This is a genomic window from Enterobacter sp. IF2SW-B1 (genome assembly GCF_001743375.1).
Lineage (GTDB): Bacteria > Pseudomonadota > Gammaproteobacteria > Enterobacterales > Enterobacteriaceae > Enterobacter > Enterobacter bugandensis.
Window position 1 is genome coordinate 1 of record NZ_MJAA01000009.1, and the last position, 57,671, is coordinate 57,671.

53 protein-coding genes (1 of these 53 running past the window's edge) are annotated in these 57,671 nt (G+C 55.0%); 18 read left to right on the forward strand and 35 right to left on the reverse strand.

Annotated features, from left to right (window positions below; all coding sequences use genetic code 11):
- Positions 1 to 372: 372 nt before the first annotated feature.
- A complete protein-coding gene (gene gmhB, locus A6013_RS17945; RefSeq protein WP_028015601.1) occupies positions 373 to 939 on the reverse strand; it encodes a D-glycero-beta-D-manno-heptose 1,7-bisphosphate 7-phosphatase in 567 nt (188 codons plus the stop codon).
- 188 nt (positions 940 to 1,127) lie between these two features.
- Between gmhB and metN the strand changes: the two genes are divergently transcribed.
- From metN to proS, 6 genes are all read left to right on the forward strand, one after another.
- The gene (metN, locus tag A6013_RS17950; RefSeq protein ID WP_028015600.1) at positions 1,128 to 2,159 is read left to right on the forward strand and encodes a methionine ABC transporter ATP-binding protein MetN; all 1,032 of its coding nucleotides are present in this window, start codon (positions 1,128 to 1,130) and stop codon (positions 2,157 to 2,159) included.
- Positions 2,152 to 2,805, forward strand: coding sequence for a methionine ABC transporter permease MetI (locus tag A6013_RS17955; RefSeq protein WP_003856130.1), 654 nt, complete (start codon positions 2,152 to 2,154; stop codon positions 2,803 to 2,805). The genes metN and A6013_RS17955 overlap by 8 nt, the downstream gene beginning before the upstream one ends.
- 40 nt (positions 2,806 to 2,845) lie before the next feature.
- Entirely contained in the window at positions 2,846 to 3,661 is an 816-nt protein-coding gene (metQ, locus tag A6013_RS17960) for a methionine ABC transporter substrate-binding lipoprotein MetQ (protein WP_014168729.1), read from the forward strand.
- A gap of 106 nt (positions 3,662 to 3,767) precedes the next feature.
- A complete protein-coding gene (gene rcsF / locus A6013_RS17965) occupies positions 3,768 to 4,172 on the forward strand; it encodes an Rcs stress response system protein RcsF (RefSeq protein ID WP_008501883.1) in 405 nt (134 codons plus the stop codon).
- Positions 4,169 to 4,876 carry a tRNA (N6-threonylcarbamoyladenosine(37)-N6)-methyltransferase TrmO gene (tsaA, locus tag A6013_RS17970; RefSeq protein ID WP_041911179.1) on the forward strand — a complete coding sequence of 236 codons (708 nt, stop codon included), beginning with the start codon at positions 4,169 to 4,171 and terminating at the stop codon, positions 4,874 to 4,876. The genes rcsF and tsaA overlap by 4 nt, the downstream gene beginning before the upstream one ends.
- A 112-nt stretch (positions 4,877 to 4,988) precedes the next feature.
- Complete coding sequence (proS, locus tag A6013_RS17975) at positions 4,989 to 6,707, forward strand: proline--tRNA ligase (RefSeq protein WP_028015597.1); 1,719 nt, start codon at positions 4,989 to 4,991, stop codon at positions 6,705 to 6,707.
- A gap of 47 nt (positions 6,708 to 6,754) precedes the next feature.
- Here the strand turns inward: proS and nlpE are convergent, their stop codons facing one another.
- The 3 genes from nlpE to A6013_RS17990 are packed head-to-tail and all read right to left on the reverse strand — an operon-like array spanning position 6,755 to position 8,452.
- Complete coding sequence (gene nlpE, locus A6013_RS17980; RefSeq protein WP_069733526.1) at positions 6,755 to 7,453, reverse strand: envelope stress response activation lipoprotein NlpE; 699 nt, start codon at positions 7,451 to 7,453, stop codon at positions 6,755 to 6,757.
- Between the two features lie 34 nt (positions 7,454 to 7,487).
- Positions 7,488 to 7,910 (reverse strand): alternative ribosome rescue aminoacyl-tRNA hydrolase ArfB, encoded by a 423-nt coding sequence (gene arfB, locus A6013_RS17985; RefSeq protein WP_028015595.1) that lies wholly within the window; start codon positions 7,908 to 7,910, stop codon positions 7,488 to 7,490.
- Positions 7,907 to 8,452, reverse strand: coding sequence for a YaeQ family protein (locus A6013_RS17990; RefSeq protein WP_047367365.1), 546 nt, complete (start codon positions 8,450 to 8,452; stop codon positions 7,907 to 7,909). The genes arfB and A6013_RS17990 overlap by 4 nt, the downstream gene beginning before the upstream one ends.
- 196 nt (positions 8,453 to 8,648) lie before the next feature.
- Between A6013_RS17990 and A6013_RS17995 the strand changes: the two genes are divergently transcribed.
- The gene (locus A6013_RS17995; protein ID WP_008501889.1) at positions 8,649 to 8,849 is read left to right on the forward strand and encodes a YaeP family protein; all 201 of its coding nucleotides are present in this window, start codon (positions 8,649 to 8,651) and stop codon (positions 8,847 to 8,849) included.
- Entirely contained in the window at positions 8,836 to 9,096 is a 261-nt protein-coding gene (gene rof / locus A6013_RS18000; protein ID WP_028015593.1) for a Rho-binding antiterminator, read from the forward strand. Before A6013_RS17995 ends, rof begins: the two co-directional genes overlap by 14 nt.
- 28 nt (positions 9,097 to 9,124) lie before the next feature.
- On the opposite strand, the gene tilS is transcribed toward rof, so the two are convergent.
- The 20 genes from tilS to rpsB form a co-directional block, all read right to left on the reverse strand.
- Positions 9,125 to 10,414, reverse strand: coding sequence for a tRNA lysidine(34) synthetase TilS (tilS, locus tag A6013_RS18005; protein ID WP_069733527.1), 1,290 nt, complete (start codon positions 10,412 to 10,414; stop codon positions 9,125 to 9,127).
- Positions 10,415 to 10,472: 58 nt separating this feature from the next.
- Positions 10,473 to 10,862 (reverse strand): VOC family protein, encoded by a 390-nt coding sequence (locus A6013_RS18010; RefSeq protein WP_069733528.1) that lies wholly within the window; start codon positions 10,860 to 10,862, stop codon positions 10,473 to 10,475.
- Between the two features lie 65 nt (positions 10,863 to 10,927).
- The gene (locus A6013_RS18015; protein ID WP_028015590.1) at positions 10,928 to 13,060 is read right to left on the reverse strand and encodes a lysine decarboxylase LdcC; all 2,133 of its coding nucleotides are present in this window, start codon (positions 13,058 to 13,060) and stop codon (positions 10,928 to 10,930) included.
- Positions 13,061 to 13,160: 100 nt separating this feature from the next.
- Positions 13,161 to 14,120: an acetyl-CoA carboxylase carboxyl transferase subunit alpha gene (accA, locus tag A6013_RS18020; RefSeq protein WP_013095666.1), complete on the reverse strand. Its 960-nt coding sequence runs from the start codon at positions 14,118 to 14,120 to the stop codon at positions 13,161 to 13,163.
- 12 nt (positions 14,121 to 14,132) lie between these two features.
- The gene (gene dnaE, locus A6013_RS18025) at positions 14,133 to 17,615 is read right to left on the reverse strand and encodes a DNA polymerase III subunit alpha (protein WP_069733529.1); all 3,483 of its coding nucleotides are present in this window, start codon (positions 17,613 to 17,615) and stop codon (positions 14,133 to 14,135) included.
- A 38-nt stretch (positions 17,616 to 17,653) separates the two neighbouring features.
- Positions 17,654 to 18,250, reverse strand: coding sequence for a ribonuclease HII (rnhB, locus tag A6013_RS18030; protein WP_048957419.1), 597 nt, complete (start codon positions 18,248 to 18,250; stop codon positions 17,654 to 17,656).
- Positions 18,247 to 19,395 (reverse strand): lipid-A-disaccharide synthase, encoded by a 1,149-nt coding sequence (lpxB, locus tag A6013_RS18035; RefSeq protein WP_069733530.1) that lies wholly within the window; start codon positions 19,393 to 19,395, stop codon positions 18,247 to 18,249. The genes rnhB and lpxB overlap by 4 nt, the downstream gene beginning before the upstream one ends.
- The gene (gene lpxA, locus A6013_RS18040; protein ID WP_041911189.1) at positions 19,395 to 20,183 is read right to left on the reverse strand and encodes an acyl-ACP--UDP-N-acetylglucosamine O-acyltransferase; all 789 of its coding nucleotides are present in this window, start codon (positions 20,181 to 20,183) and stop codon (positions 19,395 to 19,397) included. The genes lpxB and lpxA overlap by 1 nt, the downstream gene beginning before the upstream one ends.
- A 3-nt stretch (positions 20,184 to 20,186) precedes the next feature.
- Positions 20,187 to 20,642: a 3-hydroxyacyl-ACP dehydratase FabZ gene (gene fabZ, locus A6013_RS18045; protein WP_010426706.1), complete on the reverse strand. Its 456-nt coding sequence runs from the start codon at positions 20,640 to 20,642 to the stop codon at positions 20,187 to 20,189.
- Between the two features lie 102 nt (positions 20,643 to 20,744).
- A complete protein-coding gene (gene lpxD, locus A6013_RS18050; RefSeq protein WP_041911190.1) occupies positions 20,745 to 21,770 on the reverse strand; it encodes a UDP-3-O-(3-hydroxymyristoyl)glucosamine N-acyltransferase in 1,026 nt (341 codons plus the stop codon).
- A 3-nt stretch (positions 21,771 to 21,773) separates the two neighbouring features.
- Complete coding sequence (gene skp, locus A6013_RS18055; RefSeq protein ID WP_014882635.1) at positions 21,774 to 22,268, reverse strand: molecular chaperone Skp; 495 nt, start codon at positions 22,266 to 22,268, stop codon at positions 21,774 to 21,776.
- Between the two features lie 122 nt (positions 22,269 to 22,390).
- Positions 22,391 to 24,808, reverse strand: a complete 2,418-nt coding sequence (bamA, locus tag A6013_RS18060; RefSeq protein ID WP_028015584.1) for an outer membrane protein assembly factor BamA — start codon at positions 24,806 to 24,808, stop codon at positions 22,391 to 22,393.
- A 31-nt stretch (positions 24,809 to 24,839) separates the two neighbouring features.
- A complete protein-coding gene (gene rseP, locus A6013_RS18065) occupies positions 24,840 to 26,192 on the reverse strand; it encodes a sigma E protease regulator RseP (protein WP_041911192.1) in 1,353 nt (450 codons plus the stop codon).
- An 11-nt stretch (positions 26,193 to 26,203) separates the two neighbouring features.
- Positions 26,204 to 27,061 carry a phosphatidate cytidylyltransferase gene (cdsA, locus tag A6013_RS18070; RefSeq protein ID WP_041911193.1) on the reverse strand — a complete coding sequence of 286 codons (858 nt, stop codon included), beginning with the start codon at positions 27,059 to 27,061 and terminating at the stop codon, positions 26,204 to 26,206.
- A 12-nt stretch (positions 27,062 to 27,073) separates the two neighbouring features.
- Positions 27,074 to 27,832: a (2E,6E)-farnesyl-diphosphate-specific ditrans,polycis-undecaprenyl-diphosphate synthase gene (ispU, locus tag A6013_RS18075; protein WP_028015581.1), complete on the reverse strand. Its 759-nt coding sequence runs from the start codon at positions 27,830 to 27,832 to the stop codon at positions 27,074 to 27,076.
- Between the two features lie 185 nt (positions 27,833 to 28,017).
- Positions 28,018 to 29,217: a 1-deoxy-D-xylulose-5-phosphate reductoisomerase gene (ispC, locus tag A6013_RS18080; protein ID WP_047367359.1), complete on the reverse strand. Its 1,200-nt coding sequence runs from the start codon at positions 29,215 to 29,217 to the stop codon at positions 28,018 to 28,020.
- 95 nt (positions 29,218 to 29,312) lie between these two features.
- A complete protein-coding gene (gene frr, locus A6013_RS18085) occupies positions 29,313 to 29,870 on the reverse strand; it encodes a ribosome recycling factor (RefSeq protein ID WP_003856180.1) in 558 nt (185 codons plus the stop codon).
- Positions 29,871 to 30,037: 167 nt separating this feature from the next.
- Positions 30,038 to 30,763, reverse strand: a complete 726-nt coding sequence (pyrH, locus tag A6013_RS18090) for a UMP kinase (protein ID WP_008501910.1) — start codon at positions 30,761 to 30,763, stop codon at positions 30,038 to 30,040.
- Between the two features lie 150 nt (positions 30,764 to 30,913).
- Positions 30,914 to 31,765, reverse strand: a complete 852-nt coding sequence (gene tsf, locus A6013_RS18095) for a translation elongation factor Ts (protein ID WP_028015579.1) — start codon at positions 31,763 to 31,765, stop codon at positions 30,914 to 30,916.
- A 117-nt stretch (positions 31,766 to 31,882) separates the two neighbouring features.
- On the reverse strand, positions 31,883 to 32,608 hold the full coding sequence (rpsB, locus tag A6013_RS18100; protein ID WP_003856207.1) for a 30S ribosomal protein S2: 726 nt from the start codon (positions 32,606 to 32,608) through the stop codon (positions 31,883 to 31,885).
- Positions 32,609 to 32,930: 322 nt separating this feature from the next.
- Between rpsB and map the strand changes: the two genes are divergently transcribed.
- From map to dapD, 3 genes are all read left to right on the forward strand, one after another.
- Positions 32,931 to 33,725: a type I methionyl aminopeptidase gene (gene map, locus A6013_RS18105; protein ID WP_028015578.1), complete on the forward strand. Its 795-nt coding sequence runs from the start codon at positions 32,931 to 32,933 to the stop codon at positions 33,723 to 33,725.
- Between the two features lie 62 nt (positions 33,726 to 33,787).
- On the forward strand, positions 33,788 to 36,463 hold the full coding sequence (gene glnD / locus A6013_RS18110; RefSeq protein ID WP_008501914.1) for a bifunctional uridylyltransferase/uridylyl-removing protein GlnD: 2,676 nt from the start codon (positions 33,788 to 33,790) through the stop codon (positions 36,461 to 36,463).
- A gap of 32 nt (positions 36,464 to 36,495) precedes the next feature.
- Positions 36,496 to 37,320 carry a 2,3,4,5-tetrahydropyridine-2,6-dicarboxylate N-succinyltransferase gene (gene dapD, locus A6013_RS18115; protein ID WP_008501915.1) on the forward strand — a complete coding sequence of 275 codons (825 nt, stop codon included), beginning with the start codon at positions 36,496 to 36,498 and terminating at the stop codon, positions 37,318 to 37,320.
- On the opposite strand, the gene A6013_RS18120 is transcribed toward dapD, so the two are convergent.
- Positions 37,317 to 37,949: a DNA-binding protein gene (locus A6013_RS18120; protein ID WP_041911197.1), complete on the reverse strand. Its 633-nt coding sequence runs from the start codon at positions 37,947 to 37,949 to the stop codon at positions 37,317 to 37,319. The two genes, dapD and A6013_RS18120, sit on opposite strands and share 4 nt — an antisense overlap.
- A gap of 251 nt (positions 37,950 to 38,200) precedes the next feature.
- Between A6013_RS18120 and A6013_RS18125 the strand changes: the two genes are divergently transcribed.
- The 3 genes from A6013_RS18125 to A6013_RS18135 all read left to right on the forward strand — a co-directional run bounded on the left by A6013_RS18125 (position 38,201) and on the right by A6013_RS18135 (position 41,029).
- Positions 38,201 to 38,737 carry a hypothetical protein gene (locus A6013_RS18125; RefSeq protein WP_047363662.1) on the forward strand — a complete coding sequence of 179 codons (537 nt, stop codon included), beginning with the start codon at positions 38,201 to 38,203 and terminating at the stop codon, positions 38,735 to 38,737.
- A gap of 9 nt (positions 38,738 to 38,746) precedes the next feature.
- Positions 38,747 to 40,429, forward strand: a complete 1,683-nt coding sequence (locus tag A6013_RS18130) for a hypothetical protein (RefSeq protein WP_139128234.1) — start codon at positions 38,747 to 38,749, stop codon at positions 40,427 to 40,429.
- A 213-nt stretch (positions 40,430 to 40,642) separates the two neighbouring features.
- Positions 40,643 to 41,029, forward strand: coding sequence for a DUF3461 family protein (locus tag A6013_RS18135; protein WP_014168696.1), 387 nt, complete (start codon positions 40,643 to 40,645; stop codon positions 41,027 to 41,029).
- A gap of 92 nt (positions 41,030 to 41,121) precedes the next feature.
- Here the strand turns inward: A6013_RS18135 and A6013_RS18140 are convergent, their stop codons facing one another.
- From A6013_RS18140 to dgt, 3 genes are all read right to left on the reverse strand, one after another.
- Positions 41,122 to 42,279 (reverse strand): CdaR family transcriptional regulator, encoded by a 1,158-nt coding sequence (locus A6013_RS18140; RefSeq protein WP_069733531.1) that lies wholly within the window; start codon positions 42,277 to 42,279, stop codon positions 41,122 to 41,124.
- 146 nt (positions 42,280 to 42,425) lie between these two features.
- Entirely contained in the window at positions 42,426 to 43,862 is a 1,437-nt protein-coding gene (degP, locus tag A6013_RS18145) for a serine endoprotease DegP (protein ID WP_028015572.1), read from the reverse strand.
- 131 nt (positions 43,863 to 43,993) lie between these two features.
- Positions 43,994 to 45,508 (reverse strand): dGTPase, encoded by a 1,515-nt coding sequence (gene dgt / locus A6013_RS18150; RefSeq protein ID WP_069733532.1) that lies wholly within the window; start codon positions 45,506 to 45,508, stop codon positions 43,994 to 43,996.
- An 82-nt stretch (positions 45,509 to 45,590) separates the two neighbouring features.
- Between dgt and mtnN the strand changes: the two genes are divergently transcribed.
- The 3 genes from mtnN to A6013_RS18165 are packed head-to-tail and all read left to right on the forward strand — an operon-like array spanning position 45,591 to position 47,727.
- The gene (gene mtnN / locus A6013_RS18155; RefSeq protein ID WP_028015570.1) at positions 45,591 to 46,289 is read left to right on the forward strand and encodes a 5'-methylthioadenosine/S-adenosylhomocysteine nucleosidase; all 699 of its coding nucleotides are present in this window, start codon (positions 45,591 to 45,593) and stop codon (positions 46,287 to 46,289) included.
- Entirely contained in the window at positions 46,282 to 47,082 is an 801-nt protein-coding gene (gene btuF, locus A6013_RS18160) for a vitamin B12 ABC transporter substrate-binding protein BtuF (protein ID WP_048961427.1), read from the forward strand. Before mtnN ends, btuF begins: the two co-directional genes overlap by 8 nt.
- Positions 47,083 to 47,103: 21 nt before the next feature.
- On the forward strand, positions 47,104 to 47,727 hold the full coding sequence (locus tag A6013_RS18165) for a TRIC cation channel family protein (protein ID WP_008501922.1): 624 nt from the start codon (positions 47,104 to 47,106) through the stop codon (positions 47,725 to 47,727).
- 58 nt (positions 47,728 to 47,785) lie between these two features.
- Here A6013_RS18165 and erpA read toward each other — a convergent pair whose 3' ends face one another.
- Both erpA and clcA read right to left on the reverse strand, forming a co-directional pair.
- The gene (gene erpA, locus A6013_RS18170; RefSeq protein ID WP_008501923.1) at positions 47,786 to 48,130 is read right to left on the reverse strand and encodes an iron-sulfur cluster insertion protein ErpA; all 345 of its coding nucleotides are present in this window, start codon (positions 48,128 to 48,130) and stop codon (positions 47,786 to 47,788) included.
- Positions 48,131 to 48,209: 79 nt separating this feature from the next.
- The gene (clcA, locus tag A6013_RS18175) at positions 48,210 to 49,610 is read right to left on the reverse strand and encodes a H(+)/Cl(-) exchange transporter ClcA (RefSeq protein ID WP_048961425.1); all 1,401 of its coding nucleotides are present in this window, start codon (positions 49,608 to 49,610) and stop codon (positions 48,210 to 48,212) included.
- Between the two features lie 177 nt (positions 49,611 to 49,787).
- Here clcA and hemL point away from each other — a divergent pair, with 177 nt between their 5' ends.
- Positions 49,788 to 51,068: a glutamate-1-semialdehyde 2,1-aminomutase gene (gene hemL, locus A6013_RS18180; RefSeq protein WP_041911201.1), complete on the forward strand. Its 1,281-nt coding sequence runs from the start codon at positions 49,788 to 49,790 to the stop codon at positions 51,066 to 51,068.
- A gap of 84 nt (positions 51,069 to 51,152) precedes the next feature.
- On the opposite strand, the gene fhuB is transcribed toward hemL, so the two are convergent.
- The 5 genes from fhuB to A6013_RS18205 form a co-directional block, all read right to left on the reverse strand.
- On the reverse strand, positions 51,153 to 53,135 hold the full coding sequence (fhuB, locus tag A6013_RS18185) for a Fe(3+)-hydroxamate ABC transporter permease FhuB (RefSeq protein WP_047367358.1): 1,983 nt from the start codon (positions 53,133 to 53,135) through the stop codon (positions 51,153 to 51,155).
- Positions 53,132 to 54,022, reverse strand: a complete 891-nt coding sequence (fhuD, locus tag A6013_RS18190) for a Fe(3+)-hydroxamate ABC transporter substrate-binding protein FhuD (RefSeq protein WP_028015564.1) — start codon at positions 54,020 to 54,022, stop codon at positions 53,132 to 53,134. The genes fhuB and fhuD overlap by 4 nt, the downstream gene beginning before the upstream one ends.
- A complete protein-coding gene (gene fhuC, locus A6013_RS18195) occupies positions 54,022 to 54,819 on the reverse strand; it encodes a Fe3+-hydroxamate ABC transporter ATP-binding protein FhuC (protein ID WP_028015563.1) in 798 nt (265 codons plus the stop codon). Before fhuC ends, fhuD begins: the two co-directional genes overlap by 1 nt.
- 50 nt (positions 54,820 to 54,869) lie before the next feature.
- The gene (gene fhuA / locus A6013_RS18200; RefSeq protein WP_045259489.1) at positions 54,870 to 57,125 is read right to left on the reverse strand and encodes a ferrichrome porin FhuA; all 2,256 of its coding nucleotides are present in this window, start codon (positions 57,123 to 57,125) and stop codon (positions 54,870 to 54,872) included.
- Positions 57,126 to 57,326: 201 nt separating this feature from the next.
- Positions 57,327 to 57,671 carry the end of a fimbrial protein gene (locus tag A6013_RS18205; RefSeq protein WP_083264101.1) on the reverse strand. 660 nt of this gene lie beyond the right edge of the window, so 345 of the gene's 1,005 nt are visible here — the last part of the coding sequence; its start codon lies beyond the right edge, outside the window — the gene reads right to left on this strand; the stop codon is at positions 57,327 to 57,329.

A 57,671-nucleotide genomic window follows, 5' to 3' on the forward strand; every position in this document is an offset into this window, starting at 1 on the left:
TTTAAGTTTGATGCTCGTGAATTAAACTTCGTAATGAATTACGTATGTTCACTCAGAGACTTGGTATTCATTTTTCGTCCGAGGACGTTAAGAATCCATGTCACTTTGAGTGCCCACACAGATTGTCTGATAAATTGTTAAAGAGCAGTTGCAACGCGGCTTTCAGCTCACCGTTGCGAGGTGGCGTATATTACGCTTTCCTCTTTCAGAGTCAACCCGTTATTTCAGGATTTTTCTCTTCAACCGACCGGGTTAACTGTGAAGTGATTCACATCCGCCGTGTCGATGGAGGCGCATTATAGGGAGCTGCCGAGGAATGACAAGCGGAAATATGCATTTTTATTTCGACCGCTCACCTTTTCGCCAAAAAGGCTATTTCTGATGCTTTTTTATCTCTTTTGGCAGCTCTGCCAGACTATTAATCACCCAATCCGCTGCACTTTCTGCTTCTGGCGTTACGGGCTTACCGGTACGCACTAATATTTTGGTACCCACTCCCGCCGCTGCCGCTGCCTGCATATCTTCCAGCTTATCGCCCACCATATAAGAAGCAGCCATATCAATGTGCAAGAACTCCTGCGCAGAGTTAAACATGCCCGGATGCGGTTTACGGCAGTCGCAGGTCTGACGATACTCTTCTACCGTTCCCTGCGGGTGGTGCGGGCAGTAGTAAATGCCATCAAGATCGACCCCGCGATCGGCCAGCGACCAGTCCATCCATTCCGTCAGCGTCTCAAACTGCGCTTCGGTGAACTTACCGCGCGCGATGCCGGACTGGTTCGTTACGACCACCAGCGCATAGCCCATCTCTTTTAGCTGGCGCATTGCCTCTATAACGCCGTCGATAAATTCGAATTCATCGATCTCATGCACATAACCGTGATCCACATTAATAGTGCCATCACGGTCGAGAAAAATTGCGGGTACTGATTTTGCCACCGGTTTGCTCCTGAAAAAGGCCTGTTGAGCTAGTATCTCATGAATCGCAGCGCAATAAAGTGCTCATCGTACAGAGTTGGATTGATTTAGACGTCTGGATGCCTTAACATCCGTTTTGTTTACGGTCATCACCCGTATCTGGCAGAAGAAAATGCCACGGCTAACTTACATACGATAAAAATAATCTAATGATTAAACTTTCCAATATCACCAAAGTGTTCCAGCAGGGGAACCGAACCATTCAGGCGCTGAACAACGTCAGCCTGCATGTTCCTGCTGGTCAAATTTATGGCGTCATTGGCGCATCGGGTGCGGGTAAAAGCACGCTGATCCGTTGTGTTAACCTGCTTGAGCGCCCAACCCAGGGCAGCGTAGAAGTTGGCGGTCAGGAACTTACCGCCCTTTCAGAAAAAGAACTCACCAAAGCGCGCCGTCAAATTGGCATGATCTTCCAGCACTTTAACCTGCTGGCTTCCCGCACGGTGTTCGGCAACGTCGCCTTACCGCTGGAGCTGGATAACACGCCGAAAGAAGAAGTGAAGCGTCGCGTTACCGAACTGCTCGACCTCGTGGGTCTGGGTGATAAGCATGATAGCTACCCGGCAAATCTGTCCGGTGGGCAGAAGCAGCGTGTTGCTATTGCTCGCGCGCTGGCCAGCAACCCAAAAGTACTGCTGTGCGACGAAGCTACCAGCGCACTGGATCCGGCCACCACACGTTCTATTCTGGAACTGCTGAAGGACATTAACCGTCGCCTGGGCCTGACGATCCTCCTTATTACGCACGAGATGGACGTGGTGAAACGCATCTGCGACTGCGTGGCGGTCATTAGCAACGGTGAACTGATCGAGCAGGACACGGTAAGCGAAGTATTTTCCCATCCGAAAACGCCGCTGGCGCAGCAGTTTATTCAGTCCACGCTGCATCTGGATATTCCAGAAGATTATCTGGAGCGTTTGAAAACCGAGGCAACGGCGGACAGCGTCCCGATGTTGCGTATGGAATTCACCGGTCAGTCTGTTGATGCCCCTCTGCTTTCCGAAACCGCGCGTCGCTTTAACGTGAACAACAACATTATTAGCGCGCAGATGGATTACGCCGGTGGCGTGAAGTTCGGCATCATGCTGACGGAAATGCACGGCACTCAAGAAGAAACCCAGGCCGCAATCGCCTGGCTGCAAGAACATCATGTAAAAGTAGAGGTACTGGGTTATGTCTGAGCCGATGATGTGGCTACTGGTTCGCGGCGTTTGGGAAACGCTGGCAATGACCTTTGTATCGGGTTTCTTTGGTTTTGTGATTGGCCTGCCGGTAGGCGTACTGCTGTACGTGACGCGTCCGGGTCAAATCATTGAGAACGCGAAGCTCTACCGTACGCTCTCCGCGCTGGTGAATATCTTCCGTTCCATCCCGTTTATTATTCTGCTGGTGTGGATGATTCCTTTTACCCGCGTGATCGTCGGCACATCGATTGGTCTGCAGGCGGCTATCGTTCCGCTGACCGTAGGCGCTGCGCCGTTTATCGCCCGTATGGTGGAGAACGCCCTGCTGGAGATCCCAACCGGTTTGATTGAAGCTTCTCGTGCAATGGGGGCAACACCTATGCAGATCGTCCGCAAGGTTCTGCTGCCTGAAGCACTGCCGGGCCTGGTGAACGCGGCAACGATTACGCTTATTACTCTGGTAGGGTATTCCGCGATGGGCGGTGCCGTAGGCGCTGGCGGTTTAGGACAGATTGGTTATCAGTACGGCTATATTGGATATAACGCTACCGTGATGAATACCGTTCTGGTATTGCTGGTTGTTCTGGTTTACTTAATCCAGTTCTCTGGCGATCGCATCGTCCGGGCTGTTACTCACAAATAACGTTACACACAACACAAACTCGACGAGTTAAGGATAAAACATGGCGTTTAAATTAAAGACCTTTGCAGCAGTAGGCGCGCTGATTGGATCTCTGGCACTGGTGGGTTGCGGTCAGGACGAAAAAGATCCAAACCATATTAAAGTGGGCGTTATCGTAGGTGCAGAACAGCAGGTTGCTGAAGTTGCTCAGAAAGTGGCGAAAGAAAAATACGGTCTGGACGTTGAGCTCGTAACCTTCAACGATTACGTTCTGCCGAACGAAGCGCTGAGCAAAGGCGATATCGACGCCAACGCCTTCCAGCATAAGCCATACCTGGATCAGCAGATCAAAGATCGCGGCTATAAGCTGGTTGGCGTGGGTAACACCTTCGTCTACCCGATTGCAGGCTACTCCAAGAAAATTAAATCGCTGGACGAACTGCAGCCGGGTTCTCAGGTAGCCGTGCCTAACGATCCAACCAACCTCGGACGCTCCCTGCTGCTGCTGCAGAAAGTGGGCCTGATCAAACTGAAAGACGGCGTTGGCCTGCTGCCAACCGTTCTGGATGTCACCGAGAACCCGAAAAATCTGAAAATTGTTGAACTGGAAGCACCGCAGCTGCCGCGTTCTCTGGACGATGCGCAGATTGCCCTGGCCGTTATCAACACCACTTACGCCAGCCAGATTGGCCTGACGCCAGCGAAAGACGGTATCTTCGTTGAAGATAAAGACTCTCCGTACGTTAACCTGATCGTGACTCGCGAAGATAACAAAGACGCGGAAAACGTGAAGAAGTTCGTCCAGGCCTATCAGTCAGACGAAGTTTACCAGGAAGCCAACAAAGTGTTTAACGGCGGCGCTGTTAAAGGCTGGTAATCTCACCTCAGTGTAATATCATCAGGACGGGCTTATGCCCGTCTTGTCATTTGTGCAGTCACCTGATTCAATATCTGACGTTTTGATTATCCATTGAGGAATTATTATGCGTGCTTTACCGATCTGTCTTTTAGCACTCATGCTGAGCGGCTGTTCTATGCTAAGCAGATCTCCTGTTGAACCCGTTCAAAGCACGGCAACCCCGCCAAAAACAGAGCCTGCAAAACCGAAAGTGGTTCGCCCTGCGCCGGTTCGCATTATCACCAAGGCTGACGAACTGGTCGGCAAACCGTTCCGTGAACTGGGTGAAGTGAGCGGTGAATCCTGTCAGGCAACCAATCAGGACTCTCCACCGAATATCCCGACTGCGCGTAAACGCATGCAGATTAACGCCGCAAAAATGAAAGCTAACGCGGTGCTGCTGCACAGCTGCGAAGTCACCAGCGGCACGCCGGGCTGCTACCGTCAGGCGGTTTGCATCGGTTCTGCGCTGAACATTACGGCGAAATGAGTGCATTTCAGTTTGAGCAAATAGGCGTTATCCACTCTCCGTATAAAGAGAAGTTCGCCGTGCCCCGCCAGCCCGGTCTGGTCACCAGCGGCAGCGGCGAGCTTCATCTTCAGGCACCTTATAACCAGGCCGATGCGGTACGCGGGCTCGAGTCTTTCAGTCACTTATGGGTGGTATTTGTTTTTCACCAGACAATGGAAGGCGGCTGGCGTCCCACCGTGCGTCCCCCGCGCCTGGGCGGAAATGCGAGAATGGGCGTGTTTGCGACTCGTTCAACCTTCCGCCCAAATCCGATCGGGATGTCGCTGGTTGAACTGAAAGGCATACGTTGCCAGAAGGATCAGGTCATCCTTGAGCTGGGCAGCCTGGACCTGGTTGACGGCACGCCGGTTATCGACATTAAACCCTATTTGCCTTTCGCCGAATCCCTCCCGAATGCGCGTGCAAGCTACGCTCAGGACGCACCGCAGGCGGATATGCCAGTCTCGTTTACGCCTGAGATAGCCTTACAGCTGAGTCAGCTGGAGAAACGCTATCCTCGCTTACGGCATTTCATCACTGAAGTTCTGGCACAGGACCCCCGTCCGGCCTACCGTAAAGAAGAGGAAGCAGGAAAGACGTACGCCGTCTGGCTGCTGGATTTTAACGTGCGCTGGCGCGTCACTGGGGCAGGTTTCGAAGTGTTTGCCCTTGAACCCAGGTAATTTTGTTCTCCTCTCTTTTGGCATCTTTGCCACACTGGTAAACTAAACCACTTTTTTTGTGTCAGGCTGGCGTTTCAGCCTGTTCCAATCGTCGAAATGGAACCGTAACAACATGCGTACTAGCCAATATCTGCTCTCCACTCTGAAGGAGACACCTGCCGACGCCGAAGTGATCAGCCATCAGCTGATGCTGCGCGCCGGGATGATCCGCAAGCTGGCCTCCGGGTTATACACCTGGCTGCCGACCGGCGTGCGCGTCCTGAAAAAAGTCGAAAACATCGTGCGTGAAGAGATGAACAACGCCGGTGCTATCGAGGTGTCCATGCCCGTGGTTCAGCCCGCTGACCTGTGGCAGGAGAGCGGTCGTTGGGAGCAATATGGCCCAGAACTGCTGCGCTTCGTCGATCGCGGCGAGCGTCCATTCGTTCTCGGTCCAACGCATGAAGAAGTCATTACCGATCTGATTCGTAATGAGCTGAGCTCTTACAAACAGCTGCCGTTGAACTTCTTCCAGATCCAGACCAAGTTCCGTGACGAAGTGCGCCCACGTTTCGGCGTGATGCGCTCTCGCGAATTCCTGATGAAAGATGCCTACTCTTTCCATACGTCACAAGAATCGCTGCAAGAGACCTACGACAAAATGTACGAGGCTTACAGCAAAATCTTCTCCCGCATGGGTCTGGATTTCCGCGCTGTGCAGGCTGATACCGGCTCCATCGGCGGTAGCGCGTCCCATGAGTTCCAGGTTCTGGCGCAGAGCGGTGAAGACGATGTGATCTTCTCTGACTCTTCAGACTACGCGGCGAACATCGAATTTGCAGAAGCGCTGGCACCAAAAGAACCTCGCGGCGCGGCAACGCAAGAGATGACGCTGGTTGATACGCCAAATGCGAAAACCATCGCCGAGCTGGTTGAGCAGTTCAGTCTGCCAGTCGAAAAAACCGTGAAAACGCTGCTGGTGAAATCCACCGAAGGCAGCGCTTACCCGCTGGTTGCCCTGCTGGTGCGTGGCGATCATGAACTGAACGAAGTGAAAGCGGAAAAGCTGCCGCAGGTCGCCAGCCCGTTGACGTTCGCCACGGAAGCGGAAATCCGCGCCGTCGTGAATGCCGGCCCAGGCTCTCTCGGTCCGGTGAATATGCCGGTTCCTGTCGTTATTGACCGCACGGTTGCTGCAATGAGCGATTTCTCCGCGGGTGCTAACATCGACGGTAAACATTACTTCGGCATCAACTGGGATCGCGACGTAGCGACCCCAGAAGTGGCAGACATCCGTAACGTGGTTGCAGGCGATCCAAGCCCGGACGGCCAGGGTACGCTGATGATCAAGCGCGGTATCGAAGTGGGCCACATCTTCCAGCTGGGTGATAAATACTCTCGTGCGCTGAACGCCGCCGTTCAGGGTGAAGATGGCCGTAACCAGATCCTGACCATGGGCTGCTACGGTATCGGGGTAACGCGCGTGGTGGCTGCGGCCATCGAGCAGAACTACGACGAGCGCGGCATCGTCTGGCCGGACAATATCGCGCCGTTCCAGGTGGCCATTCTGCCAATGAACATGCACAAGTCTTACCGCGTGCAGGAGCTGGCCGAGAAGCTGTACGCCGAGCTGCGCGCTCAGGGTATCGAAGTGCTGATGGATGACCGTAAAGAGCGTCCGGGCGTGATGTTTGCCGATATGGAACTGATCGGTATCCCGCACACCGTCGTCATCGGCGACCGTAACCTCGACAGCGATGAGATTGAATACAAATACCGTCGCAGCGGCGAAAAACAGATGATCAAGACCGGCGATATCCTTGATTACCTGGTGAAAGCCATCAAAGGCTAAACAAAAAACCCCGCTCTGGCGGGGTTTTTTAATGGCTCAACGTCAATTTATTTACTGTTACAGTCTTTATCCGCGACAAACTTCGCGTCTTTATCTGCCACCAGCGTTTTCACCATCTCCCCGCTATCCGGGTTTGGCTCCAGCGTAAAGTGGCCGTCAACCGTCAGCAATACCGGCTTGCTGTCATTGCCGCGCGCCACGGCGTAATCACGTTCCAGCTGCGCATTGTTTGCCACGCTGACTTTCTTACCGGTAGCGCAGTCGGTAAAGATCGCCGCATCCGCCATATAGAAATACATCCCCCGCATCGCCATTGGCGTGGCTGGCAGCGCCGCTTTCACCGGCGTCAGCGTGTAGTTGAGCTGGGATTCAATCGGATTGCCTTCCCGGTCGAGCATTTCCATGTTCTCACCTTTTGGGCGGAACCAGGTTTTGTCACCGGAGGTATCCGTCAGGACCAGCTTCTCCGCCGTACGCGCCCATGTCCCGTAGGTGGCAAATGAAGAAGGTTCTTTCGCGCCCTGATAGCGCTGGTTCATCACCCAGGTACCGTCTTTTTGCAGGAACAGTGACGTTTCAATGCCTTCGCAGTCCGCGCAAGGCAATACGCCGCGCCAGCTCTGCTGCATTGGCTTTAACTCTTCATTCTGCGCTGGCTGCAAAACCTGCGTTTCATAACGGTTGTTACACCCGAAAAGCGCAAACAATGTACTCACTGCCAGCGCTGAAAATAATGCTTTTTTCACAATGAATTCCTTATGAAAATTGTGTTCCCTTTCGTCACTCCATCGGGCGACGAACTTTACCGCGTAATGCTTTCACTGTGGATTTTTGGGCTTTCGAGGACAGCCGACGCTCTTTCGATGCGCGGGTTGGCCGCGTTGCCCGGCGGCTTTTTTGTACTGCCGTTAACTCTTTGATGACCGCCACCAGCCTGGCTAGCGCCGCTTCCCGGTTTAATTCCTGGCTGCGGTACTCCTGGGCTTTGATCACAATCACGCCATCGCTGGTGATCAAGTGATGGCTGGCGGCAAGCAGACTTTCTTTATAATACTCTGGCAGGCTTGAGGCCCGAATGTCAAAACGCAAATGGATAGCCGTCGACGCCTTGTTGACGTGCTGCCCGCCCGCGCCCTGAGCACGGATGGCGGCGATCTCCAGCTCGCTATCAGGGATACTGACGCTTCGGGACAAGACGATCATGACGCAGGCTGCCAGGCTGTCAGATGAATTTCCAGATTATTCTGAGAATCAGAAAGCCAGATGGCTCCGTCCTGGATCGTTGCCTGCAGCGCCATCGTCCGGCTGGCGAACTCGCTCAGCTGCGCCAGCTGTTCATCATCCAGATACCAGACGGCGAGATTTTTAAACTGCGCGCATTTATTCTTATTTTGCTGCCACCAAATCTCCGCCGCGCGCTGGTTATAGGCGAATAACGCCACTTCCGCAGACTGAGTACACGCCTTTTTAATCCTGCGCTCGTCCGGCAGACCGAGTTCAATCCATAAATCGATCCCCAGATGGTCGTTGCGCAGCCAGGCTTCAGGCTCGTCTTCCGCGCTCAACCCACGGGTAAACTGCAGACGTTCATCAGCATACTTAATCCACGCCAGCAGGCGCAGCATCATACGCTCCTGTGTTTCGGAGGGGTGGCGTGCCAGCGTAAGCGACGCGTCCAGAAACTGGTTGCGATCAAGATCGGCCACGTTGACCACTGCTTTATAAATTGTCGCTTTCAGCGCCATGAGAGAACTCCATTCGAATCAGCCGCACATTGTAGCGAAAACGGAGGCAAAAGGCTGTTACCGAGTAATAAATACACCGCTATCAAGGCGCTGATATTGCTTAAATGAGTATGGTATAGTCACCTTGCTAAACCGAGTTTATCTTCGTAGGCTTAATGATATCTCACAGTAAGTCAGTGCGCTGGCGGGAGGGGATGTGAATAATTATTGTGAGTTAATTCGCAAACGGTATGCGGAAATCGCCAGCGGAGATCTGGGGTATGTCCCGGACGCGTTGGGCTGTGTATTGAAGGTGCTTAATGAAGTGGCCTCTGATGAGAGCCTTTCAGAGTCGGTCAGGGAAAAAGCAGCGTATGCTGCGGCGAATTTACTGGTGAGCGATTATGTCGATGAATGATACTTATCAACCCATCAATTGTGATGACTATGACAACCTCGAACTCGCCTGCCAGCATCATTTAATACTGACGCTGGAGCTAAAAGATGGCGAAGTGTTGAAGGCGAAGGCCAGCGATCTACTTTCACGCAAGAATGTGGAATACCTGGTCGTGGAAGATGCCGGTGCGACGCGCGAGCTGCGTCTGGACAAAATAGCCAGCTTCAGCCACCCGCAAATCGGCACCGTCGTGGTGAGCGAATCCTGATGACATTAACGGGCAGCCGGGCTGCCCGTTACGCTTTCCGCCACTCGAAGCTGGCACCCTCTTCTGTCCACCCCTCTTCCGTGATGAACACCCCTGCAGCAGCAATCAGCGTTTCACCGTAGAACAGCAGCGGCGTGGTGTCGCGCAGCCACGGCGGCACGTTGTACTCCTGCCATATCTTTTTCAGCTTCCGTCCCCCGTTGCGTCCGACGATATGCAGCAAGCCGCCAACCTTAAAGCGCACGCTGACGGATTCTCCGGGCTTTGGCAGACGCACATGACCAGTCGGCATCAGAGAGACACTCCCCGCGTCCTGGGGCAATATCAGCGGTGCCTCTGGTGAGGTCCAGTGAAGCACCACATCGGTCAGCGAGGGGGAGTATTTTACCCACCAGAGTTTGCCTTTATAGCGTCTGACCTCATATCCACTCAGGTGTACGCAGGGGGAAGAATCTTCCCGCGCCTGCGCGACTTCGTCCCAGATACGGCTAAGCATTGCCCGCGACGGCATCGCAGCATGATGCGTGGCGAGCCAGCGACGTAACAGCGCGGCCCGATGCGCCGGGCTTATAGCCTCCAGAGGCGCAATTGCCAGCGCACCGTCTTCTGAAATGAGGTCAGACAGCTCCTCGCTGAGTAACTCATCCAGCAGGCTTTCCTGTTCGGCACACAGCATAGCGCTTCTTGCCGTCGCGTCGGCGAAATGCGGCCAGCGCTCGCTTAAAAGCGGGAGGACGCGCAGACGCAGGAAGTTACGATCATAGCTGTCGTCCTGGTTGCTCTCATCTTCGATCCAGCTCAGCTGATGTTCTCGCGCCCAGGCTTCCAGCGACGCGCGTGTCTCGCCAAGCAACGGACGCAATAATTGCGTTCCGGCAAAATCAGAACGTGCCGGCATGGCGGAAAGCCCCGCGGGTCCGCTGCCCCGCTTAAGCGCCAGCAAAAAGGTTTCGCACTGATCGTCCAGATGCTGCGCCGTGACCAGCGCTTCGCCGGGCAGCAATACGCCGGCAAAAGCGGTATAGCGGGCTTTACGCGCCTGCGCCTCAATACCCAATCCTTCATCAGCAAGCGTGACGCGCTCAACGATGAGCGGGATAGCCCACGCCTCACACAAGGCTTCACAGTGCGCCACCCAATCCTCTGCATGACGGCTTAGTCCGTGGTGGATATGTATAGCCCGAAGCTGGACGCCAGGGTCCCGGTCGCGCCAGAGCTTAAGGCGATGCAGCAACACGGTGGAATCCAGGCCACCGCTAAACCCCACCAGCAGCTGGCGGTACGGTGAAACGGCTTGTGCGATAGCGGGTAAGGTCATAGGAAATTACACATAAAAAATGCCCGAACTGAGCGGGCATTATCACACAGGACAAACATTACTGCTGGTAAAGCTCCAGCGGCAGGCCGTCCGGGTCGTTAAAAAAGGTAAACCGCTTGTTGGTAAACGGATCGACGCGAATCGCCTCGCACGTCACGCCGTGCGCTTCCAGGTGTTTCACTGCGCTATCAAGGTCATCAACGCTGAAAGCCAGATGACGCAGGCCGCAGGCTTCCGGGCGGGACGGACGTGAAGGCGGGAAAGGAAAAGAGAACAGCTCAATCACATACTGCCCCTTTAGCGCGAGATCGCCCTTCCAGGAGTCACGCTCCTCGCGGTAGGCCTCGCTCATGAGCGTAAACCCAAGAATGTCGCAGTAGAAGGCCTTACTTTTCGCATAATCGGTGGCGATAATCGCAATATGGTGAACCGCTTTTAAACCCAGCATAGCTTCTCCTTTTTATGATGCCTGAACGTTACAACCGAAAACCCACACCTGGCAAGCGGTCACCTTTATTTTAGGACTCGCACCCAGTACACGCCGTTTTCATCGCGTTTCGCGCCGTGGATATCCGTTTCAAAGCCTGGATAGTGACGTCCTACCGAACAGAGCATCAGCAGAAAATCGAGCACCGCCCGGCTCTCCTCGGTGATCATCTCACCCGGCATCAGCAGCGGCACGCCCGGCGGATACGGTAGGATCATGTTGGCCGATACCCGCCCGACCAAATTTTCCAGCTCAACGGTTTCGACTTCGCCTTTCACCTGCCGCTGCCAGGCCTTGTGCGGCGTCAGCTTCATGTCAGGCAGGACGTCAAACGCCTGTAGCATCAGGCGCGGCAGATCGTGCTGACGGATCAGCCGGTGGATCCCCTGGGCCAGATCCTGAATACGCATGTTGCGATAGAAGTCAGGATCTTCCGCGTAGAGATCCGGCAGCATGTTCTTCACCCGCAGGTTCAGATCGTAGGCGCGCTTGAACTCCATCAGCCCGCGGAGCAAACCCATCGCCCGAGTTTTATCGATCCCGATGCTGAACAGGAACAGCAGATTGTAAGGACCGGTTTTTTCCACCACCACGCCGCGCTCGTCAAGGAACTTCGCTACCAGTGCAGCAGGGATCCCCTCCTCGCCCATCACGCCCTGTTCGTCCATGCCCGGCGTCAGGATCGTCACCTTCACAGGATCGAGAAACATGTGGTCCGCATCGGCATCCCGGAAGCCGTGCCAGCTCTCTCCCGGCGCGACGGGCCAGCACTCCGCCTCGTCGATCTCTTCCGGCTGCCAGATATCGAAGAACCAGCCGTCGGCCTCATCCTTCAGCCGCTGGACCTCTTTACGGAAATGCAGCGCCCGTTCCACCGAGCGGTTAATCAGGCGTTTACCCGGATTGCCGCGCAGCATCGCCGCCGCCGTCTCGATAGAGGCCACTAGCGGATAGCTCGGTGAGGTGGTGGTGTGCATCATAAAGGCTTCGTTAAACGTATCCTCGTCGTACTCGCCTTTAATATGGATTAACGAAGCCTGCGAAAACGCGGCCAGCATTTTGTGCGTCGACTGCGTTTCGAAAAATACCTTGCCCGGCACGCGCTCGCCGCTCATCCCGCTTTTGCCCGAGTAAATCGGGTGGAAGTTGGTATAGGGCACCCACGCGGAATCGAAGTGGATCGACGGTACGTCCAGCGTCTGCTTGATCCAGTTCGTGTTATACAGCAGACCGTCATAGGTGGAGTTGGTGATTACCGCATGGACAGGCCAGCTTGCGTCGGGGATCGCCGCAACCTTACTTTCGATGGCCTGGTGCGTGAACTCCCGGCGCGGAATGCCGCCGAGGATACCGAGCGCGTTACGCGTGGGTGACAGCCAGATCGGAACGACGTCGCTCATCATCAGCAGGTGCGCCAGCGATTTATGGCAGTTACGGTCAATCAGCAACGTGCTTCCGGTTGGCGCGGCGTACATCCCGACGATTTTGTTCGACGTCGAGGTGCCGTTGGTCACCATATAGCTCTGCTCGGCACCAAAGGTGCGGGCGATATACTCTTCGGCTTCCAGATGCGGGCCGGTGTGATCCAGCAGAGAACCCAGTTCTGTCACTGAAATCGACACGTCTGCTTTCAGGGTGTTGCCGCCGAAGAAATCATAGAACAGACACCCCACCGGGCTTTTTTGATAGGCCGTTCCGGCCATGTGTCCCGGCGTACAGAAGGTGTATTTCCCCTCTTTCACATAGGTGAACAGCGCGCGCGTAAACGGCGGCGTGATGTTATCCAGGTATTCACCGGTGTACTGCTGAATGCGGGTCGCAATGTCCTCGGCCACGCCGAGCGAGTATTCGAAGAACCACAGCGCCATGCGCATATCGTGCGCGCTGACGTCCATGGTCGAGTGAGTGTTGATAAAGGCGTAGAGCGGAAGGTACTCATTCAGCCTGTTGATCTCGCTGCACAGCTCCATGTCGTATTCGTCCCAGTCGAATATCACGCCACAGATGCGCGGATTATGTTCGATGAATTTCAGCAGATCGGCGCTGTTTTGCGGCCAGATCAGCTGATATCCGCGCGCTTTAAGAGCTTGCTCCAGCTCCTTGATGGGCTCGTCTTTATAAAAGACGCCGTGTGGCCCCATGATGGCAATGATGTTCATGGTTTACCTCCTTGAAAAACATCAGATAAGCATAGTTAAGGTAAACGGCAGGTATAAAAAAAGCCGCAACAATGTGCGGCTTTTCAGATAATTGTGAAGCTTACGCGTAACCGTAGGTCATCAGACGCTGGTAACGACGGTTGAGCAGGTCTTCTTTGCTCAGGACGTCCAGATCGGCCAGGTCGGCCAGCAGCTGTGCTTTCAGGGAAGCAGCCATCACTTCCGGCTTACGATGCGCGCCGCCCAGCGGTTCCGGGATAACGGTGTCGATCAACTTCAGCTCTTTCAGACGCGGCGCAATGATGCCCATCGCTTCAGCGGCCAGCGGCGCTTTGTCGGCGCTTTTCCACAGAATGGACGCACAGCCTTCCGGGGAGATAACGGAATAGGTGCTGTACTGCAGCATATTCACTTTATCGCCCACGCCAATCGCCAGCGCACCGCCAGAACCACCCTCACCGATAACGGTACAGATGACCGGAACCTTCAGGCGAGACATCTCGCGCAGGTTGCGTGCGATAGCTTCAGACTGGCCGCGCTCTTCCGCGCCTACGCCTGGGTATGCACCCGGGGTGTCGATGAAGGTGATGATTGGCATATTGAAACGCTCAGCCATCTCCATCAGACGCAGGGCTTTACGGTAACCTTCTGGTGCAGGCATACCGAAGTTACGACGGATCTTCTCTTTGGTTTCACGGCCTTTCTGATGACCAATGATCATCACCGGACGTCCATCCAGACGCGCGATGCCGCCGACGATAGCTTTATCGTCAGCGTATGCGCGGTCGCCTGCCAGTTCGTCAAACTCGTCAAACGCCAGGCGGACATAATCCAGGGTGTACGGACGCTGTGGGTGACGCGCCAGCTGGGCGATCTGCCATGCGCCGAGATCGGCAAAGATTTTGCGCGTCAGTTCTACGCTTTTTTCGCGCAGACGATGCACTTCTTCGTCGATGTTAATATCCAGTTTTTCATCCTGACGGCTTACCGCTGTCAGAGAATCGATTTTCGCTTCCAGCTCAGCAATCGGCTGTTCGAAATCAAGGAAATTCAGACTCATAGTATTCCTGTATTAGTCAAACTCCAGTTCCACCTGCTCCGAACCAATGAGGCCACGGAGATCGTTCAGTAAACGATCGCTCGGAGAGACACGCCACGTTGCACCAAAGCGCAACCGCGCACGTGCATCCGCCCTCTGATAGTAGAGATGTACTGGAATGGTCCCCGAGCGGTGGGGTTCCAGAGACTGACGGAGTCGGTTTAAAAGCTGGTCATCAATTTGCCTGTCCGTCAGCGAGATAGCAAGCCCGCGAGCATATTTTTCCCGGGCTTCGTCAATGTCCATCACTTCGCGGGCGGTCATTTTAAGCCCCCCGCTGAAGTCATCAAAGCTGACCTGTCCGCTGACGATAAGTATGCGGTCTTTTTCCAGCAATTGCTGGTATTTATCCAGCGCGTCGGTGAACAACATCACCTCCAGACGCCCGGAACGGTCATCTAACGTACAGATGCCGATACGATTGCCGCGCTTGGTGACCATTACCCTTGCAGCAATCACGAGCCCCGCAGCCGTGGTGATTTTACCACGTTCTGTCGGATGCATGTCTTTAAGCCTGTGGCCGCCGACATAGCGCTCAATTTCTTTAAGATACTGGTTGATCGGGTGCCCCGTCAGGTACAGACCTAACGTTTCCCGCTCTCCATCCAGTACTACCTGTTCTGGCCACGGCTGGCAGTTGGAATAGGACTGCTCGATCTGCTCTGGCTCTTCCGCCAGCACGCCGAACATATCCGCCTGGCCAATGGCCTCCGCTTTCGCATGCTGATCGGCCGCCTTCAACGCATCGCCGAGCGAGTTCATCAGCGCGGCACGGTGTGGACCCAGCCTGTCAAACGCGCCGGACATGATCAGTTTTTCCAGCACGCGGCGGTTCAGTTTTTTGGTATCGGTACGGGCGCACAGATCGAACAGCTCACGGAAATAGCCGCCGTTATTACGCGCTTCGATGATCGCCTCGATCGGCCCCTCACCCACGCCTTTAATCGCGCCGATCCCGTAGACGATTTCCCCGTCATCGTTAACGTGGAAATGGTACAGACCCGAGTTAATATCCGGCGGCAGGATCTTCAGCCCCATGCGCCAGCACTCGTCCACCAGGCCAACCACCTTCTCGGTGTTGTCCATATCGGCGGTCATTACCGCCGCCATAAACTCAGCGGGATAGTGGGCCTTGAGCCACAGCGTTTGATAAGAAACCAAAGCATAGGCGGCGGAGTGAGATTTGTTAAATCCGTACCCGGCGAATTTCTCCACCAGGTCGAAGATTTTCATCGCCAGTTCGCCATCGACGCCGTTTTTCTTCGCCCCATCTTCAAAGATGGAGCGCTGCTTGGCCATCTCTTCCGGCTTTTTCTTACCCATCGCACGACGCAGCATGTCCGCGCCGCCAAGGGTATAGCCGGAAAGTACCTGGGCGATCTGCATGACCTGTTCCTGATACAGGATGATGCCGTAGGTCGGCTCCAGCACAGGCTTCAAGCTTTCATGCTGCCACTGCACGTCCGGGTAGGAAATCTCTTCGCGCCCGTGTTTACGGTCGATAAAGTTATCCACCATCCCTGACTGCAGCGGGCCCGGACGGAACAGGGCCACCAGCGCGATCATATCTTCGAAGCAGTCGGGCTGCAGGCGTTTAATCAGATCTTTCATGCCGCGGGATTCAAGCTGGAAGACGGCTGTCGTCTCCGAGCGCTGCAGCATGTCGAAACTTTTCTTGTCATCCAGCGGGATGGCCGCGATATCCAGCGGCGGCTCGCCGTTCTTCTCGCGGCGGGCGTTGATCATCTCCAGCGCCCAGTTGATGATGGTCAGCGTGCGCAGGCCGAGGAAGTCGAACTTCACCAGCCCGGCGTATTCCACGTCGTTTTTATCGAACTGGGTGACCGGGTGCTGGCCCGCTTCGTCGCAGTAGAGCGGTGCAAAGTCGGTGATTTTGGTCGGGGCGATAACCACCCCCCCCGCATGCTTACCGGCGTTACGCGTCACGCCTTCAAGCTTACGCGCCATGTCGATCAGCGCTTTTACCTCTTCATCAGCTTCGTAGATTTCCGGCAGCTGAGGTTCGGCTTCAAAGGCTTTTGCCAGCGTCATGCCCGGATCGGGCGGCACCAGCTTTGAAATACGATCGACAAAACCGTACGGGTGGCCCAGCACGCGGCCCACGTCGCGGATAACCGCTTTCGCCGCCATGGTACCGAAGGTAATGATCTGCGAAACCGCGTCACGACCGTACATATCGGCCACGTGCTCAATCACCTGGTCGCGTTTTTCCATGCAGAAGTCGACGTCGAAGTCGGGCATGGAAACACGTTCCGGGTTAAGGAAACGTTCGAACAGCAGGTCAAATTCCAGCGGATCGAGGTCGGTAATTTTCAGCGCATACGCCACCAGTGAGCCCGCACCCGAGCCACGGCCCGGACCTACCGGCACGCCGTTATCCTTCGACCACTGGATAAACTCCATTACGATCAGGAAGTAGCCCGGGAAGCCCATCTGGTTAATCACCTGGAGTTCAATATCCAGGCGTTCGTCATACTCCGGACGACGTTTTTTACGCTCTTCTTCATCCGGGAACAGGAATTCGAGACGCTCTTCCAGACCTTCTTTCGATTTCATGACCAGGAAATCTTCCGTGGTCATGTCCCCGGTCGGAAACTGCGGCAGGAAGTATTCGCCGAGGCGCACGGTCACGTTACAGCGCTTGGCAATCTCTACGCTGTTTTCCAGCGCTTCCGGAATGTCGGAGAAGAGCTCGCACATCTCCTCTTCGCTGCGCATATACTGCTGCGATGAGTAGTTCCGCGGACGCTTTGGATCGTCGAGGGTGAAGCCATCGTGGATAGCGACGCGAATTTCATGCGCATCAAAATCGCCGGACTCCAGGAAACGCACGTCATTCGTTGCCACCACGGGCAAGCCGCGCTCTTCTGCCAGCGCGACAGCAGCGTGCAGATAGTTCTCTTCATCCTGGCGGCCGGTGCGAATCAGCTCCAGATAGTAACGATTCGGGAAGTACTCTTCATAGAACGAGACGCACTGATCCACCAGCGCGCTGTTACCGCGCAGCAGGGATTTACCGACATCGCCCATGCGGCCGCCGGAGATCAGCAGCAGCCCTTCGTTCAGCTCAGCCAGCCATTCCCTGTCAATCCACGGACCCAGCGCCCCATAACCGCGCTGATAGGCTTTTGAGATAAGCAGAGTGAGGTTTTGGTAACCCGTATTGTTCATCGCCAACACGGAGATTTGCGTCAGTTCATCGCCGATGAGATCGCTCTGCACATGGAAATCCGCACCGACGATAGGCTTCATCCCCGCGCTATGCGCCGTCCCGTAGAACTTCACCAGGCCGCACAGGTTGGTAAAATCGGTGATCGCCAGCGCAGGCATGCCAAGCGAGGCCGCCTTTTTTACCAGCGGCCCGGTCTTTGCCAGCCCATCGATCATGGAGTAGTCGCTATGCACCCGCAGGTGTACGAAACGTGGTTCAGCCATCTTCAGATCCCGCGTTACTTAATTGCTTGCGTCTTGATTCAGGACACCAGTCCCAGCGCGCGCTTCACCGGGCCAAAGCTGCGCCGATGATGTTCAGTTGCGCCATGTTCAGCCAGCTTTTCCAGATGGAAAGCCGTTGGATATCCCTTATGCTGGGCGAAACCATACGCGGGATAAGTGAGGTCCAGCGCGGCCATTTCGGCGTCGCGCGTCACTTTGGCAATAATAGACGCTGCACTGATCTCTGCGACGCGGCTGTCGCCTTTAACGACGGCCATCGAAGGCATCGGCAGCGCCGGGCAACGGTTACCGTCGATCAGCACATATTCAGGCACAACCTTCAGGCCAGCAACGGCTCGCTGCATTGCCAGCATCGTGGCGTGCAGAATATTCAGATCGTCGATTTCATTCGGCTCTGCGCGCCCTACGCTCCAGGCCAGCGCCTTCTCTTTAATTTCATCAAACAGCGCCAGACGGCGCTTCTCACTGAGTTTTTTTGAGTCGTTCAGACCCATAATCGGGCGCGATGGATCGAGGATCACCGCCGCGGTCACCACGGCACCGACTAACGGGCCGCGCCCGACTTCATCCACTCCGGCAACGAGGTGCGTGTGGGGATAAGTAAATTCCATCATTTTGCTAACTCCAGCACTGCATCAGCCGCCTGCTCATCAGCATTACAGCGGATCTGCTGATGCAGTTCACGGAAAGTATCGTGCATCTGGTGGCTGGTCTTGCCGTTGGCCAGCAGCGGCAGCAGGGCATCCGCAAGCGCATGCGGCTGGCACTCATCCTGCAACAGCTCTTTAACCAGCTCGCGCCCGGCAAGCAGGTTTGGCAGGGAGACATAATCCGTTTTCACCAGACGTTTTGCCAGCCAGAAGGTAAACGGCTTCATGCGATAACCGACCACCATCGGGCACTTCGCCAGCATACACTCCAGCGCTGCCGTGCCGGAAGCCAGCAGTGCGGCATCGCTTGCATACATGGCTTCCCGCCCTTTCCCGTCGAGAAGACGAACGTGAAGATCCGGGGCAACGTCGGCTTTGATACGCTCGAACTGCTCGCGGCGTTTGGCATTCACCAGCGGCACAACCACTTCAAGATCAGGATAGGTCTGGCGAAGAATCTGCGCGGTCTTCAGGAAATCAGCGCTCAGCATCTCGACCTCTGCGCCACGGCTGCCCGGCAGCAGCGCCAGACAGTGCACATCATGCGGGATACCCAGCACGTCGCGCGCCGCGTATTTATCCGGATCCAGCGGCATCGCATCCGCCATGGTATGACCGATAAAACGGCACGGAACATTAAATCTGTCGTAAAACGCTTTTTCGAAAGGCAGGAAAGCCAGCACCAGATGGGTGGACCGTCCGATTTTGAAAACGCGTTTCTGTCGCCATGCCCAGACGGACGGACTGACATAGTGAATGGTTTTGATGCCCTGCTTTTTCAGATTACCTTCGAGGGTAATGTTGAAATCAGGTGCATCGATACCGACAAACACATCGGGTTTGAGTTCGGTAAAGCGGCGGGTAAGATCGGCACGAATATGCAGCAGGCGTCGCAGGCGCCCCAGCACCTCGACGATGCCCATCACGGCCAGCTCTTCCATTTCATACCAGGCTTCACAGCCTTCGGCCTGCATCAGCGGGCCTGCCACGCCAACAAAGCGAGCATTGGGTACGCGCGCCTTAAGCGCCCGGATGAGACCTGCACCAAGAATATCGCCGGAGGTTTCTCCGGCGACCAGGGCTATCGTAAGCGGACGACTGTCGACCATTAACGAATCAGACCCCTCGTGGAACGGTCAAAGAACTCCATGAACGCGTTCACTTCAGGATGCTTATTCGCCAGCTCGGCAATTTCCGGCTTCGCCTCTTCCAGCGTTTTACCGCTACGGTACAGCAGCTTGTACGCGTTGCGGATCGCAGTAATCGCTTCGCGGCTAAAGCCACGACGCTTGAGGCCTTCGATGTTCACGCCAAACGGCGTGGCATGGTTGCCCTGCGCAATCACATACGGCGGGACGTCCTGCGCCACACCGGAGCATCCGCCGACCATCACGTGTGCACCAATGATGCAGAACTGATGGACTGCGGTCATGCCGCCAATAATTGCGAAGTCATCAACCGATACGTGTCCTGCCAGCGTTGCGTTGTTGGCAAGAATACAGCGATCGCCCACGGCACAGTCGTGCGCAATGTGCGCATTCACCATGAACAGGTTGTCGCTGCCCACCTTCGTCAACCCACCACCCTGCACTGTTCCACGATGAATGGTGACGCTTTCGCGAATACGGTTACGATCGCCAATTTCCAGACGGGTCGACTCACCAGCATATTTCAGATCCTGGTTAACTTCGCCGATGGAAGCGAACTGATAGATCTCGTTATTGCAGCCAATGGTCGTGTGACCATTCACGACAACGTGAGATTTCAGTACTGTACCCTCACCAATTTCGACATGGGGTCCAACAATACAGAACGGGCCAATGTGGACGTTTGCGCCAATAATGGCACCGGTTTCCACAATAGCGGTAGGATGAATAAAGGCGGATTTATCAATCACGTATCAGGACTCCCGGCTACGAGCACACATCATCGTCGCTTCGCAAACAACTTTGCCGTCAACCAGCGCTACGCCTTTGAAGCGAGTCAGGCCACGACGCGTTTTTTCAAAAGTGACTTCCATGATCATCTGATCACCAGGCACGACAGGACGCTTGAAGCGTGCTTCATCAATACCTGCGAAGTAATACAGTTCACCCGGCTCCAGCTTACCGACGCTTTTAAACGCCAGAATACCGGTAGCCTGAGCCATCGCTTCCAGAATCAACACACCCGGGAAGATAGGCTTACCCGGGAAGTGTCCCTGGAAGAACGGCTCGTTCACGGAAACATTTTTCACTGCGCGCAGAAAACGACCTTCTTCAAAATCCAGCACACGGTCTACCAGCAAAAACGGGTAGCGGTGCGGCAGAAGTTCTAAAATCTCTTCAATATGCAGAGTATGAGTGTCAGTAGTCAAAATACTCTTCCTGTCAAAATGTACTGATAACAATAATAACACGGCCTGCCGGTTTATTAGAAAGCCGACAGGCCGGGAAAGATAGCGTTAAACGGGTGACGTTTAGTCTTGTTGATCGATCTTACGCTCAAGAGACTTGAGTCGCTTGCTCATATCATCAATGTTCATCACCAGAGCTGCTGTTTTACGCCATACCTTGTTGGGTTGCAGCGGAATACCGGAGGAATAGACGCCAGGTTCAGTGATAGGACGCATTACCATGCCCATGCCCGTCACCGTCACCTTGTCGCATATTTCCATATGGCCATTAATCACGCTCGCGCCGCCAATCATGCAGTAACGACCAATTTTCAGGCTGCCCGCCATGATGACGCCCCCCGCAACCGCGGTATTGTCGCCAATCACAACGTTATGCGCAATCTGGCACTGGTTATCGATGATAACACCATTGCCAATGATAGTGTCGTCGAGTGCACCACGATCGATCGTGGTACAGGCTCCGATCTCCACGCGATCGCCAATAATAACGCGACCAAGCTGCGGGATCTTAACCCAGTTACCGCGATCGTTCGCGTAACCAAAGCCATCAGAACCAATCACGGTACTGGACTGGACGAGGCAATTTTCGCCGATTTCAACTTCATGATAAACGGACACATTGGCCCATAAACGGGTGCCAGCGCCGATTTTCGTATTTTTCCCAACAAAGCATCCAGGGCCAATGACGACGTTATCGCCCAGCTCAACGCCAGATTCAATAACCGCATTCGCGCCAACGGCCACGTTGTTACCCAGCTTAGCCGTCGGATCAATCGCTGCACTGGCAGCAATGTTCTGCGCCGGCTGCGGCGTGGTATCAAGAATTTGAGCCATGCGTGCATACGTCAGGTAGGGATTTTTCACTACCAGCGCGCTTCCAGTGGCAAAAGGAAGATCGTCCTGCGTCAGAACAACAGCTGACGCCTGGCATTGAGCCAGTTGTTCACGGTACTTAGGGCTTACCATGAAGGTAATCGTGCCAGCTTTAGCAGATTGCATGGACGCAACAGCGGTGATGACGATATCGCCATCACCGTGTAATTCTGCATCCAACTGCTGAGCTAAATCAGCCAGTCGAATTGAAGGCATTACTTATTTAACCTGTTTCAGAACATCAGCGGTGATGTCTTTAACATCGCTGCTGTTGAAAGCAACGGCGTTCGCATCAACAACCAGATCGATGCTCTGATCGGCAGCAACTGCTTTAACAGCAGTCTGAATGCGAGTCACCAGCTTGCCACGCTCTTCGTTAGAACGACGCTGACGATCCTGCTCGAAAGCCTGCGCTTTCTGGGAGAAGGTCTGGCGCTGAGCCATAACGTCTTTTTCCAGTTTGCTGCGATCGCTTGCTTTCATGGTAGAACCATCACGCTGCAGACGCTGCATTTTGGACTGAAGATCGCCTTCCATACGCTGCAGTTCGCTCGCACGGCCTTTGAATTCGTTTTCCAGAGTCGCAGAAACACCTGTTTTCTGAGCGACCTGCTGGAACAAATTACCCATGTTGACGATTGCGATTTTGTCTGCTGCCTGAGCAGAAGTTGCCATCGCTAAACCGAGACCTGCAGCTAATAACCACTTTTTCACAATTAACTCCTTACCATCCCATTGGCACCAGAAGGTACCGTTCTTTGCGTGGCAAGGCGACCGTTTTACCGATCGCCGGTTGTCAGCGCTACACTGCCAACGCATTCCATTGCAGCGGATTATTACCAGGTTTTACCAATGTTAAACTGGAATTGCTCCGCTTTGTCTCCATCGTATTTCTTAAACGGCTGGGCGTAGGAGAAGACCAACGGCCCCAGCGGTGACATCCATTGTAATGCGATACCGGCAGACATGCGAATATTGCCCGGATCGCTATAGTCTGGAACGCCAGCCGCGCGCATCTGGGCAGTATTCTCCCAGTTGGTATCCCACACCGTACCCGCATCCCAGAAGAAGGACGTACGGACGGAATTCGCGTATTTATCACTGATAAATGGCGTTGGGGTGATGAACTCCAGGCTGGCCACGGCCATGGCGTTACCGCCTACCGCATCATCAGAGCTACATACTTGTTTTGGATCACGGCTTGCGCAGTTATCTTCATCATTACCGCCGTAATAAACCGCTTTCGGACCAATGTTGTTAGACTGGAAGCCACGCACGGTGCTTGAACCACCCGCGTAGAAGTTCTCATAGAACGGCAACTCTTTACTGCCGATACCGTCACCATAGCCCCAACGGGTACGACCCAGCACCACCCACTTGTGATCGTCATCAATCGGGAAGTAGGACGCGGTATCCAGCGTCACCTTGTAGAACTCGTTATCGGAACCAGGAATGGTCACCTTACCGTTCAGGTTGACGCGAGAGCCTTCCGTTGGGAAGAAACCGCGGTCAAGACGGTTGTAGGTCCAGCCATAGTTGAAGGTGAAGTCATCTGCAGCAAAACCGTTGTCATCGCTGGAGGTACTCGCCGACTGGCCGATGGAATCCAGATAACGCCACATCGCCACCTGCGGCTGCATGTTGGACAGGTCGTTATGCACGTAACCTAAGCCCGCTCGCAGGGTATTGTATTCGTTAACCGGGAAGCCAAGCGTTCCGTCCACACCGTAACTTTTGTTGGTGTAGGAAGACAGATCTGCATCATCCGCTTTAAAGTCGTTATAGAAGATACGACCGCCCAGGCTCACACCGTCAACGGTGAAGTATGGGTTGGTAACGGAGAACTCAGAGTAGGTCTGGTAGTCGTTTTTGGTACCGTTAATACCAACAGAGTAACCCGTACCCAGCCAGTTATCCTGCTGGACGCCTACCTGGAAACTCACGCCGCTTTCCGTGCCGTAGCCCACGCCGAAGTTAAAGCTACCGGTGTTACGCTCTTTCACTTTATAAACGACATCAACCTGATCCGGGCTGCCCGGTACACGCTGAGTTTCAGTATCTACGGTTTCAAAATAGCCCAGACGGTTCAGACGCTCTTTACCCTGGTCGACCAGGTCGCTGCCCAGCCACGCCCCTTCCATCTGACGCATTTCACGACGCAGAACGGAGTCTTTGGAGGTGTCGTTACCTACGAAGCGGATCTTACGCACGTAGAAACGGTTACCCGCATCAACGTTAACGTGCAGCTTAACGGTTTTATCCGCATCGTTGATTTCCGGCTGAGTTTGTACGCGCGGATAGGCATAACCATAGCGGCCGAGCAGCTTCTTAATGCTGTCTTCCATTTTGGTGACTTTGGATCCGCTGTACAGATCGCCCGGCTGAATTTTGGTCAGCGATTCGATCTCAGCAGAATGCCCCGCCAGGTTACCACTCACTTCAACACCAGAAAGCTTGTACTGATCGCCTTCAGTAATGTTAACCGTAATGTAGATACCTTTCTTGTCCGGAGTCAGACTGACCTGAGTCGAGTCGATGTTGAAGCGGGCATAACCGCGATCCAGATAGTAGCTGCGCAGGGTTTCAAGGTCGCCCGCCAGCTTCTGTTTCTGGTATTTACGATCGCCAACCACGTTCCACCACGGCACTTCATCGCGCAGCTGGAAGGTCGAGATCAGTTCGTCGGTGCTGAACGCGTGGTTACCCACGATGTTGATCTGCTGGATCTTCGCAGAAACACCTTCCTGGAAGACCAGCTTCAGGTCAACACGGTTACGCGGGAGCGGAGTGACAACCGCTTTCACGCTGGCGCTGTATTTACCGACGCTGTAGTAGAAGTCTTCCAGACCTTTTTCAATGTCTGAAAGGGTTGTGCGGTCCAGAGATTCACCCACACGAACACCCGATGCTTCAAGGTTTTGCTTGAGCATGTCATCTTTCACCGACTTGTTGCCGGAGAAAGTGATACTGGCGATCGTTGGACGTTCTTTTACCTGTACCAGCAGCGTATCACCATCGCGCAGGACGCGGACGTCCTCGAAGTTGCCGGTGGCAAACAGAGCACGGATGGTGTTACTGATATCTTCATCATTAACCGTATCGCCGGGGCGCACAGGCATACTGAGGAGGGCCGCACCAACGGCGACACGCTGAAGGCCTTCGAAATGAATATCTTTCACTACGAACCCGTCAGCACCGTATACGGTGGCGCTGCTAAACAGCAGCGACGCTATGAGCAACTTTTTCATCGCCATCGTTATTATGCGTTCTTCCTAACTAACTCTCTTACAACCGAGAGAAATCATTGAAAAGTGCAAGCCCCATTAACAGCACCAGCAAAATCGAGCCAATGCGATAACTAAAGTCTTGAACTCGCTCGGATACCGGCCCGCCTTTTAGCTTTTCAATCGCTAAAAACAGCAGATGACCCCCGTCTAAAACGGGAAGCGGGAACAGGTTGATAATCCCAAGGTTCACGCTAATAAGCGCGAGGAACATGAGATAGTAAATCACCCCGAACTCCGCTGACATCCCAGCCCCCTGAGCAATCGAGATTGGCCCACTGAGGTTGTTCAGTTTCACATCACCGGTTATCAATTTCCCCAACATGTTGACCGTCAGCTTCATCAGTTGCCATGTTTTATCCGTGGCTTCAAGAATGGCGCTGAACGGCCCATACTGGCGTATTGTCTTGTACTCATCTGGCAGCGGGATCACTTTTGGCACAACGCCTGCAAACCCTTCTGCCTTTTTGCCGACCGACTTCGTATCCGGGATCAGCGTCAGCGAAAGCGGACTGCCTTGCCTTTCAACTTCCAGCGCGAGGGACGTCCCCGGATTATCGCGCACCAGAGTAACAAAGGTCATCCACTCTGTTAATGGTTGACCATCGACTTTAACGATCCTGTCGCCAGCTTGCAAACCCGCTTTGCTCGCCGCCGAATTTGCCTGTACTTCGGCTAATACCGGCTCAATCTGCGCGCCGCGGGGACGAATGCCCAGCGCAGCGACGGGATCCTCTTTGTCTGGCTCGAAACGCCAGTGGCGTAAATCCAGTACTTTGTCCTGACGCGCGTCTGACCCAAACGGCGATACGCTGATAGTTGTCTGCGGATCGCCAATTTTGGCTACCAGCTGCAGTCGCACGGCATCCCAATCAGGGGTTTCGATGCCATCAATCGCTTTAAGTTCCATCCCGGAGGTAATTTGCGCACTCGCCGCGATGGAGTCAGGGGCAATATCCCCCACTACCGGACGCACGCCAGGGACGCCGATGATAAACACCAGCCAGTAAGCGAAAATCGCAAAGATGAAGTTGGCTACCGGTCCGGCAGCGATGATAGCGGCGCGTTGTCCAACGGTTTTGTTGTTAAACGCACTGTGTCGCAGTTCGGGAGCGACAGGCTCAACACGTTCGTCGAGCATTTTGACGTAGCCGCCAAGCGGGATAAGAGCGATGACAAATTCCGTGCCGTGACGGTCGGTGCGCGTCCAGAGTGATTTGCCAAAACCAATGGAGAATCGCTCTACCCGCACACCACAACGGCGAGCAACCCAGAAATGGCCAAATTCATGCACGGTAATCAGTACACCCAGTGCAACAATGAACGCCGCCAGATTCCAGAGAATGCTCAGCATAAAACCTTCCGTTAAATCGTCCCGAATACCAGTAAAAGCAGGCAAGCAAATACTGGAACAGCCGCTGTCAGGCTGTCAATGCGATCCAGTATACCGCCATGCCCTGGAATAAGATGTCCGCTGTCCTTAATCCCTGCTTCACGCTTAAACATACTTTCGGTTAAATCACCGAGCACTGAGGCAAGTGCAGCAAAAATCGAGCACACCAGCAGTATTGATGGTGCCACGGCCAGATCTGCCCAGACGCCATAGCCCCAGGAAATGATCGCTGCCGTAAACAAGCCGCCGATGAAGCCTTGCCAGGTTTTCCCCGGCGAAACTTTTGGTGCCAGCTTATGTTTGCCAAACAGTTTACCAAACATATAGGCCCCGGAGTCAGCCCCCCAGACGAGAATCATCACATAAAGCAGCCAGATCGCACCGCTGTAGTGGTTTTCGTCATAATGCCAGGCGCGCAGCGCGACCATGCCCCAGAAAAACGGAACAATGGTGAGCAAACCAAAAATCAGTCGCAGCACTTTTGAATGACGCCAGATTGCGGCCGAACCTGGATAAAAAAGCACCAGCAACAGCGCAACAACCCACCAGGCCAACGACATCCACAAGGAGCCGGCAACCAGCGGTTGATGAATATCATGGTGATATTCAGGCAACGTAAACAGCATTATGGCCAGGATAAAGCCACAGAGTACCGCAAGCCATACTCGCTGGCTGCGCGAGGTAAAGCCGCTAAACTGTCCCCACTCCCACGCGGCAAGCATGCACACTACCAGCGTGACAATGGCGAATCCCACCGGGGGCAGTAAAAACAGCGCCGCAATGACAATGGGTATTAAAACAAAAGCGGAAATCAGGCGATACTTCAGCAAAAGCTACCCCCATCAGGCTTTGTCGCCACCTGGCTCGGTGCCGCCGAAACGACGCTCTCGATTGGCAAAGGCATGCAGCGCACCTTCAAAGTCTTGTTCATCAAAATCGGGCCAGAGAACATCCGTAAAGTAAAGTTCAGCATAGGCAATTTGCCATATCAGAAAGTTACTTATGCGATGTTCCCCCCCTGTCCTAATTACCAAATCCACAGGTGCCAGTTCATTCATGCAGATTTGCTTGCTCAGCGCCTCTTCATCAATCTGGTCGGGTCTCAACAGCCCTTCCTGAACCTGTTCGGCCAGATGCCGAACGCCCTGGATAATATCCCAGCGTCCACCGTAATTCGCCGCAACGTTGAGCGTCAGACCGGTATTATTTTCCGTCAGCGCTTCTGCTTTACGAATCCGCTCCTGCAAACGTGAGTTAAAACGACTGGTATCGCCAATGATGCGCAGGCGAACGTTGTGGCGGTGCAGGCTTTTTACTTCGCTGTCTAGCGCCCACACGAACAATTCCATCAACGCAGTCACTTCCTGCGGAGGTCGATTCCAGTTTTCACTGCTAAAAGCATAGAGCGTTAACGCATCAATGCCGTTATTGGCGGCAAAAGAGACGGCGCGGCGAACAGATTTCGCTCCCGCTTTATGCCCAAAGGCTCGTATTTTCCCTTGTCTTTTCGCCCAGCGCCCGTTGCCATCCATAATGATTGCTACATGACGGCAGCCATGAGCTGGCAAGTTTTCGCTTATTGGTTGATTCGCAGACAACATAACGCGTTTTTTGTCCCTGAAAGGATTTAACGGTACTCAGGAATACTTAAGCCTGTACATAAAAAAGCCGTGTCAAACCACGGCTTACCTGACCACATAAAGTCAAATTCCTGCGATCAGGTGGCGCAGACTATATCACTGAAGCCCAACGCTAACAAATAGCACGACCACTAGTGCTTGCTTTATCACCAGCTTGCGAGACGTGTCACCTGTTTACGCGCAATATCACGAGCAGCTGTATCCACCGCCAGCACCTCTTCCACGCTTTGTGGCTCGCGCAAATCCATCATTTCCAGTACCGATAAATTTAAGGACGCGATATCGGTAAAACGGATCTGCTGATTCAGAAATGCGTCAACGGTAATTTCATTGGCTGCATTCAGTGCCGTCGTCGCCGCCTGCCCCTGGTCAAAGGCGTTCATTGCAAGCTTCAGACAAGGATAACGATCGTAGTCTGGTTCACTGAACGTCAGAGAACTGAGCTTACAGAAATCAAGCGGCTTCACGCCGGATTTCACCCGGTTCGGCCATGCCATTGAATGAGCAATAGGCGTACGCATATCCGGCTCGCCGAGCTGTGCCAGCACGCTGCCATCCTGATAGCGCACCATCGAGTGAATCACCGACTGCGGGTGGATCAGTACTTCCATCTGTTTCGCCGACGCATTAAACAGCCAGCGCGCTTCAATGTATTCCAGACCTTTGTTCATCATGGTGGCAGAATCCACGGAGATTTTACGCCCCATTGACCAGTTCGGATGACGGCACGCCTGATCCGGCGTCATTGCGCGCAGTTCAGAGAGTGGCGTTTCACGGAACGGGCCACCAGACCCGGTAAGCAGAATCGACACAACGCCATTCTGCTCCAGGTCAGCGTACCCCAGGTTCTGTTGAAAAGGTTGCGGTAAACTCTGAAAAATGGCGTTGTGCTCGCTGTCGACCGGTAAAAGACGAGCCCCGCGCTGTTTTACCGCGTCCATGAACAGACGTCCGCAGGTCACCAGCGACTCTTTATTGGCGAGCAAAACATCTTTACCGGCATCGATCGCAGCAAGTGTCGGCAGCAGCCCGGCTGCGCCGACAATGGCCGCCATAACCTGGTCAACCTCATCCAGCGCCGCCATCTCGCAGGCCGCCTGCTGGCCACTCAGCACCTCGGTTCGGCTGCCCTTCTCACGCAGTTGGGCTTTTAGCAGGCGCGCGCCCTCTTCGTCATCCATCACCGCATAGCGGGGCATAAACTCCAGGCACTGCTCGACCATACGCTGCACATTCTTACCGGCCACCAGCGCTGTCACGGTGTAAAGTTCAGGATTATGGCGGACGACGTCGAGAGTACTGCAACCAATGGAACCGGTTGAGCCGAGGAGTGTTAAATGCTTCATGAGATGCCCGAAAAAAGTTAGACCAGATAAAAGCAAAACGCCGCCAGCAAGACCCGAAGTCCCTCTGAACGGCGTTTATCAGTGTACGACAGAAATCAGAACTGCATCAGTTCCGCTTCTTTTTCTGCCAGCGCCGCATCAATTTTCTTGATGGCAGCGTCGGTCATTTTCTGAATGTCGTCCTGAGAACGACGATCGTCATCTTCGCTGATCTCTTTTTCTTTCAGCAGTGCTTTCACTTTATCGTTCGCATCGCGACGCACGTTACGCACGGAAACACGACCCTGCTCAGCTTCACCGCGAACCACTTTGATGAGATCTTTACGACGCTCTTCCGTCAGCGGAGGCAGCGGAACGCGGATGTCAGCACCCGCTGAGCTTGGATTCAGCCCCAGGTCAGAAGCCATGATCGCTTTCTCAACGGCCGGGCTCATAGAGCGATCGAAGACGTTGATTTTCAGCGTACGGGTATCTTCAACCGTCACGCTCGCGAGCTGACGCAGAGGGGTTGGCGTACCGTAGTATTCTACGATGATGCCATCCAGCAGGCTTGGGGAAGCACGGCCAGTACGGATTTTGCTGATTTGGTTTTTGAACGCTTCTACGCATTTGTCCATGCGTACTTCAGCATCTTTTCTGATGTCGTTAATCACGTTACGAATCCTTGAAAACTTGTCTCAGGCAGACTATCCGCCAGCACAGCGCTACAGGTGTGCTAAGTATAGTCGCGTTTAATTCATGACAACGCCAAAGGCGCGTCCAGGTAAGATACCACTACAAAGTAAAGCGGAATCTTACCTGTATTTATCGTCGACGGAAATTATTCCGTGATCAAAGTGCCTTCTTTTTCGCCCATGACCACGCGACGCAGTGCGCCAGGCTTGTTCATGTTGAAGACTCGGATCGGCAGTTTGTGGTCGCGAGCCAGCGTGAAGGCGGCAAGATCCATCACTTTCAGCTCTTTATCCAGCACTTCGCTGTAGCTCAGCTGATCGTACATGGTCGCAGAAGGATCTTTTGCCGGGTCGGCAGTAAACACGCCGTCTACTTTGGTCGCTTTCAGCACCACGTCGGCTTCAATTTCGATACCGCGCAGGCAGGCAGCGGAATCGGTGGTAAAGAACGGGTTACCCGTACCGGCGGAGAGGATCACCACGCGGTTGTTGCGCAGCAGGCTGATGGCCTCTGCCCAGCTGTAATTATCGCAAACGCCATTCAGGGGAATCGCGGACATCAGGCGGGCATTCACGTAGGCGCGATGGAGCGCATCACGCATTGCCAGGCCATTCATCACGGTTGCCAGCATACCCATGTGGTCGCCCACAACGCGGTTCATCCCCGCTTTCGCCAGACCAGCACCACGGAAAAGGTTGCCACCGCCAATGACCACGCCTACCTGGATACCCAGTTCGACCAGTTCTTTGATTTCCTGTGCCATGCGATCAAGGATGCTTGCGTCAATACCGAAGCCTTCCGATCCCTGCAGCGCTTCGCCACTCAGCTTAAGCAGAATGCGTTTGTACACGGGTTTTGCATTGGTAGCCATGTTTCTTTCCTGAGACTGTCAACGATTAAGATGGGAGTTAATTCTGGCGACATAATATGCCGCAAATCAGCACGGCGATACTGGAGCCTGTCTGATTTCCTGTGACGGGTGACAAAAAGAAGCCGCCCTCAGGCGGCTCCTTTTCAATCATTAAGACTGCTTGGACATTGCAGCAACTTCTGCTGCGAAGTCAGTCTCAACTTTCTCGATGCCTTCGCCCACTTCGAAGCGGATGAAGCCAGTTACGTCAGCGTTGTGCTCTTTCAGCAGCTGAGCAACAGACTTGCTTGGATCCATAACGAAAGGCTGGCCAGTCAGAGAAACTTCGCCGGTGAATTTCTTCATGCGGCCTTCAACCATTTTCTCTGCGATTTCTTTTGGCTTACCAGACTGCATCGCGATGTCCAGCTGAACCTGGTACTCTTTCTCTACCACTTCAGCAGACACGTCTTCTGGCTTAACGAATTCTGGTTTGCTTGCAGCGATGTGCATTGCCAGCTGTTTAACCAGCTCTTCGTCAGCGCCTTTAGCCGCAACCAGAACACCGATACGTGCACCGTGCTGGTAAGAACCCAGTACTTCGCCTTCCAGGGAAGATACGCGACGGATGTTGATGTTCTCACCGATTTTAGCAACCAGCGCAACACGTTCTTCTTCGAACTGTGCTTTCAGAACTTCAACGTCAGTGATTTTGCCAGCAACAGCTGCGTCCAGAACTTTGTTCGCAAATGCCTGGAAACCGCCATCTTTAGCAACGAAGTCAGTCTGGCAGTTAACTTCCAGAATGATGCCGTAGGTGCCGTCGATTTTAGTGATGATCACGCCGTCAGCAGCAACGTTGCCTGCTTTCTTAGCTGCTTTGATCGCACCGGATTTACGCATGTTTTCGATTGCCAGCTCGATGTCGCCGTTCGCTTCAGTCAGCGCTTTTTTGCAATCCATCATGCCTGCGCCAGTACGCTCGCGCAGCTCTTTTACCAGGGATGCGGTAATTTCAGCCATTCTTAAATCCTCGGGAGATGTGAACTGCCCGGCCGGAGGCCAAACAGTGTAAATTGAAAAAAGGGGCCGATAATGGGCCCCTATTCATACACGGTACTAATAAGGGGTAAAACCTTATTATTCAGCTTCTACGAAGCTTTCTTCCGCCTGAGAAGCCAGATCCTGGGAACGGCCTTCACGAACGGTAGCAGCTACAGCGCTCAGGTACAGGCTAACAGCACGGATTGCGTCGTCGTTACCCGGGATAACGAAGTCAACACCGTCCGGATCGGAGTTGGTATCAACGATAGCGAATACCGGGATACCCAGGTTGTTAGCTTCTTTGATAGCGATGTGCTCGTGGTCTGCATCGATTACGAACAGCGCGTCTGGCAGGCCGCCCATATCTTTGATACCGCCCAGGCTGTTTTCCAGCTTGTCCAGTTCACGAGTGCGCATCAGCGCTTCTTTCTTAGTCAGCTTGTCGAAAGTACCGTCCTGAGACTGGGTTTCCAGATCTTTCAGGCGCTTGATGGACTGACGAACAGTTTTCCAGTTGGTCAGCATGCCGCCCAACCAGCGATGGTTCACGAAGAACTGGTCGCAGCTGTTAGCAGCATCTTTCACAGCTTCGCTTGCAGCGCGCTTAGTACCAACGAACAGAATCTTACCTTTACGGGAAGAGATCTTGTTCAGCTCAGCCAGGGCTTCGTTGAACATTGGTACAGTTTTCTCAAGGTTGATGATGTGAACTTTGTTACGCGCGCCGAAGATGAAAGGCTTCATTTTCGGGTTCCAGTAACGGGTCTGGTGACCAAAGTGAACACCAGCCTTGAGCATGTCGCGCATGGAAACAGTTGCCATGTTTTAAAACCTCTATATTGAAAGTTGGGGTTATGCCTCCACGTATCCCATATTACCGACCCCGAAGGGCACCCCGGAATATGTGCCGATACGTGTGTGTTGTTACACAAAGTGAGATTTGTCGCTTCCGTCCAGCCTGTGTATCTGAGATGGATCGGAAGTCCGGCGCGCTTTATACCACAAAACACGACCAGAAACCAACAGTTGTTGGCGGAGTGTGCTGTTAATGATTCTCAATTTGGCACGGGGCGTGCCTGACTGATACCATTGACGACACTTAGACTAGTATTGTCGAAAAAATCGACATCGATGGACAGATTACATGGCTATCTCTATTAAGACACCTGAAGAAATTGAAAAGATGCGCGTCGCCGGTCGTCTGGCCGCGGAAGTGCTGGAAATGATCGAGCCGTTCGTAAAGCCGGGCGTCAGCACCGGCGAACTGGATCGCATCTGTAATGACTATATTGTTAACGAGCAGCACGCGGTTTCCGCCTGTCTCGGCTACCACGGTTTCCCGAAATCCGTCTGCATCTCTATTAATGAAGTGGTTTGCCACGGTATTCCGGACGACGAAAAACTGCTGAAAGATGGCGATATCGTCAACATCGACGTGACCGTCATTAAAGACGAGTACCACGGTGACACATCGAAGATGTTCATCGTTGGTAAACCAACGATTCTGGGCGAGCGTCTGTGCAAAGTGACGCAAGAGAGCCTGTACCTGGCGCTGAAAATGGTTAAGCCGGGCATCCGCCTGCGCACTCTCGGTGCCGCAATTCAGAAATTCGTGGAAGCGGAAGGTTTCTCCGTGGTGCGCGAATACTGCGGTCACGGCATTGGCCGCGTCTTCCATGAAGAGCCGCAGGTTCTGCACTATGATGCCGATGACGGCGGCGTGGTGCTGCAAAAAGGGATGACCTTTACCATTGAGCCAATGGTCAACGCGGGTGACTACCGCATCCGCACTATGAAAGACGGCTGGACGGTGAAAACCAAAGACAGAAGCTTGTCTGCCCAGTACGAGCATACTATTGTGGTAACGGACAACGGCTGCGAAATTATGACGTTGCGCAAGGATGACACCATCCCGGCGATACTGACGAACATTGAGTGATAAGAAGCCGGCAAACGCCGGCTTTTTTAATGGCGATAGCTTTTTCTTATGGGTGGCGCACGATGAGTAATCTATTACCCGAACAGTATGCTAACACAGCACTTCCCACCCTCCCCGACCAGCCCGATAACCCGGGCGTCTGGCCGCCGCACGAGCTGACCTGCGCGCACATAAAAGCCCATATGGATGTTTTCCACCGCTGGCTGGGCAGCGCGTTCGACGCGGGCGTCTCTGCCGAGCAGCTCATCGAAGCGCGCACCGAATTTATCGACCAGCTCCTGCAGCGTCTGTGGATCGACTACGGTTTCGGGCAGGTGAGCGACGTCGCGCTGGTTGCCGTCGGGGGCTATGGCCGCGGGGAGCTGCATCCGCTTTCCGATATCGACCTGCTGATCCTGAGCCGCAAAAAGCTGCCGGACGAACAGGCGCAGAAAATAGGCGAGCTGCTGACTCTGCTGTGGGACGTCAAGCTTGAAGTGGGCCACAGCGTGCGCACCCTGGAAGAGTGCCTGCTGGAGGGCCTATCGGACCTGACCGTCGCCACCAACCTGATTGAAACTCGCCTGCTGATTGGCGATGTCGCGCTGTTCCTGGAGCTGCAAAAGCATATTTTCAGCGACGGCTTCTGGCCATCTGAGAAATTCTTCGCCGCCAAGGTCGAGGAACAAAACCAGCGCCACCAGCGCTACCACGGCACCAGCTATAATCTTGAACCCGATATTAAAAGCAGCCCCGGCGGCCTGCGCGACATCCACACGTTACAGTGGGTCGCCCGTCGCCACTTTGGCGCCACCTCGATGGACGAGATGGTCGGCTTTGGATTCCTGACCGAGGCCGAGCGTAACGAGCTAAACGAGTGTCTGCACCTGCTGTGGCGCATCCGTTTTGCCCTGCATCTGGAAGTTACCCGCTACGATAACCGCCTGCTGTTTGACCGTCAGCTCAGCGTAGCGCAGCGGCTGAACTATCAGGGCGAAGGCAACGAGCCGGTTGAGCAGATGATGAAGGATTTCTTCCGCGTCACCCGCCGGGTCACCGAGCTGAACCAGATGCTGTTGCAGCTGTTCGACGAGGCCATTCTGGCCCTGACTGCCGACGAAAAGCCGCGCCCGATTGACGATGAATTCCAGCTGCGCGGCACGCTTATCGATCTGCGCGACGAAACGCTGTTTATCCGTGAGCCGGAAGCGATCCTGCGGATGTTCTACACCATGGTGCGCAACAGCACCATCACCGGGATCTACTCCACCACCCTGCGCCATCTGCGCCACGCGCGCCGCCATCTGACGCAGCCTTTGTGTTACATCCCGGAAGCGCGCTCGCTGTTCCTGAGCATGCTCCGCCATCCGGGTGCCGTCAGCCGCGGGCTGCTGCCGATGCACCGTCACAGCGTGCTGTGGGCCTATATGCCGCAGTGGTCGCACATCGTTGGGCAGATGCAGTTCGATCTGTTCCACGCCTACACGGTGGATGAACACACCATCCGCGTGATGCTCAAGCTGGAAAGCTTTGCCAAAGAAGAGACGCGCTCCCGCCACCCGCTGTGCGTGGAGCTGTGGCCGCGCCTGACCCATCCGGAACTGATCCTGATTGCCGCCCTGTTCCACGACATCGCTAAGGGCCGCGGCGGCGATCACTCGGTGCTGGGCGCGCAGGACGTGCTGAAATTTGCCGAACTGCACGGTCTCAATTCGCGCGAAACGCAGCTGGTCGCCTGGCTGGTGCGCCATCACCTGCTGATGTCGGTCACCGCCCAGCGTCGCGATATTCAGGACCCTGAGGTTATTAAGCAGTTCGCCGAAGAAGTTCAAACGGAAAACCGTCTGCGCTATCTGGTCTGCCTGACGGTGGCCGATATTTGCGCCACCAACGAGACCCTGTGGAACAGCTGGAAGCAGAGCCTGCTGCGCGAGCTGTACTTCGCCACCGAAAAACAGCTGCGACGCGGGATGCAAAACACCCCGGACATGCGCGAGCGCGTGCGTCATCACCAGCTGCAGGCGCTGGCGCTGCTGCGGATGGATAACATTGATGAAGAAGCGCTGCATCAGATTTGGGCCCGCTGCCGTGCCAACTATTTTGTGCGCCACAGCCCAAACCAGCTTGCCTGGCACGCGCGGCACCTGCTGAAGCACGATCTGTCTCAACCGATGATCCTGCTGAGCCCGCAGGCCACGCGCGGCGGAACGGAGATATTCATCTGGAGCCCGGACCGGCCTTATCTGTTTGCTGCCGTCTGCGCCGAGCTGGACAGGCGTAACCTGAGCGTTCACGACGCGCAGATTTTTACCACCCGCGACGGCATGGCGATGGATACCTTTATTGTGCTGGAGCCGGACGGCAGCCCGCTGTCCTCGGACAGGCATGAAGGGATACGCTTCGGTCTGGAGCAGGCGATCACGCAGCGCAGCTGGCAGCCACCGCAGCCGCGCCGTCAGCCGGCTAAGTTACGCCACTTTACCGTCGATACCGAGGTCAACTTCCTGCCGACCCACACCGACCGTAAATCGTTCCTGGAGCTGATCGCGCTCGACCAGCCAGGGCTGCTTGCTCGCGTCGGCCAAGTTTTTGCCGATCTGGGAATTTCGCTTCATGGGGCCCGAATTACAACCATTGGCGAGCGAGTAGAAGATTTATTTATAATCGCCACCGCCGACCGGCGTGCCCTTAATAATGACCTGCAGCTTGAAGTGCAACAACGGTTGACAGCAGCCCTCAATCCAAACGATAAAGGGTGACGTGTTTTTTAGTGAAATGGAAAGAGTAAACAATGCAGCAGTTACAGAACGTTATTGAGTCCGCTTTTGAGCGTCGCGCCGAGATCACTCCGGCAAATGTGGATACCGTTACCCGTGAAGCGGTAAACCAGGTTATTTCCCTGCTGGATTCCGGCGCCCTGCGCGTGGCAGAAAAAATCGACGGTCAGTGGGTCACTCATCAATGGCTGAAGAAGGCCGTGCTGCTCTCTTTCCGCATCAACGATAACCAGGTTATCGACGGAGCAGAAAGCCGCTACTTCGATAAAGTGCCAATGAAATTCGCGGATTACGACGAAGCGCGTTTCCAGAAAGAAGGCTTCCGCGTAGTCCCACCAGCGGCAGTTCGTCAGGGCGCATTCATCGCACGTAACACCGTGCTGATGCCATCCTATGTGAACATCGGTGCGTACGTTGACGAAGGCACCATGGTCGATACCTGGGCAACCGTCGGTTCCTGCGCGCAGATCGGTAAAAACGTTCACCTGTCCGGCGGCGTTGGCATCGGTGGCGTTCTGGAGCCACTGCAGGCTAACCCAACCATCATCGAAGACAACTGCTTCATCGGCGCGCGTTCAGAAGTGGTTGAAGGCGTGATCGTGGAAGAAGGCTCTGTGATCTCCATGGGCGTTTACATCGGTCAGAGCACCCGTATTTACGATCGCGAAACCGGCGAAGTGCACTACGGTCGCGTTCCGGCGGGCTCAGTGGTCGTTTCCGGTAACCTGCCGTCAAAAGACGGTAAATACAGCCTGTACTGTGCCGTTATCGTGAAGAAAGTGGATGCGAAAACCCGCGGTAAAGTGGGCATCAACGAACTGCTGCGCACCATCGACTAATCCCCGACGCGTTGATAAACCGGGACGCGCCTGTGCGTCCCGGTATAATCATCAAAAACGTCCGTTTCCGCAGTGGCGATTGCCATTCCCTTTTTTCTCAACCCTGCGATATCCGCCGCCATACGCTGGCTCCCCAGCCAGAAAAGCCCGTCGAGAGCCGTCACGGCCAGACCCGACTCCAGCGCCAGCTTCAGTCGCTCACGCGGCGCTTTTACCTCTTTGGCGATCTGCCGGAAGGGCTCTGCAGTAAGCCCGGTGGGATCGATCCGCCGAATGCGGGTGCTCATGCGGTACTGAAAAGCCTCAGGAATCGCATTGAGATCGGCTTTCAGGCTGTAGACGCAGCCAAAGCGCTTGCCGTTAAAGATGACGTTCTTCTGGCTTAGCTGAAACTCATCGCGCAGCCCGGCGATAAGCTGAGGGGCGCGGGTCAGCACCAGTCGGAACGGCAGTTCGAAGCTGGTGACATAATCCACGTTCAGTAAGGCAATACGTAAACGCTCTTCCGCACCCGCTTTTAGCTGGCGGCACTCTGCGGCAACTTCTGCCCACTGGTGCGTGAGCCTTGGGCTCTCATCTGCGGCGCCAAAGCTGTATTTTTCGATCTGATAATCAATGCGTCCTGACATGTCATTATCCCCGCGGGCTACGCTTTCGTGCGATAACTTTGCCTCATTTCCCCGCTTTTGAATACCCGTCTCGCTCGCCTTTTCTCAGCTGAAGTAACAATGATGAATCTCTTTACAAGCAAGTTCACCTCGTTACTTAATGCAAATTTTTTCTTTTAAAACATAGGTTTGTTGAAAAACAGGATTAACGATATTATTCGTGAACAGCAAATAATAATCTGGCCTTGCGGACAATAAACGGGAATCGTGCAATGAGTCATTACGGCAAAATAATTGGTGCGGGGATCGCAGGTCTGGTCACTCTGGCCGGGACGTATTTATGGGGAAAAAATAACGGCAAAGACGAAGGGATTGCTGAAGGGCAGCAGATCGCAAAAGCTGAATATGCCGAAAAGATCAAAAAACTCCAGACTGAACTGGCGGACAAGATGCGCGATATCAGTAAACGGGATGACTTTATCCTCGCGGCGTATGCGCTGGGGACATGCTGCATCAAGGCTAATGGCAAGACCCCAGCGGAAAATATTGCCCTGCTGGATGATGCAGTGTCTGGTCTTGTTCCGCGGGAAAAGTTACCTCAAGCCGTTCAGCAGAAGATCGTCGAGATGGTCGAAACACCGCCCAATCTGCCAACGGTTTGGTCACTTATAAATGAATATCAGCTTAACGATGCGAAAAGCCTGGAGAGGTTTAGCCTCATTGTTGGCATGATGGCAAGTCAGGATGAGCTAAGAACACAAAGCGAAAGTGATTTTATGGCCTCCTGGAACTTACTGGTTGCGGCCTGAGGACGACGGATGACAAATCTTAATGCACATCTCGCCAGAATGAAAAAGCTGCAACAGGTGCGGAATGCCCCTGCGCTAAAATCCGTGGCGACGGCGTCCGCCATCAAAGCTCATCTGACCGGAGAAGTCGATGCTGCATTTATAAAGGGGTGCGATACCGGCAGCATTTACCGCGAAGCGATCATGGGGGCCAACCTGACGGTCAGCAACGACGACGTTATGGCCCGCCTGAACGTAATCTCAACGGGCAGCGCCATCGACAATATCCTCGAACCCGTGTTTCTCAGCCTGCTCGACGGCACAATGCGCGCCTGCAATATCGGCACCCGACAAGGTGTTACCCCGTCCCGCCTGTACCAGGAGTGCCGGGCGTTCAGTTACGAAGCGCCCGAAAGAAATGCCTTTATGCTGGATAGCTACAGCGAGCACTTGAACGAGCGTCAAAACATTGACCGTTTTTCTGAACAATCGTCGTTTAACGGCGGCGAAATGACACGCAACAACGACTCTCTGAACATGCGCGATGGTGCAAAAATGAAGGCCCGTAAAGAGAACCATTTCTCCGGTAATCTGCGCGCTGAGGATGAATATGGTAACGGCACGATCTACCAGTACAAAAAACATGCGAAAAGCGAGGGAGAGCAGAAGCAGGCTGCCGAAGTCGATCATGTCGTCTCCTGCGCCGAAGTATGCAACAACCTCAAAAGCAACAAGGCTCTGAAGCTTGATGACATCAAAAATATTCTCAATATTGACGAAAATTATGCTGTTACCAGCATGCAAAACAACCGTGGCGAGAAAACCGGTAAGTTCGCTAAAACCCGCGAAGAACTCCAGCAGGAGATCGATCAGGGCTTTGTAGTTGTCAAAAAAGGGAAAAAAGATGTCGCACATCCGCTGACAGAAGAGGAAATCAAAACGCGGCAGGTGATGGTCGAGAAAATGGACATCGCGCAGCAAACGATGGATACCAAAACCAATGAAACCGTATTTGATAATATCCGCAAGGATCGCGACGTCCAAAAAGTTCTGGCGAAAGATGCGGCCCAGGCATCAGGTCATCAGTCGCTGGGCGATCTCATTCTCTTCATTATCAAGCCTCTTTACTATGAGCTGCGCAGCTGTTTAACGCACGGTATTGAAGCTGGCGTAGGTGCGAGCGATTTTTCGCAGGCTCTGTCGATTCGTCTTGGTCGCATGAAAGATTACATTCTCAAAAACGCTGTCGTTTTATTAAAAGATGTTGCCGTCGGTTTTATTAAAAATTTCGTGTCGATGCTGCTGGAAGGGATTGTTAACTGCTTCGTTGGCGTGTTCAAAAACATCATGCGGATGGTAAAAGAAGGCTTTAAGGTCCTGATGCAGACGGCACCGATCCTCAGGGATAAACACAGCAGTATGGCCCAAAAAGGCGATGCCATTCTTAAGCTTGTAGCAGGTTCTCTTTCCGTCTTTGCGGCTATTGGCCTTGAGTCATGGCTCAGCAGCCTTGGTCTACCAGGACCGCTTCCCATTTTACTCTCATCGGTCCTGACCGCCGTGATTACGGCGCTGGTGATGTTCCTGCTGGATAAGCTCGATCTGTTCGGCGTCAATCAGGCAATCAAAAAACAGCGGATCGACGAACTGTTGGAACAGGAAATTACCACCACGGAAAGCGAAATGCTGGCCTCCCTCGCCTTACTGCGCTAGCGCTCAGATCGTCAGGTTTTGGTATTAAATTGATTTCCACTTGACGTAGTCGTTAAAAACAACAATAAACGAGTGGGGGCAATGCACCTTCCCTGCCCGGTAATTTCAGTGAAATGTAATCAGGATCGACCCCGCTTTTTTTGTATATGAGGGTGGCAAAAAGGAATTTTTTCATTAATTATTCAAAGGTTATGTTGAGATAAGGGTACCGCTATGTACGATAATCTGAAAAGTCTGGGCATTACCAATCCTGATGAAATCGATCGTTACAGCCTTCGCCAGGAAGCCAACAACGACATTTTAAAAATCTATTTTCACAAGGATAAAGGAGAGTTTTTCGCCAAGAGCGTGAAGTTTAAATATCCACGCCAGCGTAAGACCGTCGTCGCTGACGGCGTAGGACAAGGGTACAAAGAGGTGCAGGAAATCAGCCCTAACCTGCGCTATGTGATCGATGAACTCGATCAGATTTGCCAGCGCGATCGCACCGAAGTCGATCTCAAGCGTAAGATCCTCGACGATCTGCGTCACCTTGAAAGCGTTGTCACCAACAAGATCAGCGAGATTGAAGCGGATCTTGAGAAATTAACGCGGAAATAAAAGCAAAACGGCAATCCCTGATTGCCGTTTTTAGTGTTTGCGCCCTCTCCCCGTGGGAGAGGGATGGGGTGAGGGCACCAGACCGCACTCAGTCATCTCTGTTCGTCCAGCTGCAACGCGACATAGAGCAGCAGCCTGTCGTCAAAGTTCCCCAAATCCAGCCCCGTCAGCTCCGAGATCCGGTTTAGCCGGTACTCAAGCGTATTGCGGTGAATAAACAGCGCTTTTGAGGTCGCCAGCGGTTGCACGTTATGGCGAAACCACGCCTGCAGCGTCCGGCGCAGCAACCCATTGTTGTCCATCGCCTTCAGGCGCGCTAATGGCCGCGCCAGCTCATTGGCCTGCCAGCCGCCGCGCAGGCTGTCGAGCAGCACCGGCAGAATCAGATCCTGATAGAAATAACTGCGGCTCTCCGGCATCCGCTGCTTGCCCACCATCATGGTGGTGCGCGCGGTACGCCAGGACCGGGCGATGCTGCCCGGCCCGGTAAAGTAATTGCCCAGGGCAACGCGAAAACGCAACTGGCCGTTCTCCTGCATACGGGAAATCAGCAGTTCCACGCGACGACGATGATCTTCCGCATCCCAGCGGCCGAACGCATTGAGCGCGGGTTTGAGTACCACCATTTCCGTCAGCGAGACGATCGCCACCAGGTTGTCACGCTCCGGCGTCGCCAGCGCATTTTGCAGCTGCTGCAGCTCGGCCATCGCGCTGTCTACGCCAAGCTGTCCGCTATCGACCTCAATCACCGCCACCACGCGCGGCTGGTTCAGATCGATCCCCAGACGCTGCGCCCATTCGCTGAGTGCAGGCGTATGTTCTTCCGCCTGAATCAGGTTCATCACCAGCTCTTCACGTAAACGACTGTCCTGGGCAAGCAGATGCATCAGGCGCGACTGCTCCAGCATCATTTCCGCCGTCATGCAGACCAGCTCGCCGTATTTACGCAGGGATTCCGGTTCGCCCGTCAGGCCAATGACGCCAACAATTTCCCCTTCCAGACGCAGCGGCAAGTTGATCCCCTGACGCACGCCGTGCAGGTGTTTTGCTACCGCATCATCGATATCAACCACGCGGCCCTGAGAGAGCACCAGCAGGGCTCCTTCGTGCAATTCCCCAATACGCTCGCGATCGCCGCTGCCAATAATGCGCCCGCGGGCATCCATTACGTTGATATTGGTATCAATGATGCGCATGGTGCGCGCCACGATATCCTGCGCCATTTTGGTATCAAGATGCCAGCCAGCCATGTAACCCTCCTGTGAGCAGAGCTCAAGCATAGGGAAGTTCAGCAGCGACTGCATTGTGCGAATGCACAAAGTGAGAGGGGGAAGTATGGAGTTGCGGTAGGCGTCACAGAAACGAGAAAGCCCCTGCGTACAGGGGCTTAAGAGAATTACTGCATCAGCAGGTAAATTGAGGTGTCACCGCGCTGGATATTCAGCGCCAGCACGGACGGTTTGCTGTCGAGAATTTTGCGCAGTTCAGCGATGTTTTTCACCGGTTGCTGGTTAGCTCCCATGATCACATCGCCTTTTTTCAGGCCGATACGGGCAGCAGGTGAATTTGCTTTCACGTTGTTCACCACCACGCCTTTGTCCTGGCCCTTGTTACTCATCTCTGCGCCTTCAATTCCGCTGAAGATGGTGCTGGAGTCCACCTGATTCTGGCTGCTCTGCTGCAGCTCCAGGCTTACGTTAACCGGTTTGCCGTCACGCAGCAGGCCAAGGGTCACTTTGCTGCCAATTGGCATCGAGCCCACTTCCGCACGCAGGGCGGCAAAGCTACTGATCGGTTTACCGTTCAGAGAGGTGATCACATCACCCGCTTTAATGCCCGCCTTCGCTGCAGAGGAGTTCGGCATAACCTGGCTGACGAACGCACCGCGCTGCGCATCCACCTTCATCGCTTTCGCCAGCTCGGAGTTCAGCTCGGTACCCATAATACCCAGCTCACCGCGTTTCACCTGGCCGTACTGCACCATCTGAGCAGTCAGGTTTTTCACCATGTTGCTCGGGATAGCAAAGCCGATCCCGATGTTGCCGCCGTCCGGTGCCAGAATAGCGGTGTTGATACCGATCAGCTCGCCGTTCAGGTTCACCAGCGCACCGCCGGAGTTACCACGGTTAATGGCCGCATCCGTCTGGATGAAGTTTTCATAGTTTTCCGCATTCAGGCCACTACGGCCCAACGCAGAGACGATACCCGAGGTCACGGTTTCACCCAGACCGAACGGGTTACCGATAGCGACGGTGTAATCGCCCACGCGCAGCGCATCGGAGTCGGCAATTTTAATCGCCGTCAGGTTCTTCGGATCCTGAATCTGGATCAGCGCGATGTCGGAGCGCGGATCTTTACCCACCACTTTAGCATCGAATTTACGACCATCGCTCAGCTGAACTTTAATGGTGCTGGCGTTATCCACAACGTGGTTGTTGGTGACCACGTAGCCTTTTGCGGCATCAATAATCACACCGGAACCAAGCGCCATGAATTTCTGTTGCTGGCCGCCGCCCTGGCCGTCATCCCCTGCGCCACCGCCCTGACAGAACGGAGAACTCTGGAACGGCGAACCGTCCTGGCAGAACGGTGAATTGTCACCGAAGAACTGCTGGAAGTTACGCGGCATGCGCGGCGTATTGACGGTCGTGCTGCCCTCAACGTTAATACTCACCACCGATGGCATCACTTTTTCGAGCATCGGTGCCAGGCTTGGCATCTGCTGCGCGGTTGCTGCCGACGACGCGGTCTCAGCTGCAGTAGCAGTCAGAGGAGACAGCGCTAAACCTAAACTCAGAGCCAGTGCACTCATTGCTAATGTGGTTTTTTTCATGTTTCTCAATCTCGATTTACAGGTAACGCAAAATTGCTGTGTAACTCAGATTCATTTTATACCGCTTAGTTCCGGCCATAAGTTTATGGAAAAGGTAAAAATTTATTGGCCTTCTTTACAAAACTCCGGAATTATTCCACTGCCATGAGCTTGCGGTATTCATCCCAGGCATACAAATCGGTCATGCCGCTGATATAGTCCTGGATTAGACGGCAGCGATAATAATATTCCATCACCGGCCATTCCAGAGCGTGGCGATCCAGCTTACCCATCGCTTCGACATACGCCAGCCGATGGCGGGTAGAAAGTTTTTGATAAAGCCGGGATTCGATAGGAATTCGCCGCACGCGTTCTTTTTCCACCAGCTCGCTAAACTCCTCGACGGGGAGCTGAAGCAACGGGGAATAAATTTCCAGTAATCCGCTGATTACACGGTATCCCTGCAGTTCCAGCTGCTCGACATCAGGATGGCTGAACACATGCCGCATCGCCACATGTTTATAAAGCTCAAGGAGTTGGCTGAAACTGCTGTCATCTTCCAGCAGCGCATGATTGAATTCCCCGCTAAAGATTTGCGGCAAATTATCAATAAAGCGCGAGGCGGCATACGGCACCAGTTTATTTAATGTATTGACCCGCAAATACATAAAGAACTGATCTTCCGTACTGCGGCTCAACGTATTTGAGCGCGATTTTTCCCAGGCATTTTCGACAACCTGCGCAAACAGCGATCCTTTTTCATGGGTTCCCCATGCCGCATAAAGATGCTGATAAAGCTCCTCGACGCTGAATATTCTTTTCTCAACGGCATCTTCCAGGTCAGCCACGCAATAGGAAATATCGTCGGCGGCTTCCATAATCCACGTCAATGGGAATCGGCCGTTTGGCGTCAGGGAAAGTTCTTTACGCAGCCGTTCTATATAGGCCTCTTCGGAAAGGTAATAGCCCGGTTTTTTCATTAAATAGCTGTGAGATGCGGGCGTCTCCCCCATCCACCACGCGGGACGCGTATATTTCAAAATGCAGCCAACCTGCGCCCAGGTCAGGTTCATGCGCATCAGGGAGTGCACCAGCCGGATCCCCTGCGCGTTGCCCTCAAAGTGACAGAGATCCTGGCGCACTTTGCGGCGCAGATCGTTCAGCCCTTCTTCGCCTTCACGCAGGCATAAATCGCGCACGATGCAGCGGTCATCGCTGAGTGGCTGGCTTGCCGCATCCGACGGATAAAGCCGTTGTTTAAACCAGTCATTAATAGCCGCCTCGCCAAAGTGGCCAAAAGGCGGGTTGCCGATGTCGTGCATCAGGCAGGCCATCTCAACGATGCTCTCGAAAGGCCCCGTCAGCTCATCCAGGCCATAGGTTTCCAGTAAACGCTGCTCTTTGAGGCGGCTTAAAATCTCTTTGGCAATATAACGCCCGACCTGCTGCACTTCCATGGAGTGAGTTAAGCGCGTGCGCACCGCGGCGTTACGCTCCAGCGGGAATACCTGGGTCTTTTGCTGCAGACGCCGGATGGCGGGCGAGTTAATAATCCTGCCGCGATCGCTTTCGAAGATACGCAGGATCTCATGTTCGCTCTTTTCGCCCTGCGGCGAACGGAAACGTCGGTGCCAGTTAATTTTGGTACGAAAATCGATTGGTGACATGTGCTCCCCCGCGTGAGAATGCGTTTCCCCTTAACCGCATGATAGACTATGCCTCTTAACAAGGCACATCGCGAGTAAATCTATGAAAATCGGCATTATTGGTGCAATGGAAGAAGAAGTTACGCTCCTGCGTGACAAAATTGAGAACCGTCAGACCCTCTCTCTCGGGGGTTGTGAGATCTACACCGGGCAGTTGAACGGTGTTGAGGTGGCTCTGCTGAAATCAGGCATCGGTAAAGTGGCTGCTGCGCTGGGTGCGACCCTGCTGCTTGAGCGCTGCAAGCCGGACGTCATCATTAACACGGGCTCAGCAGGCGGTCTGGCACCGACGCTGAAAGTGGGCGATATCGTTGTCTCCGACGAAGCGCGTTACCACGATGCTGACGTCACCGCGTTCGGCTACGAATACGGCCAGCTTCCGGGCTGCCCGGCAGGGTTTAAAGCTGACGATAAACTGATAGCGGCGGCTGAAGCCTGCATTGCTGAGCTCAATCTCAACGCGGTACGCGGCCTGATTGTCAGCGGTGATGCGTTCATCAATGGCTCGGTCGGTCTGGCGAAAATCCGTCATAACTTCCCGCAGGCGGTTGCCGTAGAGATGGAAGCGACCGCGATTGCGCACGTTTGCCACAATTTCAGCGTACCGTTCGTGGTGGTTCGCGCCATCTCTGACGTGGCAGACCAGCAGTCTCACATCAGCTTCGACGAGTTCCTGGCCGTTGCGGCAAAACAGTCCACCGTGATGGTGGAACGCCTGGTGCAGAACCTGGCGCGTGGCTAAACGGTCTATCAGGGCGCTGGCCGCCCTGCTGCTGCTTGCACCGGCGTGGCTGTTCGCCGCGCCGCGTGTGATTACCCTCTCTCCCGCTAACACCGAACTGGCGTTTGCCGCCGGGATCACCCCCGTTGGCGTCAGCAGCTTTTCAGATTACCCCCCACAGGCGGCCGGCATTGAACAAGTGGCAACCTGGCAAGGGATGAATCTTGAGCGCATTGTGGCGCTTAAGCCGGATCTCGTGCTGGCCTGGCGCGGCGGTAACGCCGAGCGGCAGGTTAACCAGCTCACCTCACTTGGCATCAAGGTCATGTGGGTTGACGCGGTAAGTATTGAGCAGGTCGCTCAGGCTCTGCGCGCCCTGGCCCCTTATAGCCCTGCGCCTCAAAAAGCCGTGAGTGCGGCGAACCAGATGCTCAGCGACTATGCCGCGCTGAAAGCCCAATACGATACGCCTGTTAAAAAGCGCATCTTCCTGCAGTTCGGCAGCCAGCCGCTGTTTACCACCGGAAAAGGCTCAATTCAGAACCAGGTGCTGGAAGTGTGCGGCGGTGAAAATATCTTTGCTGCCAGCCGGGTACCGTGGCCTCAGGTGAGCCGTGAGCAGGTCCTGGCGCGCCAGCCGCAGGCTATCGTCGTGGTTGGAAATGCAAGCGAGATTCCTAAAATTAAACAATTCTGGCAGAGCCAGCTAAAAATTCCGGTGATCCCACTCAACGGTGACTGGTTTGAACGCGCCAGCCCGCGTATTATCCTCGCCGCAAAACAGCTCTGTGCCGCCCTGGCAGAGGGTCATTAACATTTGTTCGAGGATTTAACGATGCTCGTTTATTGGCTGGATATTCTTGGTACAGCCGTTTTTGCTATCTCCGGCGTCCTGCTCGCCGGAAAACTACGCATGGATCCGTTTGGCGTGCTGGTGCTTGGCGTGGTGACCGCCGTTGGCGGCGGGACAATCCGCGATATGGCGCTGGCGAATGGCCCGGTGTTTTGGGTGAAAGATCCTACCGATCTTGTGGTCGCGATGGTCACCTGTCTGTTGACCATTGTGCTGGTTCGCCAGCCCCGCCGATTACCCAAATGGATATTGCCGGTGCTGGATGCCGTCGGTCTGGCCGTGTTTGTCGGTATTGGCGTCAATAAGGCGTTTAATGCGGGCACCGGCCCGATGGTGGCGATCTGCATGGGCGTGTTAACCGGCGTGGGCGGCGGCATCATTCGCGACATTCTGGCGCGTGAGGTGCCGATGATCCTGCGTACTGAAATTTACGCAACGGCCTGTATTGCGGGCGGCATTGTCCACGCGACCGCGTATTACACCTTTGCAATTCCGCTGGAAAACGCCGCGATGCTGGGGATGATCGTGACGCTGGCGATACGTTTAGCGGCGATACGCTGGCACCTGAAGCTGCCGACGTTTGCGCTGGATGAAACTTCAAGATAGGCGTCGTTTATAAGCCCGGTGGCGCTTCGCTTACCGGGCCTACAATCCGCATTCAGGCTTAAATGCTGAACGAAGAACCACACCCGCAGGTGCTTGTTGCGTTCGGGTTGGTCACCACAAAACGCGAACCTTCCAGACCTTCGGTGTAATCCACCGAACCGCCCACCAGATACTGCAGGCTCATCGGGTCAACTACCAGCGCGACGCCTTGCTTCTCGATGGTCATATCGCCGTCGTTCACCTGATCGTCAAAGGTAAAACCGTACTGGAAGCCGCTGCAGCCGCCACCGGTAATATAGACACGCAGTTTCAGATCCGGATTGTCTTCGTCGGCAATCAGGGTTTTCACTTTATTGGCTGCTGCTTCGGTAAACTCCAGCGGCACAGCTACGTCATCACTCATCTTATGCTCCCATGAATACTGCTATTGGGTAAAATTCACCCAATTCTTTTCGTCATTATCTAATACCCTGGTAATTCATTCAAGTATTCTGCGTGGCGGCCCGCTCCGCCTCTTGTTTTGCCAGGGTACGCGCGAGGATGGTGGAGTATAGCGGTTTTCCACCCAGGAATTGGGCTAATAGTGTCGCGCCGAGACAGGTAATGATCATTGGCAAAATGAGCTGGTAATTATCCGTCATCTCCAGCACCAGCACGATGCCGGTTAACGGCGCGCGCAGGGACGCGGCCAGCAGCGCCCCCATCCCGGCCACTGCAAAGGTGCCGGCGTCCAGGTGGTAAGCGGGGAAACCTGCCTCAGCCGCCATACCAAACGCGGTGCCGAGCAGCGTTCCCAGTGCCAGCATCGGGGCAAAAATCCCGCCGGGCGCGCCGGAGGAGAAGCACAGTACCGTCGTAATGACCCTGGAGAAAAACATAAACAGCAGCAAACCCACGCTGAAATTCCCGGCTGCGGCAATGGGAATCAGCCCGAAACCGCCGCCCGCGGCATTCGGTTCGATAAAGCCGAGCACGCCACAAATGCCGCCCAGCAGGCCGCCCATCAGCACCCATTTCGTGGTATTGCCGCCGTGAACGCGCTGGAACATATCCTGAGCGCGTAAGATAAAGGTGTTAAACAGCGGGCCCACCACACCAAAAATCATGCCGAGGATCAGGTATAGCCACAGGGTGTTAACCGGTGCGTTGGTCAGTTTACCGACTTCAATCACCGCCCCTTCGCCATTAAAGATGCGAAAGACGATGCTCGACATAATGACGCCGGTAAAGACCGCTTTAATGGAGATCAGGTTGTAGCGGAACTGCGCGCGCATCTCTTCGATGATGAACAAAATACCGGCCAGCGGCGCGTTAAACGCCGCAGAAAGCCCCGCCGCTGCACCGGTAGCCAGCAGCGTATGGCGCGCCTCGGCGCTGCGCATGCGGAACAGATCGCCCACCATGCGGCCGACGTTCCCCCCCAGCTGCACCGTTGGCCCTTCCCGGCCGAGCACCATCCCTGCGCCCAGCGTCCCCATGCCGCCAATAAACTTAACCGGGATCACCCGCCACCAGCGCACCGGGCGCAGCTCCTCCAGCGCGCCTTCAATTTCCGGGATGCCAGACCCGCCCGCCTCCGGGGCGAATTTACGCACCAGAAAATACCCCACCATGGCAAACAGCGCAGACAGGCCGAATGCCGCTACCCAGACCAGCCATTCGCGATCGGCAAAACCGGCTACGGTACCCACTCGCCAGTTGAGTACGGCATTAACCGCTTTTTCAAACGCCACGCCAACCAGCCCTGCAAGGGTACCCACCACGGCAGCAGCAAGCAGGATCGCCAGCGGCGTTTTATCGCGATTGAGCAGCCGCCGAATGCTGATTCGGTGCTGGACGCGCGTAAACTGTTGTTCTTCGAAAGACGGGGAATCTGATTTCATGTCCTGTTCTTATTCGTCATACAAAAAGCCGCGAAGATTTTACCAGAGACCTTCCCTGCGACGCCTGAAAAATACTTAACAAATCTTAAAGCATTAACAGGCTAAAAATTTCATAACCTTCTGCGGATCACTTAGAATAGTGTGCTTAATCATTTTATACGAACCAGGAACGACGCCATGAGCAAGTCTGAAAACCTCTACAGTGCAGCCCGCGAGCTAATCCCCGGTGGCGTGAACTCGCCAGTACGCGCCTTTACCGGCGTGGGCGGCACGCCGCTGTTTATTGAACGTGCTGACGGCGCGTATCTGTATGATGTCGATGGCAAAGCCTATATCGATTACGTCGGTTCCTGGGGGCCGATGGTTCTCGGACATAACCATCCCGCCATTCGTAACGCGGTCATCGAAGCCGCGCAGCGCGGCCTGAGCTTCGGTGCGCCGACCGAGATGGAAGTGAAAATGGCGGAGCTGGTTACCGAACTGGTGCCGACCATGGACATGGTGCGTATGGTGAACTCCGGTACCGAAGCCACCATGAGCGCCATCCGTCTGGCGCGCGGCTTTACTGGTCGCGACAAAATCATCAAATTCGAAGGCTGCTACCACGGCCATGCGGACTGCCTGCTGGTGAAAGCGGGCTCCGGCGCGCTGACCCTCGGCCAGCCAAACTCGCCTGGCGTACCTGCTGATTTCGCGAAACACACCCTGACCTGCACCTACAACGATCTGAACACCGTTCGCGCGGCGTTCGAGCAGTATCCGCAGGAGATCGCCTGCATTATCGTTGAACCGGTTGCGGGCAATATGAACTGCATCCCGCCGCAGCCTGACTTCCTGCCGGGCCTGCGCGCGCTGTGCGATGAGTTCGGCGCGCTGCTGATCATCGATGAAGTGATGACCGGCTTCCGCGTGGCACTGGCGGGCGCCCAGTCTTATTATGAGGTTGAGCCGGACCTGACCTGCCTCGGCAAAATCATCGGCGGCGGCATGCCGGTCGGTGCTTTCGGTGGTCGTAAGGACGTGATGGAAGCCCTGGCACCAACCGGCCCGGTTTACCAGGCGGGCACGCTCTCCGGTAACCCAATTGCCATGGCTGCAGGCTTCGCCTGTCTGACCGAAGTGGCGCAGCCGGGTATTCATGAAACCCTGACGGACCGTACCACGCAGCTGGCAAACGGTCTGCTGGAAGCCGCAGAAGAAGCGGGAATTCCGCTGGTTGTTAACCACGTGGGCGGCATGTTCGGGATTTTCTTCACCGATGCGAAAACCGTGACCCGCTATCAGGACGTGGTGAAGTGCGACGTTGAACGCTTCAAGCGCTTCTTCCACCTGATGCTGGAAGAAGGCGTGTACCTGGCACCGTCCGCGTTCGAAGCGGGCTTTATGTCCGTGGCGCACAGCGAAGAAGATATCAATAACACCATCGACGCGGCGCGTAAGGTGTTTGCGAAGCTTTAAGGGCATTGCCGGGTGGCGCTAACGCTTACCCGGCCTACGATGTTCTCCCTCTCCCCGTGGGAGAGGGTATCAGGCCGCACCTGACTACCGACTCTGCTTTCTCAACAGATAGATAAAGTAAGGCGCACCGATAAAGGTCGACAACAGGCCCGCCGGGATCTGATACGGGAACAGCACCATCCTTCCACACCAGTCGGCAAACACCAGAATGACCCCGCCCGTCAGGGCCGACATCACAATATGTGGCATCGTCCGTCGGAAACCCATCATTCTGGCGATATGCGGCGCCATCAACCCTACAAAGCTTAGTGGACCGATGGTCATGGTGGCGGTTGCCGTCAGACACGCCGCCAGCAGAAGAAGCGCGACGCGCGTTGGCGTCAGCGCTAAGCCAACCGCACGCGCGGTTTCGCCCCCCAGCGGCAGAATGGTCATCCAGCGACGGCACAGCGGTACCATCGCCAGCAGCACGATCATAACGCTCCCTGACCAGGCAACCTGGCTGGCGGTGGCGTTGTACGTTGAGCCGGAAATCCAGGTCAGGATCTTCGCCATGCGCGGATCGCCGCTCGCCTGCAGCATCATCAGCAGCATAGTAAAGGCGGTGCTGAGCGCCATACCGGCCAGCAGCATGCGGTGCGGAGAAAATCCGCCGCGGCCAGAGGCAACCAGAATAATCATCAGCGTGGCCGCCGCACCGATACTCCCGGCAGGCATCAGCCAGCCAAACGCATTGCCCGGCACCAGGAAGAGCATCAGCACCACGCCAAAGGCCGCGCCGGAGCTGATCCCCAGCACTTCAGGGCTTGCCATCGGGTTACCGGTCAGACGCTGAATAATACAGCCCGCCACCGCCAGCATCACCCCGGCAATCAGCGCGGAGAGAATACGCGGCCAGCGCCACTGCAGCAGTTCGTTGAGTAAGTCACCCGTTGCCCAGTGCCAGCCTGCGGCATCGCGCCCAAACGCGAGGGCGGCAAACGAGGCGATAAGCAACACCGCCAGACCAGCAAGGCTGAACCACAGCACCGACTGACGTTCAGCGTAGACCTTATCGCCCGCGTCCATCGCTGGGGCGCTGATACTGCGCAGACGCGGGAGCAGCCACAGCAGCAGCGGCGCACCGATAAGCGCCGTTGCCGACCCGGTAGACACTTCCATCCAGACGCGCGCCAGCCAGAGAATGATCTGATCGGAAAGCCAGAGGATCAGCGCCCCGATCAGCGGCGCCAGCAGCAGACGTGCCAGAAGGCGACGCGCCCCGAGCATTTTCGCGAGCAGCGGCGCAAAGAGGCCGATAAACCCGATGATGCCAACCGCGTTAACCAGCAGAGCGCTTAACACAATCGCCAGCGTGAGCGCCGCCAGACGAGCCAGCGACAGCGCCAGCCCCAGGTTGCGCGCCACGCCATCATCCAGCCCCATCAGAGTGAGCGGGCGAAGCAGCAGCAGCGTGAGCACCACGCCGCCAAACAATTGTGGCCACAGGCGCTGGACGATACTCCAGTCGGTCTGGGTGAGCGTGCCGGTGCTCCACATAAACATGCTTTGCAGCTGGTCGTGGTGAAACAGCACCAGCAGCTGGTTGATCGCACCGCAGTAGAGGCTGACGACCAGCCCGGCGAGGATCAGCGTGACCGGCGAGAGACGTTTTCCCCAGGCCACGCCAAAGACCAGCGCGCCCACGACGCAGGCACCTGCCAGCGCGGCAAACTGCGAGGTTAATGCCCCCGGCAGCGTCCAGAGGGTGGTGATAGTGATCCCCAGCTGTGCACCCGTCGCCACGCCCAGCGTGGTTGGCTCCGCCAGCGGGTTACGCAGCACCTGCTGGAACAGCACGCCCACCAGCCCCAGCCCCGCCCCGACCAGCAGGGAGATGCTAAGACGCGGCAGCAGGCTGTAGTGGAACAACATCTGCTGAATATTGTCGATATCCGGAGCGGCAAACGCGGCCGCCCACTGCTCGCGCGGCAGTGCCGTGGAGAGGTTGAACCCGGTTAGCGCCAGCGCCGCCAGAAAAATCAGCCCCAGCAGCAGCGCCGGGAAACGGGCAATACGCGTACTCATGCTTTGCCCCCCATCACGTTGTCCAGCACGCGGGCAAAGTGCATTGCCGACAGCGTCGCGCCGTAAAACCATACCGCAGGGGCGCGCAGGAAGCGCTGCTCGCGCACGAACGGCATCGCCTGCCAGAGTGGGGTCGCCATCAGGGTTTGCATTTCACGCTCGTTGCCGTGGTCAAAGCACAGCACGTCGACGTCGCGAAACGCCGCCAGGCGGTCGATGCCCACGGCGGTGCTTCCCCAGAACGTCATCTCGCCTTCCCAGGCGTTGCGAATGCCGAAGTTGTCGAGCACTTCCTGGAACAGGCAGTTCTTGCCAAAGACCAGCATATGGCGGGCATCCAGCAGCGTCACCATCAGCAAAGGCCGATCGCCACGGCGGGCAAAGCGCGGCTTAAGAGACTCAATCAGCGCGTCAAACTCATCGAGATGCTGTTTTGCTTCCGCTTCCCGGTTGAGGAACTGGGCCATCTCATGGATGGAATTTTTTGCCATGGTCAGCGGCTTTTTACCGTCGCTAAAGGAAAAGCCTCGTCCCGGCGCAATCTTCGCCATGATCTCTTCCGACGGGCCATACCCCGCAGACCAGAACAAATAAGACGGTTTCATCTGCGTGAGAAGCTCAAGGTTTGGCTCCGTGCGTAGACCGATGTCGATGACCGAGTCCGGCAGTTTTGGCTCATTCACCCACAGGGTGTAGTTGGGAATGTCGGCCACGCCGTAGGGCGTGATACCCAGGGCCATCATCAGCTCGACGGGTAACCACTCCAGCGCCACGATGCGGTGCGGATCGATAGCGGCGGCGCGGGCCGGGGCCATCTTCAACAGCAGCGGCGAGAGCGCCATGGCCGTCAGCAGGCGACGGCGGCTAATGTATGTTGAATCCAGCATCAGTAGACAAAGCTCACGGGAGCAGCCCCGGCAGGGTGAGGCAAAATACCCATCGGAATACCGTAAATATGTTCCAGCGTTTCGCTGCGCATCAGCTCAGACGGCGTGCCCTGAGCGATCATTTCACCGCCGCGCAGCGCGACGAGGTAGTCACAGTAGCGCGCCGCCATGTTGATATCGTGCAGGACAGCGATCACCGTCAGGCCGCGCTGCTGGCTTAAGCGATGCACCAGCGCCAGCACGTCGACCTGATGGGCGATATCCAGCGCCGAGGTCGGTTCATCCAGCAGCAGGCAGCGGCTGTCCTGCGCCACCAGCATCGCAATCCACGCCCGCTGACGTTCACCGCCGGACAAACTATCCACCAGGCGATGCGCCAGCGGTTTTAGCCCTACCAGCGCAATCGCCTCTTCTACTTTCTCCCGGTCGGCGACGCCGAAGCGGCCAAGCGCCCCGTGCCACGGATAGCGGCCAATCGCTACCAGCTCACGCACCGTCATCCCTTCCGCCTGCGGCAGCTGCTGCGGCAAGTAGGCCACCTTGCGGGCAAAGGCTTTACTGCTCCAGCCCTCCAGCGGCCGATCGTCCAGCAGAATATCCCCTTCAGAAGGTGGCTGGTGGCGTCCCAGCATCTTGAGCAGCGTGGATTTACCGGAACCGTTGTGGCCAATCAGGCCCGTCACTTTACCGGCAGGGAACGTCAGAGAGAGCGGATGCAGCAGGGTGCGCCCGGGTACGCGAAAGGAGAGATTATTGAGCGTAAAGGTGGTGTCGGATTGCGTTTTATTATCCTGCATGTCAGCCAACTTAAATAAAAAGGGCACGGCGAACCGTGCCCATAAAGAGGTTAGAAGCGGAAGGTCGCAGTGGCGACAACCTGGCGTTCAGCACCCCAGAAGCAACCGTAGGTGTTGAAGCAGCTGGCAACGTACTCACGATCGAACAGGTTGTTCACGTGCAGCGCGACGTTTGATCCGGCCATGCCTACACGCGCCAGATCGTATCTGACCAGTGCATCAACCAGTGTATAGCTTCCAACAGTGAAGCTATTCGCCGGGTCACCTTTGCTGGAGCCGGTATAACGCACGCCGGTACCCAGCGTCAGGCCAGACAGTGGGCCGTCAAACATCGTGTAATCACCCCACAGGGATGCCATATGTTTTGGCACCTGCGCCGGCGTGTTGCCTTTGTAGTTGGTGTCGGTGGTGTATTCCGCATCGGTATAGGTATAAGAACCGACAACGTTCACGCTTGCAGAGAGCGCCGCTTTGGCTTCCAGCTCTACGCCACGGGCGCGGATCTCACCACCTTCAACGGAGAAGGGTGAGCCAGTTGGGTCAGCCATCAGGTTGTTAGTTTTGGTCAGCTGATACACTGCACCGGTGATCACAATCGGACGATCGTTAGGCACGTATTTCACGCCCGCTTCGTACTGTTTGCCTTTAGACGGTGAGAATGGTTTACCTTGAGCGTCGGTCAGGGAAGCCGGTTCAAAGGATTCGCTGTAGCTGAAATAAGGAGTTACCCCGTTGTCGAACAGGTAGTTAACGCCGCCACGCCAGGTGAACTGAGTATCATCACGCTTGGCGGTGGTATTTAATACGCGGTTGTAGGACTCCTGATCGGCCCAATCGTAACGGCCGCCCAGTGTCACCAGCACTTTATCCCATTCGATCTGATCCTGAGCGTAAACGCCGGTCTGCTTCTGCTTGTTCAGCACCTGGTAAGCACCAGATGGTCCAGGGTGTGAACCGAAATCGAAATCGCCACGATCGAGATCGTAAATATCGGATGGCGCAACGGAGCCGGCGTAGCCGAACCAGGAGTTAATGTCATTACGCATGCGCATGAAATCAACGCCTGTCAACAGAGTATGGTCGAGAGCCCCCGTCGCGAACTTGCTCTGAAGCTGCGTATCAACGGTGAAGTTTTGCAGCTTCTCGTCATCGATCACATACTGGCGAGTCAGCGTATGCCCCCATTGTGACTGAGGAATGCTCGCGCAAGGGCTGGATGCCGGATTACTCGAATAGAGCGGATCGGAACACATGCCGTAGCCGTAAACGCTGTTTTGCGAGGTTTTGTTCTCGGCAAAGCGCAGATTCTGACGCACGGTGAAAGTATCGTTGAATTCGTGGTCGAAGCTGTATCCCACCATTTTCTGGTTACGGGAATAGGTGTTGTTCTTCGCGCCTTCATTGAAGTTAGTCGGCAGACGATCGCCGTTTGGCAGCGGGTCAACCGTCCCCTCTTTTGGCAGCCAGCCGTAGTAGCCCGTTTCAGGCTCGTTCTGGAAGTAGGAGAGGAACGTGAAGGTGGTTTTGTCATCCGGACGCCAGGAGAAGGATGGCGCGATGGCATAACGCTGCTCGCCCTTATCTTCCTGCTGCGAATTGTTCGAGCGCGCAACGCCCGTCAGGCGGTATGAATAGACACCGTCATCGTCGATCGCATCGCTGAAGTCAAAGCCTGTCTGGAACAGGCTGTCGGTACCCACTTTAAACTGGATCTCTTTCAGCGGCTCGGTTGTTGGGCGCTTACTTACCATGTTCAGCAGGCCGCCTGGGCTGCTTTTACCGTACAGAACGGAAACCGGACCGCGCATGATTTCAGCGCGCTCCAGCATATAAGGGTCTATCACCGCGTCGTTATAGAAGTTGCCCTGCATCTTCATACCGTCGAGGTAGTTGTTCTGGCTCTGGCCATCGGCCGCGAAACCGCGAATAACCAGGTAGTCGTAAGTATTGGACGCACCGCGGGTACCCACCGCAACGCCCGGCGTGTAGCTCAGGGCTTCTTTCACCGAACGTGGCTGATGCAGCGCCATCTCTTCGGCAGTTACCACAGAAATAGACTGTGGAACCTTTTGAATTGGGGTGTCTGTTTTGGTACCGGTCGCAGATTGGCGAGCGGCGATAGTCGCAGCAGGTCCCCAGGCACTTTCCTGTGCAGCAGGTGCAGCGGTAACGGTAATAGTATCTTCTTTTTTCGGGGTTTCGGCAGCGTGAGCAAATGCAGACATGCCGGCAACCGCTGTGGCTACGACAACCGCGACTTTACGCAGCGACGTGTTAATTGGCTGAGCAGTATTGGAAAGCGCCATGTTTATCTCTGATGGAAAAGTGAATGATAACGTAAACGAGAATTATTATTATGACCGCAGAATAATATGCGAAACGCTGGTTGCATAGCAAGCAGTAAGCGGCCCTACAAGATTTAAGGGTTTAAGAATTAACCAGATGAAAAGAGAGGGTTAACGAAGTTAGTGAAATGATCCTTAGCCCGCCAGAGCGGGCAGGATGAATCAACGGTAAAAGAGCTCGAACGTCGCGACAGAATCGACTTTGCCGGCTTTTATCTCCCCCGTCCTGACGTAGCGAGCCTTGAGTGGGATCTCGACAGGAACGTTGTCCTGCGTGCCGGTTATCGCCGTATAGTTCCGATCGAACTGCAGTACAGTATCATTCTGGTCAAGGATCTGAATGCCGACGCCTTCAGCGGCGGAATCTCCGGAGGCGATCCCCAAAATATTGCCGTTCGTGACGCCCGTTGATCCCGCGCTGGTAAACTGATAATCCACCTTTGTGCCTGCCGCGCAGTCGGTGATCTCAATCTTAAAGCTGCCGTCCGTGAGGATGTCAGAGTATTG

Coding starts and splice junctions, on each gene's coding strand:
- metN (WP_028015600.1), top strand. CDS start 1,128: ATGATTAAACTTTCCAATATCACCAAAGTGTTCCAGCAGGGGAACCGA.
- A6013_RS17955 (WP_003856130.1), top strand. CDS start 2,152: ATGTCTGAGCCGATGATGTGGCTACTGGTTCGCGGCGTTTGGGAAACG.
- metQ (WP_014168729.1), top strand. CDS start 2,846: ATGGCGTTTAAATTAAAGACCTTTGCAGCAGTAGGCGCGCTGATTGGA.
- rcsF (WP_008501883.1), top strand. CDS start 3,768: ATGCGTGCTTTACCGATCTGTCTTTTAGCACTCATGCTGAGCGGCTGT.
- tsaA (WP_041911179.1), top strand. CDS start 4,169: ATGAGTGCATTTCAGTTTGAGCAAATAGGCGTTATCCACTCTCCGTAT.
- proS (WP_028015597.1), top strand. CDS start 4,989: ATGCGTACTAGCCAATATCTGCTCTCCACTCTGAAGGAGACACCTGCC.
- arfB (WP_028015595.1), bottom strand. CDS start 7,910: ATGATCGTCTTGTCCCGAAGCGTCAGTATCCCTGATAGCGAGCTGGAG.
- A6013_RS17990 (WP_047367365.1), bottom strand. CDS start 8,452: ATGGCGCTGAAAGCGACAATTTATAAAGCAGTGGTCAACGTGGCCGAT.
- rof (WP_028015593.1), top strand. CDS start 8,836: ATGTCGATGAATGATACTTATCAACCCATCAATTGTGATGACTATGAC.
- tilS (WP_069733527.1), bottom strand. CDS start 10,414: ATGACCTTACCCGCTATCGCACAAGCCGTTTCACCGTACCGCCAGCTG.
- A6013_RS18010 (WP_069733528.1), bottom strand. CDS start 10,862: ATGCTGGGTTTAAAAGCGGTTCACCATATTGCGATTATCGCCACCGAT.
- A6013_RS18015 (WP_028015590.1), bottom strand. CDS start 13,060: ATGAACATCATTGCCATCATGGGGCCACACGGCGTCTTTTATAAAGAC.
- accA (WP_013095666.1), bottom strand. CDS start 14,120: ATGAGTCTGAATTTCCTTGATTTCGAACAGCCGATTGCTGAGCTGGAA.
- dnaE (WP_069733529.1), bottom strand. CDS start 17,615: ATGGCTGAACCACGTTTCGTACACCTGCGGGTGCATAGCGACTACTCC.
- rnhB (WP_048957419.1), bottom strand. CDS start 18,250: ATGATGGAATTTACTTATCCCCACACGCACCTCGTTGCCGGAGTGGAT.
- lpxB (WP_069733530.1), bottom strand. CDS start 19,395: ATGGTCGACAGTCGTCCGCTTACGATAGCCCTGGTCGCCGGAGAAACC.
- lpxD (WP_041911190.1), bottom strand. CDS start 21,770: ATGCCTTCAATTCGACTGGCTGATTTAGCTCAGCAGTTGGATGCAGAA.
- bamA (WP_028015584.1), bottom strand. CDS start 24,808: ATGGCGATGAAAAAGTTGCTCATAGCGTCGCTGCTGTTTAGCAGCGCC.
- rseP (WP_041911192.1), bottom strand. CDS start 26,192: ATGCTGAGCATTCTCTGGAATCTGGCGGCGTTCATTGTTGCACTGGGT.
- ispU (WP_028015581.1), bottom strand. CDS start 27,832: ATGTTGTCTGCGAATCAACCAATAAGCGAAAACTTGCCAGCTCATGGC.
- ispC (WP_047367359.1), bottom strand. CDS start 29,217: ATGAAGCATTTAACACTCCTCGGCTCAACCGGTTCCATTGGTTGCAGT.
- pyrH (WP_008501910.1), bottom strand. CDS start 30,763: ATGGCTACCAATGCAAAACCCGTGTACAAACGCATTCTGCTTAAGCTG.
- tsf (WP_028015579.1), bottom strand. CDS start 31,765: ATGGCTGAAATTACCGCATCCCTGGTAAAAGAGCTGCGCGAGCGTACT.
- rpsB (WP_003856207.1), bottom strand. CDS start 32,608: ATGGCAACTGTTTCCATGCGCGACATGCTCAAGGCTGGTGTTCACTTT.
- map (WP_028015578.1), top strand. CDS start 32,931: ATGGCTATCTCTATTAAGACACCTGAAGAAATTGAAAAGATGCGCGTC.
- glnD (WP_008501914.1), top strand. CDS start 33,788: ATGAGTAATCTATTACCCGAACAGTATGCTAACACAGCACTTCCCACC.
- dapD (WP_008501915.1), top strand. CDS start 36,496: ATGCAGCAGTTACAGAACGTTATTGAGTCCGCTTTTGAGCGTCGCGCC.
- A6013_RS18120 (WP_041911197.1), bottom strand. CDS start 37,949: ATGTCAGGACGCATTGATTATCAGATCGAAAAATACAGCTTTGGCGCC.
- A6013_RS18125 (WP_047363662.1), top strand. CDS start 38,201: ATGAGTCATTACGGCAAAATAATTGGTGCGGGGATCGCAGGTCTGGTC.
- A6013_RS18130 (WP_139128234.1), top strand. CDS start 38,747: ATGACAAATCTTAATGCACATCTCGCCAGAATGAAAAAGCTGCAACAG.
- A6013_RS18135 (WP_014168696.1), top strand. CDS start 40,643: ATGTACGATAATCTGAAAAGTCTGGGCATTACCAATCCTGATGAAATC.
- A6013_RS18140 (WP_069733531.1), bottom strand. CDS start 42,279: ATGGCTGGCTGGCATCTTGATACCAAAATGGCGCAGGATATCGTGGCG.
- degP (WP_028015572.1), bottom strand. CDS start 43,862: ATGAAAAAAACCACATTAGCAATGAGTGCACTGGCTCTGAGTTTAGGT.
- dgt (WP_069733532.1), bottom strand. CDS start 45,508: ATGTCACCAATCGATTTTCGTACCAAAATTAACTGGCACCGACGTTTC.
- mtnN (WP_028015570.1), top strand. CDS start 45,591: ATGAAAATCGGCATTATTGGTGCAATGGAAGAAGAAGTTACGCTCCTG.
- A6013_RS18165 (WP_008501922.1), top strand. CDS start 47,104: ATGCTCGTTTATTGGCTGGATATTCTTGGTACAGCCGTTTTTGCTATC.
- erpA (WP_008501923.1), bottom strand. CDS start 48,130: ATGAGTGATGACGTAGCTGTGCCGCTGGAGTTTACCGAAGCAGCAGCC.
- clcA (WP_048961425.1), bottom strand. CDS start 49,610: ATGAAATCAGATTCCCCGTCTTTCGAAGAACAACAGTTTACGCGCGTC.
- hemL (WP_041911201.1), top strand. CDS start 49,788: ATGAGCAAGTCTGAAAACCTCTACAGTGCAGCCCGCGAGCTAATCCCC.
- fhuB (WP_047367358.1), bottom strand. CDS start 53,135: ATGAGTACGCGTATTGCCCGTTTCCCGGCGCTGCTGCTGGGGCTGATT.
- fhuD (WP_028015564.1), bottom strand. CDS start 54,022: ATGCTGGATTCAACATACATTAGCCGCCGTCGCCTGCTGACGGCCATG.
- fhuC (WP_028015563.1), bottom strand. CDS start 54,819: ATGCAGGATAATAAAACGCAATCCGACACCACCTTTACGCTCAATAAT.
- fhuA (WP_045259489.1), bottom strand. CDS start 57,125: ATGGCGCTTTCCAATACTGCTCAGCCAATTAACACGTCGCTGCGTAAA.